The following is a 50952-nucleotide window of genomic DNA, read 5'->3' as shown; positions in this document are numbered from 1 at the left end:
GGCTGGCCGCGCGGGTGGCGCGGTCACGGCAGCCAAGTTCCTGCAGCGCTTTGTGGGCGACATCCCCTGGGCCCACCTGGATATTGCCGGCACGGCCTGGAAGAGCGGCGCAGCCAAGGGCGGTACAGGCCGCCCGGTGGGCCTGCTGCTGCACTATCTGCTGGCCGGCATCGATGCCGGCAAGGCGCAGGCCAGGGCTGCCGCACCCAATAGAGCTGCTGCACCCAAGAAGCCTGCGCCACCCAAGGCAGGATCTGCCGGCCGCCGCAAGGCTGCAGTTGCTGTCCAGCCGGAGCAGGCATGAGCGCATCGTCCCCGTCAGCCCGGGCCTGTTTGAAGGGAGCATCGCTTGACTGAAGTGGCGTTCCATTTCAACGCGCCCGACAAGCTGGCCTACGTCTGCCGTCTGGCGCGCAAGGCGCTCAGGCACCGCACGCAACTGGTGGTGCTGGGGGCGCCGCCGCTGCTCAAGGCCTTGTCGCCCAGGCTGTGGAGTGTCTCTCCCACCGACTTTCTGGCCCATGCCGGCGAAGGCGATGGGGCAGGCATCATGGCCTTCTCTCCCATCGTGCTGCTGGAGCGACTGGACGGCGCGCCGCACCACGACATGCTGGTCAACCTGTGCGGCGAAGTACCCGAAGGATTCGAGCACTTCGCGCGTGTCGTCGAAGTGGTTTCCGCCACCGACGAGGAAGACCGGCACCTGGCCCGGCAGCGCTGGAGGCACTATGCGGCCCAGGGCATTTCCATCAAGCGCCATGACCTCGTCCTCAAGGAGTAAGCCATGAGCGCTCCTCCCTCCAAAACCCCGCCGCGCTTTGTTCCCACGCTCACCGATGTCGTTGCGGTGGATGCGGTGCAGGTGCCGGCTCAGGCACAGGCACAGGTTCAGGCGATCGAGTCCCCGTCCCCCCCGGTGTCCGAACTGCCGCTGACTGGCGAAGCGACGCCCTGGGCCAGCGAAGGCATGCTGGCGCCACGGCGTGGCGTGGTCACCCTGCCTGCGTCCCTGCCGCCGCTGCCGCAGGACCTGGAGCCCCAGCGGCCCATGGTCACCACCGGGCAGGCTGCACCCGAGGAAATGCCGACGCCTGCAATGCAGCCCGTGCTCTCGGACTATCTGCCGCCCAGCGCCCCGTCCGTGGAAATGCAACTGGCCCAGGAAGGCCGTCTGGCCGAAGTGGCTGATGCGGCAGGTGCGGCAGGTGTGGCCTCAGCGGGCGACATGGCACCGGCCCGGGAAGTGGTCCCAGCCGACCTGGTGGCCCCGGTGGTGCAGGCCGTCGTGGCAGAGGCGGCTGCCGGGCCGACGCCGGCTTCCCCCGCCATGCCGGCAGCAGCCCCCACCATGGAGTCCATCTGGGACAGCCATGCGCAGCAGGTCACCGAGGAATATCTGGTCCATCGCCTCATGCAGCGTGTGGACCTGGTGCTGGACCAGCGCCTGCGCGACGCCATTGCCACCGTGGTTCAGCAGCAGACACGGTCCATCGTCGTGCGTCTGCGCGAGGAGGTGGAATCCGTCGTGCGCCAGGCCGTCTATGAGGCGGTGGCCGATGAATTGGCCTTTCGCGCCACTGCAGCACGCGGTGATTCGGGCCAGGGCGGCCGTTGAGTGGAGGGGTGGGTGAGACGCCAGCCCCCGCCTGATCCGGTCGTCAGCCTGCGCGAGCCGGCCCTGAGAACACCTCGGGATTGAGGATGTTGCTGGGCTGCCCCGCAACGAAGTTCACCACATTGTCGAAGGCTGCGCGAAAGTACAGCTCGTAGCTGTCCTGCTCCACGTAGCCGATGTGCGGCGTACAGATGCAGTTTTCCAGCCGCAGCAGCGCATGGCCCTGGAGAATGGGCTCGCTCTCGAACACGTCCACGGCCGCCAGGCCCGGCCGGCCTCGGTTGAGCGCGCCCAGCAGGGCATCGGCCTCCACCAGCTCTGCGCGCGAGGTGTTCACGAACAGGGCGGTGGGCTTCATGCGTGCCAGATCCTGCGCCGTGACGATGCCGCGTGTGGCCTCATGCAGGCGCAGATGCACGGACAGCACGTCCGATTCGGCAAAGAAAGCCTCGCGCGAGTCCGCCGCCGCGAAGCCATCGGCCTGCGCCTTCTGGCGCGAGCTTTCGCTGCCCCAGACCAGAACCTGCATGCCGAAGGCATGGCCGTAGTGCGCCACCAGCCGTCCAATGCGGCCATAGCCCCAGATGCCCAGCGTGCGCCCGTGCAACACGCTGCCCAGTCCGAAATTCGCAGGCATGGACGCAGCCTTGAAGCCCGATTGCTGCCATGCGCCGTGCTTGAGGTTGGCGATGTACTGCGGCAGCCGCCGCGTGGCCGCCATGATCAGCGACCAAGTCAGCTCGGCCGGCGCAATGGGCGAACCCACGCCCTCGGCAATCGCAACGCCCTGGTCGGTACAGGCCTGAACATCGATATGGGCGCCGGCCTTGCCGGTCTGCGCGATCAGCTTCAGGCGCGGAAGCTTTTCCAGCAGCTGCCGGCTGATCTGCGTGCGCTCGCGGGTCAGCACGATGATGTCCGCATCGCGCAACCGCACCGACAACTGGCCCACGCCCTTGACGGTATTGGTGAAGACCTTGGCGTTGAAGGGCTCCAGCAGACGAGCACAGTCCAGCTTGCGCACGGCATCCTGGTAGTCGTCAAGAATGATGATGTTCATTGCCTGTGAATCTGTCATAAGCCTTTGATTTATCTCCGGTTTGCCGCGCAAGATGTTGTCGGCAAACGATTTATTCCATTCCTGCGCTGGCCTGGGTGCATCATCTGCACTTGCCTGGACTCGTCTGCACTTCACCGCTAGGTATAGGTTTTGTGTAGGTTCTTCCGGTATTCAAGGCGTAGCTTCAGATGTTATTTGACGCGCGTGCAGCAAAGGCCCTAAAGCAGGGCGAACACATTGTCGTACAAGGTTGCCCAGGCTTGGGGCTCGAAGCAACTGCCAGCACGAAATCATGGACCTATCGTTACAGAAGCTTGGCGGATTCTGCAAAGCTCAAGCAGGTCAAGCTTGGCCAGTGGCCAGCCATGTCGCCAGCCCAGGCTGCAGCCGAATGGCAGGCAGCACGCGACCTGCGTGAGCAGGGAAGAGATCCAGCAGACGAGCGAAAGCTGGCGCGCAAGGCTTTGGCGCAACCGGTTGCACAGGTTTACACATTGGCCAGGCTGGTGGACGACTATGCCGCCCGGTATCTCATGGTCAACCGGGAGGCCAGGGGTGCCCGCAACATCGAGCAGCGTCTGCGCAATGCGATCTCGGGACGGGAGTCGACATCCGTGGCCGAGGTGGGCCGCTCTTTCGTCTACGGCGTCATTGAAGGTCTGGCCGACCGCCCCGTGTTGGCAAAGTCCGTGAAGACGGAGATGGCAGCTGCATGGCGCGTGGGGCCGGAGTCGGGGCGAATTCCGGACGGCATGCCCAACTGGTGGGCGGAACGCACGTCCCACAAGCTTCGCAGCAAAGGGGCAGTGCGAGATGGAAAACACAAAGGCACCAGCAAACGCGTTCGGGCACGCCCAGGTCCAGCGCCTTCTCGGTGGTGATGCCGTGGATCTTGGCCACGTCGTCGGGGATGACCCAGCCATCTGGCCTGACGATGACATCGATGCTGGAGAACACCGTGCGGGTGTCGAGGTCCACCAGGCTGGCGGCCAGCTGTACCAGGTGGGGCTGGTCGGGGTGTTCGCTTGGCTCCTTGAAGAGCGGCAGGCCGGTGGTTTCCGTGTCGTAGAAGAGGGCGGGGTTCATGTCCGGGCTTTCATGGCCAGGCGGCCGAAGTGGAAAAAGAAATGCCCGCGCGAAGGCTGGCATCGGGGCGGTGGGCGGAGCCCGGGATCAGGCGGGCGCGGTGAGCGCGTCGGCGAATTTCTTGAAGCCCAGGGCCAGCTTCAGGGCCATGCGCTTGGCGTCGGAGACCAGCACCAGGACGGAGCCGCGCTCCTTTCGGTAGGGCAGTCCCTGGTCGTCCAGCGTTTCGGCGGAAACCTTGACCGACAGGTTTTCCGCCTTCAGCAGAGCGTTGAGCTGGCCCAGGGTGATCGTGGCGCCGACCTCCTCGGCTGCGGGCGCCGCTGCTGCGCTGCTGGCCTGGGCCGTGCTGATGGCCTGCTGCGTGTCCAGCGCTGCCACGCCGCTGTCGTGCACGTGGGCGGCGGTGGCGCTCAGGTCGTCCAGCAGTGGGGCGGGCAGCGCGCCAGCCTCGCGGCCTTCGGCGATGCCGGCCTGCGCCTGGGCGTTGGCCTGGGCCAGCTTCTCGCGGGCCTCGGCGTCTGCGCGCTGCTGCTCTTCCTGGCGGATACGGGCCCGGTCGGCTTCAAGCTGGCGTGCCTGCTCGGCGGCCACGCGCGCGGCTTCTGCCGCCGCCGCACGCTGGGCCCGGGCTTCTTCCTCCTGCCGGATCCGCTCGCGCTCGGCCTCCAGGCGCTTGGCTTCGGCCTGGCGGTGCTGCCCGATACGCAGCGCGGCCAGGGCCTGGAAGTCCTCGGGCGCCTTGCCGCCCACCGCCGCGAAGTCCGCGAACAGCGCGATCCAGTCGCCGTCGTCCTGGCGCAGGTGCTGGCGGTTCGCTTCCAGCCGGCCGGCCAGCGCGTTGGCGTCGGCCTTGGCGTTGGTCAGCACCACCGCAATGGCATCCCGCATGTTGTCCAGCGACTTCTTGCCCCGGATGGCTTCAGCGAAACCGCCGGCCACGCGCGGGATCCAGTTGGCGCCCAGGCGCTGCTGGTTCAGGGTCGCGATGTGCTGGTCCAGGTTGGCCTGGGCGCTGGTCACGATCTCGGCCTTGCGGCTTTCCTTCTCAGTCTTGAGCAGCTTCTCGGACAAGAGGCGGTTGTCACGTATCAGGGCATGCAGCAGATCCTTGCGCTGTTTTCGGGAGTACACGGGCGCAACTTGGGCAAGCATCTGGCTTTCGGATGCATCCAGGGCTTCCTCAGCGGCCTTCATCTGCCTGATCTGTGCCTCGAGATCGGCGAAGTCCTGATCGGTTTCGGGCTTGCGGATGAGCTTGGTTTCCAGAAAGGCGCGGGCTGCCAGTTCGAACTCGTCGAAGTTGTCGGTAACCTCAATTGAGCCAGTGACGCGCACTACCACAGCCGGCAGTGAGGCGGCCTGCTTGGCGACCACGGGCGTGGGCGTATCGCCCGGCGCATAGGCCGCCACCTCCAGGGCCAGCTGGCGCCAATGCGTCACGATGGCCGCTTTCTTTTCATCGTTCGACTGGTACCAGCAGTGGACAGTTCGCTCGGGCGTTCCGTCGGAGCAAGTAAACAGCGTTCGCTTGGCGCCGCTCACCAGCTGTTGCTGGTCCATCTGCACCGTGTAGTTGGGCGCCAAGTTGTTGGTGCGCACCTGCTCAGCCAAGGATTCATTCCACAGCTTGCACTCCCAGGAGATCGTGCCGTCGAAGTCCAGACCATCCAGGCTGGCCAGCAGCGGCAAGCCATCAACCTCGGCAGTCATCGTTACTGCGGAGAGCTCATCGCCAATGAATTCCTCGGCAATGGGCCTAGCCGCTGCTTCTGCCTCATGGCCTTCTGCAAAGCGGCGCAATGCATGAGCATCATGATCGGGTGTGATGCCCGTGGCTTTTTGGCGGATGAGTTCGCTACGAGTTTGGTAGCGGCTGACGCCTTGGGCTGCAGGCGCTTCGGAAGCGGTAGGGTAGCCTGTACGCAATGCCAGCCACTCAGGGCTTCCTTGCTGGATTTGGTGGGTTTTGCGGTTCGTGACGATCATTTGATTCCCCTATAGGTAGCCCATGCGAAGTTCTGCTGATCGCCGGATGCAGCAGGCCTCGAAAAAGTCTTTGCTGAACTTGATGTATTTCCCGCCGCAGTGCACAGAGAAGCCGCCGCTATGAGGAACAACGCCTGGAATCCCTGTCTTGTTTGACTTAGGTGTTTTGCGGTTGCGCTGATTCAGCGACAGGCTGACCACCCGAAGATTTGAAATCCGGTTGTTCAGGCCATTGCCGTCAATGTGATCAATGCACAGGCCTTCAGGAATAGGGCCATTCACAAGCTCCCAGGCAACGCGGTGCACGTAGTAGCGCCGGTATCGGAGCACGAAGCTCCGATAGCGACCATCGTGCTTCACGCTGCCAACTTCAGAGCCTGCAATGCAACCGCGACCATCCCGAGTGAATTTCCATGAAAGCCGGCCTGTTTCGGGCTCATAGGAAAGGTAGTCGTGAAAGTTGACCTTCACGACTGCTCCAGTTCGGCCACGCGGGCATCAAAGATTTCGGTGAGGCGCTGGCGTTCGGCCAGGTCTTCCACGGCGTCCAGCAGGGAGCCGTGCTTGTAGAGCGTGTCCAGGTCGGCGGCATCCTTCAGGTCCTGCTCCAGCTTGGCGGCGTCCACCACCAGCACGCCGTCGGCGTCAGCGGCCGGGGCAGCCGCTGCAGCACCCGCGGGCGCCGCGCTGGTGCCCTGGCGTTTGGCCACCTCGTCGCGCAGCTGCTGCTCCTGCTCGGCCGTGACCTTGCCCTTGCTGCCCAGCCACGCCAGCACGTCAGCGATGGGCTTGCCCTTCGCAATGCCGTCGGCCCACTTGGCCAGGCCCGCGGCCCAGCGATCGGCAGGCCATTCGGGCTGGACGACTTCTACCGGACCCATGTGGCGCTCGCCCGCCGGCTGCCCGGCGGCTGCCATGTCCTGCAGCTCCTCGGCCACCGGCATGCCGCGCAGCACGTCGGGGAACACGTCGCGCAGCGCGAAGGCCCGGGCACGCATCTGGCGCATGCGCTTGGGGTACTGGGACCATGGGCCTTGCTTGCTCGACAGGCCGGCCTTGGCGGCGTCATCCATACTGAAACTGCGGACCTGCTCGACGCCACCCTTGCGCTTGACGCGGCAGTAGGCCGTCTGACCGTCGTCATCCTCGTTGACGTACTCGCAGACCGGGCTGGCCAGCACAAGGGCGATAACGGCATCGCCCCAGAGAGCAGGTCGACCGTTGATCACAGCCAAGTTCTGCAGCGACTGCAGCGGCTTGAGGCCCAGTTCAGCACCCCACTGCATGGCGATCAGGCAGTTGCCTGGCTTGCCCTTGAAATCCTTGGGCACCATGTCGCTCTCGGCGAGGTAGTTGGAGAAGGTGAGGGCCTGCTCGAAGTTCTGCGGGCTCAGGTCGAATTGGGAGGCGGCGCGCAGCTGGCCGCCGCTGGCCTGGGTGACAAGGCTGTTCATGAATACCTCTGTGGTGGAAATGAAAACGGCGCTCAGAAGGCGCCGGAAGTGAGTGCGGCCAGGCCAGCGCACATGGCGCTCAGGCCGAGCCAGAGGAAGAGGTGGAGGATGGCGTTCATGCTTCAGCCACCTCCTGCGGCAGGATCTGGGCCAGTCTGGACAGCCAGAACTGGCCGCCAGCTGGCAAACAGCGGTTGAGCTTGTCGCCTGCCTCGCGGACCAGGGTTGCCAGCTCGTCGCGCTGCTCTGTCGTCTCGCGGAGCTGCTGGGCCAGCTGCTCGTAGGTCAGTGCTGGCATGGCGGTTCCTTCTCGCGGGCGCGCAGCATGGCATCGGCCACGTCGTAGGCCTCGCTGGCCATCGCGTCGTAGGGCCAGTGGCTTTCGTGCCCGTGGTGAGCGATGTGCCCACCGAGGAACGCCTGCATTGCCAGTCCGGCGAAGTCGTCGCGCAGAGATTTGCCCGTGTGCAGTTCGGTCGGGATGGGGTCGCCGCTGATATGGGTCGCGCCAGGAACCGGGAGGCGCACCGGATGGACGGGGCCTCCGTCCTTGATTGCTTCGCTCATGGAATCTCCTTGTGGCAGGTCAGGCTGCCGTTCTCGAAAACAGGGGTGAGGCCCTCGCAGGCCTGGGTCGCGGCGCGCGCCAGGCGCTGCTCCTGCGCCGTGGGCTGGGGCTGCTGCGCTTCGGCCTGGCTGCAGCCGGCCATGGCCACGATGGCCAGCACGGCCAGCACCACGGCGAGCCAGCGGCCGTAGCGCGGCGGGCGCGACACGTCGAAGAAGGCCACTGCCTGCCGGGCATCGCACGGGAAGGCTTCGGCCAGCGTGCGGCGGTAGCGGGCGTCGGGATCGGGGTTGAAGGGCTCGGAAGGGGTCACTCGTTGCATTGCGGTGGCTCCTGAAAAGCGAAACCCGCCGGGAGGGGCGGGTTCTGGGGGAGTTGGATGGGCGGGGTCATGGGGACTCCTTTGCGGCCGCCGTTTGGTCTGCACGGGCGCTGTCGATCATTGCGTCTGCGTAGGCCTTGGTGACGTAGTTGGTCATCAACTCGCACATGACCACGTCCTGGGGCGTGTCCAGCGGTGGCCCAGAATCCGCGGTCAGCGCGGCCAGTTCTTCAGCAGTGCGCGCGCCGAACAGCCAGCGATATCGCTCTCCATCAGCATCCACTGCAACCCCCTGAGGCTCAGCCCCTGGCGCCGCAGGCAGCGGCATCCAGTGCGTGGGCTGGTCTGGGGAGGGGTCTACCTCCGTGAGAAGGGCATCGCCCCATACCCACAGGGCGCAAAACTCGTCCTCCAGCCAGACCATGCGGGCCTGCTCCCCGTTGAATGCCCAGACTTCGGCCCCGTCCTTCGGAGCCGTCTCAATCGGTTGCCAGTTCATGGTGTGTCCTCAGATAGCGCAGTGTTGGAGCGCCTGGAGTCCATTGCCAAGATGGCCGCCTGCAGCTGCTCCCAAGGCTCAAGAAGGTCAGAGCAGCGTTCAAGATGGCCCTTGTCTTCGCAACGCCCCAGCCAAAATGCCATGGCATTCCACTCCTTTTCGGGGAGTGAAACGGTTTCCACGTCCCCCTTCGATATTGCTGATGCCTCGGGATACTTTTCGAGAACCGACCTTGCCGCATCCACGCGCGGCTGTATCGCTTCTGCACAGCCCTCCCATGTTGAATCGCGCTTCGCTGCACAACGCATATTTCCTTGGGCTATGACCATGTCCGTGAGCAACTGCCTCAAGGCCTCACGCAGGTCGGCAACTTCAGGGTTCTTCATGGGTATCTCCAAAATCAGATAGCGTCAGCGCTGAACTCCAGCGCCTGGGGTTGTTGAGCGAGCGCGGCGCGCACCAGATCGGGCGGTATCGGCTCGGCGAATTGGCGCTGCAGCGCGGCTTCGAGCGTTGCGATGCGGGCCTGCTGCTGCTCGATCAGGAACTCGGCCACGGCCGGGTGGCGCGCGGCCTGGGCGGGGTCAATTAGCATTGCGGGCCTCCTGCTCCAGGGCGATGGCCACGCCCTCGCTGCAGTGCTCGAGCGCGAAGTCCACCAGCGCGGTGTGCAGCTCGGATGCCTGGGCCTGGCCCACCATCACCTTGGCGAACACGCTGCGCACAGGCTCGTTGTCACAGTCCAGGGCATGCAGCAGCAGCTCGTCGGGCGACCAGCCGCCGTTCGGTCCGGGGATGCGGCAGGCGAACCAGTCGCTGGGCTGCTGCAGCACCAGCGCGGCGCGGATCTGGCGCTCGGCCTGCGCCGCCCAGAACTCGCTGGCGGCCTCGTCGTCGCCCTGGCGCTTGGCGTGGGCTGCCTCAGCCATCGAGGCAAGGCATTGGGGGCGGGCGTTCATTGCGTGCCCCCAGTGGCCTTGGCGATCAGCGCAATCTCAGAAGCCCATTCGTCTTGCAAATCCGCAAGATCCGAGCTTTCTTCCCATTGGCGTTGAACAGATTCAACGTCGCCACTCGGACGTTCGCGCGCCAACCAGTCTTCAAAAGCGCGCTCCTCTGCATTCTTGACGCGCCGTTTCATCGCCTCCAGCAGCTCGGGCGCCGCGGCGATCAGGCGGGCGTTGGCCTTTGCCTCTGGCGTGTGCGGCAGAAAATAGCCATCCCGACACTCGGCAATTTGCACGCCACGTGGCAAACCTTCTGGCTGGTGCATAGGAGAACGAACCAAGCTTCCCATCGCTTCCCATGGGCCCGGGGTGTACTTGTCTTGCATGAAGCCTCCTTGCGGCCCGCAGGCCAATGAAAAAGGCCCGTAGCGGTGAAGCTGCGGGCCAGTGGAAAAAGCCGGCGCCATTGCTGGCACGCCTGGGGAGTTCGAAGGGGAGGGAGGAGATAGTCCCCCAGGGCCCGGCTGGAAAAAAGGAGCCGTGTTCGCGCGCAAATCGCTTGCATCCATCTCCGGTGCGCGCGCGGCTGAAAGTGGCGGGGCCGCGTTCATGACGCGTTTACCTGCACCGAAGAATCAGTGCAGCACCCCAGAAAATGAAGATGGCCTGCCGTATTCGCCCCGGCTTTCCCTCTACAACGGTTTGGCGGACTCTCACCGCTTGCGGGTGGGCAACTACCCGTCACGATTGGCCATCATTGAAGCGGGCTGGGCGCTACTCCAGCAAGGTGTTTCGACTTCACAGCATCCTGTGCTGTAGAGCGGTCTGCGGCCACCTACCTACCTTTGTCGGTTGGATTTCTGAGGTCCGACTCATTCCTCTTTGCGTGTCTCCGTCGCACCACGCCGCCGCTTCAATGATGGCCCCGGCGCCGTGCCGGGGACGTTTCGATCCCGCTGTCAATCCGCTCACTCGGGATTGGCAGCGCTCGCCAGCACCACCAGCTCGCGCAGGTAGTCGGTCTGCACGCGCATCTGGGACAGCATCTCGGCCAGCACCGGCTGCGCAGCTGGCTGCTCTGCGGCGAAGTCCTCGCCCAGTGTTTGGACCAGGCGGTGGACGATCTCGGCATTGAGGCTGCGGCCGGCGGCCTTGGCCTGCGCCTGCAGCTCATCCTTGATGGCCGATGGAATGCGCACGGGCGTGGGCGTCAGCTGGTGGCGGTCGGTGTCGGCCATCCCCATCACAGCGCCAGGCGCAGCTCCAGGTCCTGCAGGGCGGCGCAGTCCTGGCGCAGCTGGGCGGCCAGGGCGTTGAGCCGGCACACCAGCGGCGTGGAGGATGCGGGCTCTGCCTTCTGTGCTCCGCCCTCGGCAGTGACGCAGGCCGCCGACAGCACGGGCTCCAGCCGGCCGGAGATGCGCTTGATGGTGTTCTGCAGGTCCTGCATGCCGGCGTCGACCTGGCTGAGGGCGGCTTCGACCTGGCTCTGCGGGGCTGGGGCGATCTGGACGCTTTCGCTGCGTGCCTTTTGCGCAGCCGCTTCGGCGACCCGCTGCAGGTCATAGGCATGGGGCACCGGGCCGGCGCCGATATTGGCGAGGGAGTTGGAATGGTTCACGGTGGTCTCTCCTGTGGTGGTGGCAAAAATCATTCGGAAGTGAGCCGGCCGCTCTGGGTGGGCTTGTGCGTCATGGGGAGCAGTTCACCACTCTCTGACCAGCCCGCCCACTTCCTGCTGCTGTCATTGCGAAAGCCCCGGACGCCGGGCCAGCGCTGCTCGAATTCCTTGATCGGCATCGGGTACAGCCGGTCCAGTTCTTCGAGGTGGCCGTTGAAATCGCTGAAGTAGCGATCCGTGTAGTCCATCTGCAGATCCTGTGGTGGCGGAAACAGAAAAGGCCTCCCGAATCGAGAAGCCTCTTTTGTTTGCCCCGATGACGCTCGGGGCGGGCGTTGATGTAGCTCTACTTGAGCCAGTCCTTGGCGGCCTTGAGCATTTCAGAGGGCCGCTTGAACTTTGCGCCGGCCCAGAAGCCGGCGGCGAACATGCCGACGCAGAACGTCAGCAGGATGAGATCGACCATGATCAGCCGTCGATGGCGGCCAGCACCAGGTCGGCGGTGCTGGCGAAGGACTCGGCCTCGGCCACGGTCTTGGCGTCCACGATGTCGAACTTGGCGCCCTTGAGGTTGTCGTCCAGCTCGCGGAGGTAGTCGGTTGCGGCGCGGTCGTGGCCCACCTGGACGAACAGGATGGTCAGTTCGTCGTCGCTCTGCAGCTTGTTGGAGGCATCCACGATCACCTTGGCGGCAGCCGTGCGGTCATCGGGCACGCCGTCTGTGAAGACGATGATGAAATCCTTCTTGTCGGACTTGCCAGCCAGCTTGAGCGCGGCTGTCAGAGCCTCGGCCAGCGGGGTGGAACTGCGGGGCGAGCGCGCCGCGAACACTTCGGTCAGCTTGCCTGCATCCACGCCATCGAACGAATCGACGGCCTGGCCGTTGAACACCACCAGGCCAATGCCATCGCTGTCCAGCTTGGCCAGGTCACGGGTGAACTGCTCTGCGGTTTCCTGCACCGCCTGCCAGCGAGTGCGGCCCTTCACATCGTCGGTGGTCATGGAGCCGCTGGCGTCCACAACAACGATGAAATCGAACTCGGACAGCTTGGCCAGTTGCGCTTGGGTCTCGGACATGGTTTTCCTTTGAGAGCGGGGAGAAGGCGCCCCGATTCGCCATAAAAAAACGCAGCGCCCTGGTGACAAGACGCTGCGTTTTTTCCCGGATCTGGTCCGGGATGGGTGTGCCCGTTCTTTCCGAGCTGTCAGCGCTTTCGCGCAGGGCTTTTCTTTTCTCGGCAACCCTGTTTGCCTCACCCCCGTTTTCTTGACCCAGGGGCTGGTTCGCAGTGCAGCGGTTGCTCGCCTGCTGCCGGCTCAAGTCCGGCATACATGCGGCGCCATATCTCGTTCGCGTTGCCTGATCCCATCCAGGGGCAGAGCGCTACTAGCCTTCGCACCGGCAGGTTTTGAATCCGCGCCTACCCGCGGAGGGGCTGGTCCGATCACCGTTCCCCAGAACTGCCCTGGCGCTGATGCGCTGTGTGGGCTGCTGGGATGCATCTTACCCATGGGTAAGAATGATTGCAATACCCATAGGTAAGATTTTTCTCTACACTCGGATGAACGCATGGGATTCCGGTCACTGACACGCGCAGGTGGGCGCAAAAAAGCCCGCTCAAGGCGGGCTGCTGGAGTAGGTGGGACTCAGTGGAGACGCACGTCGAAATAGGCCTCTTCAGTGGTAACGCCCTGAAGTCCAGCTTGGCGGGCTGCCTCGTAGGCCTTCTGCCAGGAGATGGCAATGGACTCGTTGGCCTTGCCGATGATGCCGCCTTCCGCTGCATCGTTGAACAGCTTGAAGGCGCGGGCCATGGCGTCAGGGCTTGTGAAGCTGCGCTCCAGAACCTTGGCGAAGCGCGCCTCGGCCTTGGATTTGGCGTCGGCCTTCATGCCGTTGCAGTCTTGGAGCGTGACGCGGAAGGAAGAGGAAGAGGTGGTCATGTGCGTTCCTGTTACTGGTTGAAAACACAGTGATAGTATGCACGATAGCTGTATGCGTGTACAGTATTTTTAAGATGGCAAGCCAGGCATGTCGCCGGGCGTCCATGAAAAAGCCCGCTCTGGGCGGGCTCAGGAGAGAAGCGATGTTGCAAATTTTGCCCCCAATGGAAGAGGGCCAGGCTGTCGCGGTTGACGGCTTCCTGGTGCCACGCGTCAAAGTCATAGAGAACAAGATGACTGGGCTTTGGTATCTGACCTTGGACGAAAGGTTCGGTGTCTCTGACGTGTCTATCGAGGAGCTAAACCGCTGGCTGTGGATTATCGCCAACGCTCAGGCCATTGGCGCTGGGTACTCTTGCCATGGAGAAAACTCCATAGCAAGGAATCCTTACAAGACACGAGTTGCGTGCATTGCAACCATTTCAAACTCCAAAGTTGATGAGTAGACCATCAACATTCAGGAAGGCTGAGTAGATTGTTCTCATGCTGACCATCACCGCGTGTCTTTAGGTATTTGTTTCCGGCAGCACTTTCCACAACATCGACCCAAACAGACTTGCCATTTACGCTTGCGTAGAATTTGTAGTCGCCTCTAAGGTCAGCAAGAATTGCCTCATCAAGCGCCCAATTCCACGAAGTCCCATCTGGCAATACACCCCCTACACGGCGAATTCTCTCATGCTCATCTTTTCGATCCGACTTGGATATGCACATGATCTGACGCTCAAAAGCCATGACTGATCCTTTCTGTTTGGAGAATTAAAATCTTCACGGGAAGCTGCGAATTGACCACGATCCGACAACCCTGCCTTGAATATGCAGGCGGTAGGAGGCTTCTTTTAGCGGCACTTCTTCTGGCCTACGGCCGTCGTTGCTTTCAATGACAACGCTGCCTGATGCCATGGAAATGCTCAGACGCTTGACGCGCACAAATTCGTCAAGCGTCAATATATAAATACCGTCCTCAGTGAATTCCTTGGTCGGCATCACGAACATGATGTCGCCATCCTCAATAAGGCCGGTCATGCTATTTCCGCGCGCTGTAAGGACTTCAAGGTTTCTGGGGTTGGCATTTAGCTTCTGCCGGATATAGCTCTCAAGCACATCTACTGGCCGAACCGCCTCAAGCAAGGGTGCTCTGCCGGCGCCCGCCGAGGCTTCGGCCATCACGGGCAGGCGCACGTATCCGTCAGGCGGTGCTTCCCTCGTGTACAGGGGAACTCCAACCGGGGCGGGCGCCGGCTCCATGCTCCCGGTGAGCAAGGTCTTCACATCGAAGTCCTCTCCCTCCTTCTCAAGCATTTCCAGCGTCATCCCGAGACCCCTTGCGATGGCGGTTGCGTACTTGGAGCGGCTGCTGTCCCGGTTCTCCAGCGCGGAGATCGTTCCGACGTCCACACCTGAGCGCTCCGACAGCTCCTCCAAGGTGAGACCTGCTTTCTCTCTGTAGTGTCGGATGCGTTTACCAAGTGCCATGGTCAACTGCACGTCTGCTGTTGATGCAAGGTGCCTGAAGAACTCCGGGTAGGCCTTCTGAAGCAGTTCAACTGTGTCCTCTCCGATGCGCTTTTTGCCATTTTTCCCTTCCGGGTAAAGCATGCGTGAGACATAGCTGGACTCCTTGCCGATTTTTTGGGCGACCGCGCTGATGCCGCCACGCCCCAGCCCGTCCACCAGGGCACGAAGTGCCTTGCGGCGTTGCTCGTACTTATCCATGCATCGATTCCACCAGATGCTTACCTATCGGTAAATTGCCTATGGGTATTGCTTTAATCTTACCCGTGGGTAAGAATTAAGGCATGGACAAACTTCTCACCTACCTCAACGGCCTGCCCAAGGCCGACCGTCAGGCCTTCGTCGCGCGCTGCGACACGAGCGAGGGCTACCTCCGCAAGGCCATCAGCAAAGGGCAGCGCCTGGGCGAGAGCTTGTGCATTGCCATCGAACGGGAGTCGGGCCGCGCGGTGTGCTGCGAAGACATCCGCGCTGATGTGGACTGGGCCTACCTGCGCAACACCGCGAGCGCCGCGCCAGCCCCCGCCCAGGAGCCTGGCCATGCGTAGCCGCACCGCCAAGAGGCCTGGCCCGCTGCTGCACCAGCAGCGCCTGCACAGCGCACGTCTCCACCGCAGTGAGCTGGCCCAGAAAAAGGCCAGCCAGGACTTCTACGCTGCCATGCAGACGCTGACGGCGCACCAGGCCGCAATCAAGGGGTTGAGCCATGCATAGCCGCACGATCACCCTGCGCCCTGGCGAGTCCTTCGTCACGGCCGACGGCGTCACGGTCGAGGCGCGCACCGAAGAGCAGGAGTGCCGCGAGCAGGCCTCGCTGGGCGCGATCGAGAAGGCCCGCGCCGACACGGCGGCCGAGCTGGTTCGCAGCGCTGGCCTTACGCGCCTCTCGCGTGCCGTCTCCATAACCGACCTTGACGACCGTCTCGTAATCGAGGTGGGCGCGGCCGAGCTGCGCCTGACCAAGGAGGAGGCGGCCTGCCTGTTCTCCCTCGGATCGGTCTATGCCCGCAAGCCGCAGGCGTAGGGGACAGCTGTGCCATCCCGCTACGCCCGCCGCCGCGCCAGCCCATACAGCAACGCATCCAGCTCCCTGCGGCTGACGTCCCATTCGTCCGCTTCGCAGTCCTCCACCACCACAGCCAGGACCGAGAAATGAACCAACAGCAGCCTGCCTTCGCGCGCAGTCGCAACCCTGAACTGGACCGCACGGACCTGCGCGCCACGGTCCGCAAATTCACGATGGACGTCATTGACGCCGAGGTGAACCACCGCATCCGCCACACCGACGCGAGCGCGAGCCGGAACATGGTCATCAACGAGATCCTGGAGGCGTGGGCTTCTGAGCAATGGCATAGGGCAACTATGACCGTAGCCCTGGCGCCTATCAATCCGTTGCTGCAGGAATCGCAGCAGGGCGGGGAGCCGACTGAGGTCTGAGATGGCAACCGACGCACGCATATCTGCTGGGTTGCCAGGGCATCCCAAGACAAAGAAGCTGATCCGGCGCCTGGATGCCGGCGCGGCCTGGAAGCTCGTCTGCCTGTTCCTGTGGGCAGCCGACAACCGCAGCGACGGTGACCTCTCCGGCATGACCGACGAGGACATCGAGCTGGCCATCGACTGGGATGGGGAAGAGGGCGCCTTCGTGCGCGTGCTCGCCGAAGTCCGCTTTCTGGATGGCGGGGAAGGGCAGCGCCGCATCCACGACTGGTCCGAGCACAACCCATGGGCCGCTGGCAGCGAGAAGCGCTCCGAGAAGGCGAAGTGGGCAGCGCTCGTGCGCCAGCATGGTCGCGTTGAGGCTACCCGCCTCATGCCCGAGTACGCGGCACGCATAGACCCAGCAAGCGCAGAGCGCAAATCTCAGCAGCCAAAACAGGGCGATGGCGAGCCTGATGGACTGCCAGATTCTGCTCGTAGCACTGCTAGTAGCAATGCCCCGGCACTGCCCGAATCTGCTACTGGCATGCCAGATGCTGAATCTGGCTCTGCCCCGTCTCCGTCTCCGTCTCCGTCTCCGTCTCCGTCTCCGTCTCCGTCTCCGTCTCCGTCTCCGTCTCCGTCTCCTTCCGGGGAGAAGGCGCCGCGCAAGCGCAGCACGACCCCCACCGAGGCGACCCGGCCGGCTGACGTGGACGAACGAGTCTGGAATGCCTTCCTGGTCCAACGCAAAGCCAAGCGCGCTCCGCTCACCGACATCGCTCTGGAGGGCATCGCAACCGAGGCGAAGAACGCGGGCATCTCGCTGAACGACGCCATCGCCTACTGCTGCTCCGCTGGTTGGCAGGGGTTCAACGCCGGCTGGTACGCCAACCGCGAAGGTGCGGCTCGTGCGCCGGCCCGGCAGCAGCAGCAGTCCTTTGCCCAGCAGGACCGGGAGGAGGGCATGCGGCGATGGGAGCAGATGACCGGGGAGACGCACCCCGACCGCATGCCGCGCCAAGGCAGCAGCGTGATCGACCTGGTGCCCGTTGACGTGGTCGAGCAGCAGCAGCTGGGGTGGCAACGATGATCCCCGCCGCCGTCATCGATCGCCTGTTCAAGCGCATGGCTGCCACCTATGGCGCCGTGTGGGACCGCGCCATGGGCAACGCCCCGCTGGATGACGTGCGGGAGGTCTGGGCCCACGAGCTGGCCGGCTTCGGATCGAAGCTGCAGGACATCGCCTGGGCGCTGGACAACCTGCCCGAGAAGTGCCCGAACGTCCTGGAGTTCCGCACGCTGTGCCGCCGCGCGCCAGCGCCGACCTTCCTGCCGCTGGAAGCCCCCAAGCCCGACTCCACGCGGGTCAAGGCCGTGGTGGAGCGCGCCAAAGCCGCGTTCGACACACAGCAGCAACGCGACCCGAAGCAGTGGGCCCGCGACCTGATGGCCCGCCACGAAGCCGGCAAGGCCGTGCCCGTGATCAGCCTGCGCTTCGCCCGCGAAGCCCTGGGCCACCGCACAGAACAACCCTGAGAGGACCACCCGAGATGATCATCCCCATCCACAGTCCCGAGCTGCGCGCCCTGGGCGCCGTGCTCCTGGCCCAGGCCACACCCGGCCCCGTGATGGACGCGCTGCACTGCGCCCACATGGAGACCGAGCTGGGCCATTGCATCCGCTTCGCCATCCGTGTGCTGGAGAGCAAGGATCTGCCCGTGGACGTGCTCACCGTCTACGAGTTCATCCAGCAGCGCACCTGCGCCATCCGCTTTCCCGTGGGCAGCAAGCAGGCCACCGTGCAGCTGCTGGCCGAGCTGGTGCAGTACTCGGCCACGCCCGACGCCGCGCTGGCGTATTTCCTGAGCCGCGCCAATGCCGGCGAGGACGAGCTGGCCACCGAAGAGCAGCCATGGGCCTGATCCAGATGCTCAAGAACGGCGCCGTGCTGCGCTACCGCGAGGGCTTCGGCTTTTACGCCGTGAAGGCCGGCCTGCAGAGCCCGGTCGATCAGGGCCAGGCCGAAGCTGCAGTGCGCGCCGGCAAAGTCCGTCCCGAAGGCCGTGGCCCGGACAAGTTCGGCGTCTTCCACTTCGCTCTGGCGCGGGGTGTCGCATGAAGCAGCCCTCTGAACGCAGCCTGCAGGTGCTGGCTTTCATGCGCGAGTTCTTTGCCGAGAACGACCAACTGCCGCCCGCTGACGCCATCGCCAAGCATTTCGGCTGGGCCTCGGCCAACGCCGCATGCACCCACCTCAGCGCACTGCGACGGCACGGCCTGGTTGAACCCAACGCCTGCGGAAAGCTGCGCTTCGTCCGCGCCACCACCAACGCCACCGAGTGAAAGCCTCATCCATGATCACCCTCACTCTCCCGTACCCCATCAGCGCGAACCGCTACTGGCAGACCCGCGTGATCCGCAAGGGCACCACGCACATGGCCCTGACCTATGTGAGCGCCGAGGCCAAGGCCTTCAAGGAGCGCGTGGGCTGGCTGGCTCGCGCCGCCGGCGTCCAGGCTCCAATCAAGGGGCGCTTCAACCTGGCCATCACCCTGCACCCTCATCGGCCGAAGGACGCGGACCGCCGCATCCGGCGCGACCCTCACGAGTGGGAAGACACGGTGCAGTGCATTGACCTGGACAACGCTTCCAAGGTCTCGATTGACGCTCTCAAGGGCATCGTGTTCGAGGACGACGGCTGGGCCTGGGAGATCGTCTCCCGGCGCGGCGAGCCCGTGGAGGGTGGAAAGCTGGTCGTGACCATCACGCCCCGCGTCGTGGCCAGCGCGCCCGTGCCGGAGCAGGGCGATCTGCTGGGAGCGCTGGCATGAGCAAAGGAAAGACTCTGGCCGAGAAATTGGCGCTGGCTGACGCCCTGGAAAGGTATGCCCGCGACTATGTCGCGACCACCTTCGATGACGAGATGATGAATTCGGCTGCGAATGAAATTCGGCAGCTTGCTTCCGATTGCCGGCGCTTGGAAGAAGAGAGCGCTCAACGGAAGTCTGACATTTACAGTTTTCACTACGCCATGAAAGACGCTGGGTGGCACCCAGGCCGCACCGATGATCTCCTGACCGACATCATCCGTGCGAAGGGCCAGGAGCTGATTCAGGTGCGCGTAGAGAATTCGCGACTGCGTGAAGCATTGGAGCGCGCCCATGCATGGATGGACGGGCAGGCCGACGCACAGAGCAAGGGCTGTCACGCGACATTCGACATGATGATGCTGCGCGAGGAGCGTGACGCCATTGCTGCCGCGCTGGCGGCTGAAGCCCCGAAAGAGGCGGGTGCTGCTGGGGGTGGAAACGGACGGAAATCGGATGGAAACGGCTTGAAGGCTGGGTTTCACCGTGGGGGTGGGGCATGAGCGCACTCGCCCGCCGCCCCTTCGGCCGCCGGCCCGCCGCCGCGCCAGCGCAGGACCGCGAGGATCGCCTGACCCAGCGTGCGGCCCGCGCCCTGGCCAGCGCCCGCGCCACAGCCGGCATGGCGTGCGCCAGCACCGTGGCCATGGGCTCGGCTACAGGCCAGGCCGTGCCGAAGCAGGAGATCCTGACCTGCGAGGCTTACCGCCGCGCCGTGGCCAGCCTGCCGTGCATCTCCTGCAGCATCCATGGCCACAGCCAGCACGCCCACCTCAACCTCGGCAAGGGCTTCGCGCTCAAGACGGACGACCGCACCGGCTTCCCTCTGTGCTGTACGCGCCCGGGCATTGAGGGATGCCATTCCGCTTATGACCAGTACAGGCTGGTCGAGGGCGGCAGGGAAGGGCACCGCGCCTACGGCCTGGAATGGGGCCGCATCACCCGCCACACGATCCAACAGCGCGGACTCTGGCCCGCGCGCCTGCCTCTCTGGAGTGAAGAAGCATGACCAATCCCACGGACAACCTGGTGCGCGCCACCTTTGGCGGCCGGCCCTATCCCCAGATCGAGGAACTAGTCCAGGACCTGAACGACTGCCTGCGCGAGTACGCCGGCCAGATCCCGCTAGCGGCCGCCATCGGCGCGCTGCGCATCGTCGAGCACGGGCTGCTGGAGCAGCATGGGGAGGCGTCATGAAGCCGCGTCTGCAACTCATCGGCGGCCTGTGGCGCTGTGTCGAACTATGGCGGCTGGAACAGGACCAACGCCATATCAGCTTGGGTGCGCCGCCCGTCATGCTTGCCCCCATCGGATGGGAACGGACTCCCGAAGAGGCCTATGAAATGTGGGACCACTTCCGGCAGGAAGAGAAGATTGAGCGGCGGCGGTTCCATCAGCGTCTCAGATTCATGGAGCGCGCCCGTGGCTCAAGCAAAGCGCGCCTGCTACGTCTCGGGGAGAAGTGGTTATGCGCCAGCTGCCGCCAATATCCGAGCCCCTTCCAGCATGAGGCAGAAGGCACAACGGCGCTGGAGGCCTATCAAGGCTGGAGTGCGAAGACCAGCGTAGACCATCTGGCCAAGCTGTTGGATCAGCCCTCGCCGGCACCAGAGGTCCGCAGCGGATGGCGTTTGGCTGTATTGGGCGCAGCCGCTGTGATTGCGTTGGCGGTCTTCCTCTGGCTGGCCGTGGCCAGCATCACCTCATCCATCGGTCCTAGCGCCGCCGAGCAGTCCTGTCTCGAAAGGAGTGCCGCCCAATGACCAAGTTCGTGATCCACACACTCATCAGCCTCGCGGGCGCGTTCGTGACCGTGGCCTTTGCAACCTGGTCCGTTGACCCGACGCATTGGGACCGGGCTGATCGCCACATGTTCCTGTTCATCGCAGCCATCCTCGGTTGGCTGCAGTATGCAGATGGCCTGCTCCGGAGGCGCGGATGACAAAACTTGTCCTCACCAAAGACCAGCAGGGCAAGCTCTGCGGCAAGGACCCGGCCGCGCAGCGCGCCTACGCCAAGTTCCGCCGCGCCATCACCGAGCTGGCCCCGGGAGACACCTTGGGCTTTTCCTTCTGGCTGCCCAGGTGCCCGGAGCACCACCGCTTCTTCTTCCTGAAGCTCAACCGCCTGCTGGACCAGACCGAGGCCTTCGACGACGCCACGAAGCTGCGCCACTGGCTGCTGATGGGCGCCGGCCACTGCGACTTCGTGCCAGGCCTGGACGGCAAGCCCAACGCCATTCCCAAGAGCATGGACTTCGAGGCCATGGACGAGGCCGGCTTCTGTGAACTGCAGCGCGCCATCGATGCATTCCTCTGGACGGGCCACGCCCAGGCAGTCCTCTGGCCCGCCCTGGATGTGCACCAGCGCTGGGCCTGCATGGAGAGCTTCATGGGAGGGTTCGAGCGATGAAGCACATCCCCAACAAGCCGCGCCGCGTGCCCGACGTGGTGCCGAAATTCTGGCGCGCCAAGCTGGCCCCGACCACGAAGCTGAGCGCCAAGGTGGCCCATCACGACCTGGTGCAGCGGCTGGAGACCGGCACTGCCACCGTGGCGGATCTTTGGGACTGGATCGAGACCGGCTTCACCTACAGCCAAATGTTCCGCCTGCTCTGGGAAGACGGCGAGCCCCTGACCACCGAAGCAGAGGCAGCCATCGCCGCCCAGCTCAACACCTATCCCGCCGTATGCGCCCGCCTGCGCGCCAAGAAGCGCGTGGGCCTGTCCGGGCCAGAGCTGCAGATCGCGCGCCAGGCCGCCCACGTCTTCGACGGCCTCATCGATCTGGACCGCAACGGCATCGCTGTGGCCGCCGTGCAGTGGTCCGATCTGCAGATGCGCCAGATCAGGGGAGCCCTGCACATGCCGTGAAAAAAGGAAAGCCCGCGCGAGGCGGGCGATCCCGGTCCTGTGACCTGAGCAATCGCAGTTTACCGGAGAACGCCATGACCACCACCACGCCACAGCACGACGAACGCACCACACGCGAAATCATCTGGGACAACATTCAGGAGATGGCGCACCTGGGCCAGAACATCACACGCCAGCGGCTCATGGAGCTGACTGGCAAGAGCTACCACATCATCGACGACCACGTCTCCCGGATGATCAGCGAGGACGGCATCCTGCGGCGGACCACCGATGGCGTCTATGAGCTGGTCAAGGGCCCCGGGGCGCCGCGCCCGGTTTCCATCACCGACCTGGAAGACGGAATGACCCTGATCGAGATCGGCGACCAGGAGCTGCGGCTTTGGCCCCGCGAACTGCGCAACATCGCCATCCGCCTCCAGGGCAACGCCATGCAGCACAGCAACCTGCAGCTGCAGCACGACGTCGGCCTGCTGGCCCAGGAAATCCAACTGCAGCAGGCCGCCCAGCGCCGCGAGATGTCTGCCCGCATCAAGGAGTTGGAGGGCAAGCTCAAGGCGCTGGAAGGGCGCGGGGTGGTTCCCAGCCCGCAGATGGACCTGCTGGCGGGAGCGATGGTCCAGTAACCCAGAGAGGAAACAAGTCATGACCGCAACCGATCAGGAAAAGCTGGAGCAGCTGGACGAGGCATGCATGAAGGCCTGGGCATCACAGAAGCTGGTGTTCTCCATCTCGCAGATATTCCACAACGATGACGAGATCACACCCAGGCTTCAGGAGGCATTGGGCCAACTGTTCCGGGAAAACCCGCGCGGGCACATGCATGTATTCCCTTTCACAGCCGCCAATGGCTTGGTCATCGAGTGCCGCATCTCTCCATCGGATGAAGAGGTGCAGGCACCAGTCAAGGAGTTGCGACGGGCCTTGTTCCCAGATGGCCTTCCGAAAACGCTGTACGACTCCTGCGTAAAGACGACCCCCGGCTAGGGTTCGACCCATTGGCGCGCGCACGGGATCATCCGTGCCATGCCTTCCACCCCCGCAGTTACCGACCAAGCCCCCAGCGCAGGGGGCGCAGCCCCCGGCTCCTTCCGCCCGGCTCCCGAAGCCATCGCCGAGCTGCGTGCCGAGCTGATCCGCACAAGGCAAGTGCCACATGGCGTCGAAAAGGACTTGGTCCAGCAGTTCATCGAACTGCATGAGTGCGGATATCTGGAAGACCTCATCCCCCTCACTCCTCTGTGCACCCTCGTTTGCGAGCAGCCATTCAAGTACGGCCGGGCTGACATCGTCGCCTATCACTCCGATGGAAGTGCCAGCGTCATTGAAGCGAAGGACGGCACCAGGGGCTACACCCATGTCGTAGCGGGTATCGGCCAGGCGACGCTGTATGCGGTGCAGCTTGGGCTTTCGAAGGGGGCTGTGCGCAAAGTCCGGCGCTGCCTGCTCTGGTCGAGCACAGGCGACCTCGCAGAAGACTGCCTGATCGATATGGCCTGCCGTCAGGCTGGAGTGGTGTCTCTGTCCATGGGAAGCATGGAGAGCATGCAGGCGACGCGCGAAGCGGTCACGAGGTTGATGACGGAGGTCCAGCATGGCTGCGCGTAAGCGTGTGGACTATGAGCGGATCGAGGCCGGATGGCGTGCCGGCCTGTTGAGTCCTCGCCAGCTCGCAGCCGCCTACACCGAAGAGACAGGCGAGAAGGTCTCGCATGCCGCCATCATCAAGCACTTCACCGACCGTGGGGTTCCTCGGGACCTGTCCGTCAAGATCCACTCGAAGGCGGATGCCATGGTTACGGCGGCCATGGTTACGGGCAAGGTTACGCCTGACACCAAGATTCCAGAGAAGCGCATCGTTGACGAGGGCGCCACGATGGTCGCCGACGTCCGCCTGGGCCACCGCCGCGACGTGCACCGCGCCCGCCAGCTCATGAACAGGCTGATGGATGAACTGGAGCAGCAGACAGACCCGGCCACCCTGGCCAAGCTGCAGGAACTGGCCGCTGCTGTCGTGGCTCCTGGCGAGAAGGCCGGCCGCGACCGATTTGCTGAGCTGCTGGAGGCCGTGATCAGCCTGCCTGAGCGCTCCAAGACCATGAAGATGATGGTCGAGGGTCTGCAGAAGCTGGTGGACATGGAGCGCCAGGCCTACGGCATCCGCGACGAAGGCGGTGGCGGCGAGGCTGGCGATCAAGAATTCCTGGAGAGGCTGCTGAATGCCCGCGCCCGAGCTGCAAACCGCTAAATCGCGGCTGGCGCGCCCGGCAGAGCTTGAGGCGCAGCTGGTAGACGACATTGGGGCGTTCTTCGACGACCCCGAGGGCTTCGTGCGCTATGCCTTCCCCTGGGGCCAGGCCGGCACGCCGCTGGCTGACCAGTCCGGACCCGACAGCTGGCAGTGCGACGTCATGGGAGAGATCCGGGCCGCGCTGCTGGACGGCGCCGACGTGCAGACCGCTATCCAGATCGCTGTGTCCAGCGGCCACGGTATCGGCAAGACCGGCCTGGTGGCCTGGATCATCCTGTGGTTCATGAGCACGCGGGACTTTCCGCAGGTGGTGGTCACAGCCAACACCAAGACCCAGCTCACCACGAAGACCTGGCGCGAGCTGTCGAAGTGGCACAAGCTCAGCATCAACGCCCACTGGTTCGACTGGTCGGCGACGAAGTTCAATCACGTCCTGTATCCCGAGGTCTGGTTCGCTGCGGCCATCCCCTGGACCGAGCACAACAGCGAGGCCTTCGCCGGCACCCACGAAAAGCACGTCCTGGTGATCTTCGACGAGGCCTCGGCGATCGCGGACAAGATCTGGGAAGTGACCGAGGGCGCCATGACCACGCCCGGCGCCATGTGGCTGGCCTTCGGCAACCCCACCCAGACCACGGGCCGGTTCGCTCAGTGCTTCGGCAAGTTCAAGCACCGCTGGATCACGCGCCAGGTGGACAGCCGCACGGCCAAGATGGCCAACAAGGCCCAGATCCAGAAGTGGATCGACGATTACGGCGAGGACCACGACTTCGTGCGCGTGCGCGTCCGTGGCGTGTTCCCGCGCGCCGGCAGCCTGCAGTTCATCGGGCTGGACACGGTGGCCGCCGCCCAGCGCCGCAAGGCCGAGGGCTACCAGGACTTCGCCAAGGTGCTGGGCGTTGACGTTGCTCGCCACGGCGATGACCAGTCGGTGTTCACGCGGCGCCAGGGAAACCACGTCTGGCCCCAGCGCAAGCTGCGCGAGCCCGACCTCATGCGGCTTGCCGACCTGGTCGCCTTGGAGATCCATGAATTCAAGCCTGATGCCGTGTTCATCGATGCCACAGGCATGGGATGGGGTGTTATCGACCGGCTGCGCCAGATGGGATTCGGCCGGCTGATCCATGCCGTCCAGGTTGCCGAGCGGGCACTGACCGAGGCCCGTTACTGCAACAAGCGCTCAGAACTCTGGGCCGCCGGCAAGGAGTGGCTGGAGGAGGGGGGGGTGCCTTCCAGCGGACCCGGAGCTGGAGACCGACCTCACATCTCCCGAGTACGGCTACGACAAGCGCATGCGCATTTCGATCGAGAGCAAGGACGACATGAAGGGCCGGGGCCTGCCCAGCCCGGACTGCGCCGACTCCCTGCTCCTGACCTTCGCCAGCCCCATCGCCAGCACCACCGCAACGCCCGCCAAGAGCTGGCGCGACCGCCTGGGCATCTCCCGGCGCAACCGAGGATCGGCGCAAGCCGCGTAAGCCATGGCAACAGCACTGAACGACGACGTCGCCCGCGAGAACTGGGCGCGCTACCTCTACGGCAAGGACCGTGGGCACCGCGAATACACGGAGAACGCTGCACGCTGCGAGGGCATGTACCTGGGCGGCGGTGAGCAGTGGAGCGCCGCCGACAAGGCCCTGTTGGACAGCGAGGGCCGGCCGCACTACGAGTTCAACGAGATCATGGCGTCTGTGAATTCGGCCATCGGCTACCAGATTCACAACCGCATGGACATCGCGTACAAGCCGCGCGGCGCCATGGGTGACCTGGAGGTGGCCACCATCCTTTCGAAGGTGGCCAAGCAGGTGGCCGACATGACCAAGCTGCATTGGGTAGAAACGCAGGTCTTCGGGGATGGCCTGGTCGAGCAGCGCGGCTATTACGAGCTGCGCATGGATTTCGAGCGCAACATCAAGGGAGAGATCGCCATCTCCGCGCTGGACCCGCGCGACGTCATCCCGGACCCTGATGCCAAGGCGTACGACCCCGACCAGTGGGGCGACGTCATCATCACGCGCTGGCTCACCCTGGATGAGATCGAGCAGCGCTATGGCAAGGCCGCGCGCACCAAGGTCGAGGAAAGCCAGGACAGCAGCCCGGATTTCGGCGACTTCGACGACGAGACCGAGCGCAGCAAGTTCGGCACGTTCAGCCAGGGCAGCATCTACGACGCCTTCAAGGAGGATGGCCACGGCTTCCGCCGCTACCGCATCATCGACCGCCAGCAGTGGGTCTACGAGCTGACCAAGTGCTTGGTCTACCCGATGTCCGGTGACGTCGTGATGGTGGATACGCTGGCAGAGGACTCCATCGCCGACGCCCTGCGCCAGGGCGCCGTGCAGGCCAAGCGCATGCGCCGCCGGATCAAATGGACGGCCAGCACCTGGAGCAAGGTGCTGCACGACGACTACAGCCCCTACGACCACTTCACCGTGGTGCCGTACTTCGGCTATTTCCGGCGCGGCAAGACGCGCGGCATGGTGGACAACGCCATCGGCCCGCAGGAGGTCATCAACAAGGCCGTTTCCCAGTTCGTGCACATCCTGAACAGTTCGGCCAATGGCGGCTGGATGGTGGAGCAGAACTCCCTGACCAACATGGACACCGAGGAGCTGGAGACCATGGGGGCTACCACGGGCTTGGTCATCGAGTACGCCGAAAACAAGAAGGCTCCCCAGAAGATCCAGCCCAACACCGTGCCAACAGGCGTGGACCGCATCATCGACCGCGCCGACCGCGCCCTCAAGGACGTCACGGTGCCCGAGGCCATGCGCGGCAGTGCTGGTCCAGAGGTTTCAGGCATCGCCATCCAGTCCAAGCAGTTCGCCTCCCAGCAGCAGCTGGCCGTGCCGCTGGACAACCTGGCGTACACCCGCCACCTGCTGGCCGGCCGGATCACGAAGCTGATCCAGCGCTACTACGACAGCCACCGCATCTTCCGCATCACCGAGACAGACCCCATGACGGGCAAGCCGGAGGAGGAGGTGCTGGAGATCAATAAATTCGACCAGGCCACAGGCGCATACCTGAACGACGTCACCGTGGGCGAGTACGACGTGGTGATCAGCGAGCAGCCCATGCAGGTCACCTTCGAGAACAGCCAGTTCCAGCAGGCGCTGGAGATGCGCAACGCCGGCATCCGCATCCCGGACGCCACGGTGCTGCGCTACAGCAGCCTGGCCGACAAGCACGAGATCCTGGCCGGCATGGAGGGCCAGCAGCAGCCGCCCGTGGACCCGCGCGCCGAGGCCCAGGCAAGGCTGTACGACGCTCAGGCCCGCCGCACCGAGGCAGAAGTTGGACGCACGGAGGCCCAGACCACGAAGCTGGGCGCCGAGACGGTCAATGCCAACGTCGAGGGCTACTACAGCGCTGTGCAGACGGCGCAGATTCTGGAGCTTACGCCTGGCACGGCGCCCACAGCCGACCAGCTCCTGCGCTCTGCGGGCTCGATCGATCACGACGCCGCGCCCATCGTGGCGCCGCCATCGGGTGTGCCAGCCCTGCCTGCGCCGGAGGCGGATGCCGCCGCTGGTGCGCCCACCAATACCGATCCCCTGACCCCCGCGAACCCGGCTGTTGGCCTGATGCGCGGAATCCGCACCCCGGGCCCTGACGGCGCCCAACAACCCTGAAGGAGCACGACATGGTCAAAAGCATCTCCATGGACGACAGCGAAGCCGAATGGAAGGCCAAAGACGACATGCGCACCCTGGCCGAGGCCGAAGAGATCCGCAAGGACCCCAAGCGCTACAAGGCGGCCATGGCTATGGCCCGGGAGAAGCTGGGCGAGATCGAGGCTCTCCTTGAATCCGACAAGAAGTAACCACCACGCACTACCACCGAGAAGGAAAACACCATGAATCCGATGCTCAAGAAGCTCCTGGCCCGCTACATGGCCCCCGCTGGCGATGACGGCTCCGAAACTGGCGGTACAGCCGTCGCCGAGCCCGAGAACGCCACACCCGAGGATCGCGGCGATGTCGTGGACCCGGGCGTGAGCACCGAAGCGCTGCAGGCCCTGGTGGCCAGTGACAAGGGCGAAGGGGAGGGCAGTGCTGGCTCGCCTGCTGCTGCACCGGCCGGCGACGACGAAGATCCTGGCGCGCCGCCCCCTGGCATCCCTAAGTCCCGCTTCGTGCAGGTGAACGAAGAGCGCAAGGCCGCAATCGCGCGCAATGCCGAGCTGGAGGCAGAGCTGGAGCGCCTGCGCGCTGGCCAGCCGCCTGCAGCACCCGCCCCGGCGCCCGCTGCAGCACCGGCACCTGCCGCCGAATTCGACGAGGACGCCCAGGAAGAGGCCTACGGTGCGGCGCTGATGGAGGGTGATACCCGGAAGGCCGCTGCCATCCGCCGCGCCATCAATGCTCACGTCCGCGAGCAGGCCGCCGCCGACGCTCGCCGCGAGGTCGAGCAGCAGCGACAGCAGGACCAGGCCCGCGCCACTGCGGATGCGCTGGCAGCAGAGTCCCAGTCCACGCTGCAGGCCTTTCCCTACCTGAACACGGAAGAAGGCAAGGAGGCGCTGCTGCTGATCGTTGAAGCCCGCGACGGGAAGATCGCGCGCGGCATGGCCCCGCTCGATGCCCTGCGGGCCGCTGTGAAGTCCATCGCGCCCAAGTTCGCGCCGGCCGGCCAGGGCGATACCCCGTCCAAGGATTTGCCGCAGGGCGAGCCCAAGACAGACTTGCGGCAAGCAGCAGCGGTAGAGCGCGGCGCCAAGGCCTCACTGGCCCAGCCCGCACCTCTGTCCGGCGGCGTTGGCGAGCGGGCAGAGGCCAGCCGCATCAACGTGGCGCAGCTCACCGACGAGCAGTTCAACAAGCTGCCAGAGGCTGAGAAGCGCAGGCTGCGCGGCGACTGATCGCCAAACCAGGGCCGGCAGGCCTCACCCACCTGCCGGCGCCATTTACGGGTGCTCTCGTCTGTATGGCAGGACGGTAAACCGCCTGGCGCTCTTGGCCGCCCAATGCCATGCATTCGCAATAGGGCGGCGCATGTCCCGAGCAGTTCAACACTTCTTTGGAGCATGTTATGCAGACGAATTTCGCAGGGCTCACCCCCGTTCAAAAGCTGGTCTGGTCGCGTGACGTCTGGTCCGCAGCCCGCGACCAGATGTTCATCAAGCGCTTCATGGGCACCACCCAGAACGCGATGATCCAGGTCATCAAGGAGCTGACCAAGACCGAAAAGGGCGACCAGGCCATCATCCAACTGGTGGCCGACCTGGTGGAGGACGGCGTCATCGGCGACGACGAACGCGAAGGCAATGAAGAGGCCATGCAGTCGTACAGCCAGATCATCACCATTGATCAGCTGTCGCACTCGGTGCGCAACGAAGGCAAGCTGGCGGATCAGGGCTCGGTGATCAACTTCCGTGAGCAGGGCCGCGACAAGCTGGCGTACTGGCTGGCGGATCGCTGCGACCAGCTGGCTTTCCTGACCCTCTCGGGCATCAGCTACGCCTTCAAGCCCAATGGCGCCCCGCGCGTCAACTCGCCGTTCCCCACGCTGGACTTTGCTGCGGACGTGTCCGCGCCGACGTCCAAGCGCTCGCTGATGTGGGATGGCACCAGCCTGCAGGCGTCCAACACGGGCTCCATCACCACCTCGTTCGTGCCCAAGTACACGATGATCGTGGACCTGATCGCCTACGCCAAGGAGCACTACGTGCGTCCCCTGATGGACGGCGGAAAGCAGTATTTCGTGCTGCTGGTGGCTCCTGGCACGCTGGCGGCCCTGAAGAAGGACCCCGACTACCAGCGTGCGGTCGTGGCCGTGGCTACCAAGGCAGGCACCGACTCGCCCTGGTTCACGGGCGCTACGGTCACGGTGGACGGCGCGGTGCTGCACGAACACAACAAGGTCTACAACACCAAGGGAGCGGCATCCGGCTCGAAGTGGGGCTCGGGCGGCACGGTCAACGGCACCCGCACCCTGCTGTGCGGCGCGCAGGCCCTGGGCATGTGCGACCTGGGTGCGCCTGGCTGGGTCGAGAAGCTGTTCGACTACGAGAATCAGCAAGGTATCAACGTCGACAAGATGATGGGCCTGCTCAAGCCCAAGTTCTTCAGCATCGCTGATAACAGCATCGAGGACTTCGGCGTCATCGCGGTTGACCACTACCTGCAGTAAGCAGGCCCCAGGGCGGGGCCTGTGTGCCCCGCTCCTTCCCTCTCCCTGATGTTGAAAAGGAGCATCCCATGTCTATCAAGAAAAACGCAGGCCGGCAGGAGCTGATTTCCGCCAGCCTGCTGATCAACTTCGGCGACCCCACGGCCTACGGCACGGCGGAAAGCGCCATTGACCTGCCTGGTGGCGCCATCCTGGTCGGCGGCGACGTCACCGTGCTGACCGCCTGGAACTCGGCCACGAGCGCCACGCTGAAGCTGGGCGACACGGCCGACGACGACCGCTACACGGCCACTCCCATCGACCTGAAGACCGCAGGCCGCACGGCGCTGACCATCACCGGCTTCCGCCACCCCATCGCGGAAAGCCTCAAGGCCCTGCTGGCTCAGGCCGGCGCTGCGGCCACAGCCGGCCAGGCCCGCATCTCCATCCAGTACTACGTCCAAGGCCGCTCGGCCTTCACGCAGCGCTGATTCTTTCTCGGTGGCCAGGGCTTGTAAGGGCCCTTTTGCCCGGCGGCCGCGTGCTGCCGGGCCTTTTGAAGGACTGAACCATGAAATTCCGCTCTCCTACCGACGAGGTCATCCAGATCGGCCTTACCTCGGGTCACACGATCGTGATCACCCCCGAAGGCAATGATGTCCCGCCCATCTTCCGCCGCGAAGCCATTGCCCGTGGCGCCATCCCTGTGGACATCCCCGGCGCCGAAGAGACACTGGCCGCGCTGAATGGCACCGCTGGCGCGCCTTCTGCCGACCGTCCCCAGGCCATCCAGGCCGCCCTGCAGGCGATGCTGGACGGCGGCGAGGAAGGCGACTTCACCGCCGAAGGTAAGCCCAACCTGCTCAAGCTGAAGGGCCGCGTGGGCTTCGCCGTGACCCGTGAGGAGGTGGATGCCGCCTGGGCAATCGTGTCCTCGGCCGGCACGGACTGAAAAGGCGCACCATGCGGGTCCAGGAGTTCATCCAGCGGTTCCGGGAAACCGTTGACGACGCCGAGAATAAGCAGTTCTGGACGGATGAGGAGGTGATTTTCCATCTCAATGAGGCCGTGCAGGAGGCATGCGAGCGCGCCAAGCTCCTGGAGGACCGCACCACCCCCGCTGTGTGTTCTATCACCCTGGAACCCGGAAAATCCACATATTCCCTGCACCCCAGCGTGCTGGAGATCAAGCGACTGGCCATTCGCGGGCGCCCCCTGCATGAGACCAGCGTCGAGGAACTGGACTGCACCCACCCTGCGTGGGAGACGCGCCAAGGCGTGCCGCGCCAGTTCCTGCTGGAGCAGGCCAACGGCCGGGGCATGCCGCAGCTGCGCCTGGTGCCAACGCCAGTGGAGGCTGAAACGATTGCGTTGACGGTCATTCGCGGTGCGCTGGAGCCTCTCAACCACAGCAACCCCAACGCTGAGCCAGAGATCCACGAGCGCTTCCACACCCGGCTGCTGGACTGGGTGTACCACCGGGCATACCTGAAGCAGGACGCCGAGGTGTTCAACCCCGACAAGGCTGCGGTATCGCTGGCCCTGTTCGAGCGCTCCTTTGGCGCCAGGCCGGACGCCAATGTTCAGCGCAAGCAGCGCGACCGCCGACCGCCCGTGGTGCGCTATCGCTGGTAAGCCCATGGCAGAACCCCGTTCCCGCGCCTTTTCGCTCCTGGCCAGCCAGATCCCTGCCGACGGCTACCCGCCTGCGCCCGCGCAGGTCGCGCAGTCACCAGCGGCCCAGGCCTTGGCCGATGCGCGCGTCGGCGGCTTGCAGGCGGTTGCCAGCCCCCAGGCGGAACAGGGCATGCAGGACACGCTCGGGCGCGGCGCCGCCGCCATGCTTGGTGCGCCGATCGATATGGCGGCACTCGCCCTGGGTATGGCCGGCTACCAACACCCGGCGCCTGTGCTGGGCTCCGAATGGATAGGGCAGCAGATGGAGCAGGCCGGCGTCGTCTCTCCAGAGCGCAGGCCCGCGGCCGAGTTGTTGGCGTCGATCCCGGGACCGGCTGGCCTTGGCAAGGCCGGGATGGGCTTCGCCGCCGCGATCTCGCCAGAGGGCAAGGCCAGACTGCTGGCCGACCTGACGGCAGGCAAGGGCAGTGGGACCTATCGGCTGGGCGATGTCTCCGAGGGGCAGAGCAAGGGGCTCGGCGATCTGTTCGGGCAGCCCTCGGGTGGCCGCAATGTCTACATGACCGATCAGGCGACTGACCACATCCTGCAGCGCCGCGTTCAGCAGCAGGGCTTCAGCCCCGCCGATGTGACCAGCTTCGCGGAACAGGCCCTTGCCGGCCGTGCCCGGCCTGACCTCAATACCTCGAAGGGAAACCAGCATCCGGCAATGCTCAACACCGGCGCACGCGATAGCGTGACCGGAAGGACCTACGACGCTCGCATGCCGTTGCGGCAGGTAGAAGACGGATACGAGGCCCGCAGCGTGATCGCGGAAGGCCTGCGGGGCAGAAACAACAAAGCCCCGAAGCGGTGAGCATCGGGGCTTTGAAGGGCATTCCAGGAGGGGGTGGTACCGAACTCCACCTCTCGTACTTAACACGACCTTGCGGCCGTCATTGACACAGCACAACCTGGATAGCACTACCTGTCTGGGACACGGTTGACGGCATTGTATTGCTTGCGCCTGCGTCCCGCAACGCTACCCCCTGTAGGGTTTGGCACCGGAAGGGCTGGCGCAGAAACTGGCGGCAGTACAGACGAAAGGCCCTTCCATGGCAATAACCGACGACCGCCAGCGGCGAGGCGCCGCCGACCTCCTGAGCCAGATTCCGACCGATGGCCAGCGCGCCGCGCCCCTGCCGGACGGCTCCCAGAGCAACCCCCTGAACACCGAATTCGGGCGCAATGCCATGAACACGCTGTCGGCGCTGCCCGGCGTGTCCGGTGTCGCGTCCCGCGCTGGCGCAGGCGCTGCACGCGGCGCCGCTGGCGCACTGTCCACCGAGCGCGTTATCCCCGCCAGCTGGGAGGTGGTGCAAGAGGGCGGGGCGCTGGCGCGCGCCGCTGATGGTGGCGGTACCCTGTCCCGGGCTGCGTCCACCGCCATGCAGCAGCAACCAGCCCTGACCGGCAATGCCGCTCAACTCCTGAGCGCACCTCCATCTCGCGCCCTGGCGCCGCGCTTGGCCGGCGAAGTGGGCGAGGCAGCACCGCAGTTCGCGCGCCGACCTGCTGGCCCGCCGCCGTGGGCAGACGTCGTGGAGCCCGCAGCTTTGGCGGGACAGCAGGCCTCGCCGGCCGCCAGCGCACTGTCCAGCCTTGGCGGCTCGAATCTCGGTCGTGCGCTGGGCACTGGCGCTGCGCTGGGCAGCGCCGTGATCGCCGGATCCACCCTCGATCCCAACGGCGGCGGTGATGCATCTCCCCTGGGGTCCGCTCAAGCGGCACAGCCCGCTGGTGCAAGTGCAGCAGCATCCCCAGCAGCACAGGCCCTGGCCGCACCTCCTGCCGCCAGCCGCAACAACGTCACCCGCGACGGCAACAGCTACACCGGGCCGGCCAACATTTCCGGCGACATCACGGTCAACGGCGAGGCGCCGCGCGGCTCGGTCATGTCCTTGCCTGCTGGCGCCGTGCCAGCAGAGTTCAGCGGCGGCTCCGCTGCGCTGCGCGCGCTGAGCGGCATGCCTGCCGGTAGCCTGGGCGGCATCTCCGAGCAGAACATGGGCGCTGCAGACGCGCTGGCGGCCCGTTCGCAGTTGGAATCCATGGCACGGCTGCGCGCGTCGGGCCAGATCGCCGCGCCGGCGCCAGGTGCATCCATGAGCCTTTCAGGCAGCACGCTGGGCATTCGCCGAGATCCCAGCATCGTGGCCGCTGAGCTGGGCGCGCAGCGCGGCTTCGACCGTGCCGTGGGCCGTGACCCAGCATCGCTGCAGCGTGGTGCAGCCCTCACCAAGACGGCCATGGAGCAACAGGGCGAAACCCAGCGGCAGCTCACCAGCTCCGGGGCAGCGCTGCAGGCTGCTGGTCTCAAGGCTGCGGCTGGCCGCGGCGCGCCACCCGGCTACCGATTCACCAGCTCCGGCAGCCTGGAGGCTATCCCCGGCGGCCCCGCTGACCTGAAGAACAGCAAGGAAGCGCAGCAGCAGACCAAGGACTCCTCGGATGTGATCTCCCTGGCGACCCAGGCAGACCTGCTTTTGGATAACGCCACAGCCAGCCTCGCAGGGGCTGGCACCGACGCCGCCCTGCGTGCGGTCGGCCTCAGCACACCAGGTGGCGATGCTGCGGCGCAGCTCAAGGTGCTGCAGGGCATGCTGGTTTCCAAGATGCCGAAGATGAGCGGCCCTCAATCTGACAAAGACGTGCAGCTCTATCGGGAGATGGCGGGCCAGATCGGTGATGCAACGCTGCCAGCCAGCACGCGCCGCGCAGCGCTGGACCAAATCTATGCGCTGAATGCCAAGTACGCCTCGCCGGAGTCCCTGGCCTCTGCGGCTGGAAGTCCGCTCTCCCAGCGCTACCAGGCTGCCCAGCAGCAGGCCGCACAACCCCAGGCAGCGGCCGCACCCGCTGGATCTGCGGCGCGTATCGTGATCCGCACTGGTGTCATCGATGGCCGACGGGTCGCCCAATACAGCGACGGGAGCGTCGAATATGCAAATTGACCTGAACAAGGTGACCTGGGATGCCCCTTCGCCCTCGCAAGCCACGACTGCCCCGGCCAAGGCGCCGCAGCAATCCATCGATCTGGGGAAGATCCAGTGGGATAGCCCGGCGACTGAGCCTGCGGCAAGCCCGTCCCCTGCTGGCCAGCCTGCTGCACCCAAGCGCAGCGTTGGCCAGGAGCTGGGCCGCCAGGTTGGCCTGACCGCACGGGCCGCGATCAACGGAGTGGCGTCTCTTCCGGCCCTGGCCGCCGATGCCGTGGGCGGCGTGGCCAATGCCGGCCTGGACCTGGTGCACGGCGAAGGCAATGGCTTCCGCTTCCCGAAGCAGGCCGAGGCCCTGAACGACGCCTTGACTCAGGCGGGCCTGCCTCAGCCGGAGACGGCCGTGGAGCGCGTCGCAGGTGATGCAGCCTCGGCCATCGCAGGCGCTGGCGGCACGGTGGCGCTGGGCCGGCGCCTTGCCGACACTGCCGCGTCCGGCGTCACGCGCGCTGTAGGGAAGACACTGGCTGTTGACCCGGGCCTGCAGGTGGCGAGCGCTGCTACAGGCGCTGGAGCCGCTGGCGCGACCAGAGAACTCGGTGGCGGGGAGGGTGCACAGCTGGCTGCTGGCATGGCTGGCGCGCTGGTACCGTCGGCCGCCACGGCTTCCTCGCGCAGGGTGCCGACGCCGGGTGGCGGGCCGGTCCGAGCCGCTGCACGGCAGGCACACGAAGCCGGCTACGTCATCCCGCCCGCGGATCTCGGCTCTGGGCCGGTGACCGAGACGCTTTCGGCCATCAGCGGCAAGGTGAAGACCGCCCAGGAAGCAAGCGCCCGGAACCAGACCGTGTCCAACAACCTGGCAAAACGCGCCCTGGGCCTACCGGAGACTGCCGACCTGAACATCGACACGCTGGAAGGCCTGCGCCGCTCGGCTGCCGCTGCCTATGAGCCTGTGGCGGCTTCGGGCACGGTCACCCCAGGCAAGCGCTACGAAACGGCCCTGGACCGCGCCCTGGCGCCGTTCCGCAGCCAGTCCAAGTCCTTCCCCGGCACACGCGAGCCCCAGGTCGTGGCCGACCTGCAGGCCCTGCGATCCCCTCAGTTCGATGCCGGCGACGCGATGGTCATGATCCGTTCCATGCGTGAATCTGCCGACCGCTCGTTCCGGGCGGGCGAGAACATGGCCGGCAAGGCCTACCGCCAGGGCGCTGCTGCGCTGGAGGACGCTCTGGAGGGTCACCTGCAGAGGATGGGACAGCCTGCCGCCGACATGCTCCAGGACTTCCGCGACGCCCGGCAGCTCATCGCCAAGAGCTATACCGTCCAGAAAGCCCTGAACCCCCAGACCGGGGCCGTGAACGCCATCAAGCTGGCCGCCGACCTGGCCAAGGCCAAGCCGCTCAGCGGTGACCTGCGCACCATCGCCGAAGCTGGCCAGGCCTTCCCCAAGGCGCACCAGGCACTCAAGGAAGCGCCAAAGGCAAACAGCGTGCTGGATGTGGTGACGGCGCTGGGAGCGGGGGCGATTACTGGGAACCCGCTGGCCTTTGGCACACTTGCAGCCCGGCCAGCAGCGCGCAATTTCCTACTCTCTGGCATGACGCAGCGGAAGGCTGTTGAGCGTGCTGGAACCTCTATCCAGGCGGTACCAGACGCTGCGCCTGCCATCGCGCTCGCCTCGGCAGGGCAAACAGCACAGACGGATGCTCAGCCCGAGCAGTTCTACACGAACCGCTTGCAAGCGGGCTACGCCGCCAGAACACAGGGAAAACAGGCGACGCCAGTGGACGGGGGCTGGGTGGTCCGCTGACCATTACTGAGCGCTGCAGTTTACCGCGCCAAATCCGTCAGGTCGGCATTTGTAGCTTGGGGGCAATGCGTGACGCTGCTGCATGTTCTGATTCTGGATCTGGTTCTGAATGATGGCATCACGAGCAATTGCCTGGCGGGCGTTGCTGGTGCGGTTGTGATGATCGTTCCAGGTTCGGTAGTGGCGGTCGCTGGTTGGCTGACCGTCACGCTCCCTGAACATGTTCTCAATGCACTCATGTTTTGCCAGCCTCGCCAGCTCTTTTCCCTTGGAGTCGCCAATCGCGAAATGCCGAAACTTGCACTCCTGTGGCGGGTTATTAATCATGCGGTCAACTTCTCGCGCACGTGCTTCCCGCGCAGCGTTCATCCGGTTTTTGTCGGCGTCTCGGCGGTCGTACTCGCCGTCTATGGTGTTCGCATCCACGTTGACGCTTTGGCCTTTGCTTCCGTCCTCGCAAGGGCGGTCACTGTAGATGGTCTGCCCGTTCGGTCCCTTGCACCTGGTCACTTGGGCATGTGCGTGACCAATGGCGGCAAGTGCGAGAGCGAATGCAGCGACCAACTGGATATTCAATCTCGAGAACATTCCAATACCTCCTCGCGTGGAATGTAGCAGATCGCAAAAATTGCTATTTTGGTAGGCGCTCTAACAAAAAAAGCCCGCTATTGCGGGCCTTGTTTATCTATCGCCGTGTTCCCGGAACAAGAAAAAAGCCGCCCCCAGCAGTAACGCCAGAGGAACGCCAACCACTTTCCCGAGAAGCCAGAACAGTCCTCCGACGACTACGAAGGAAAGCGCAACACGGGCAATGCCGTAGCACGACACCAGTGCATCACGCCAAAACCGGCGTGCTGCGTCGTCTTTGGCGGCGCCGCGAAGCAGGGTCTGGGACTGCTCCAAGGTCATCGGGGGCTTACGTGGGTCGAACATGGTGGCCATGGTACGGCATGCACCCCAGGCGCGTCCAATGCGTTCCCGCAATGACCAGGGCTGGCGCTCCATCCGCTTCGCTGCCAAGAACAGCATCCCTTCCAGCTCCGAGCGCGTCACGGCACGCTCCAGGCACAGGCCCTCACGCAGAATCCGGCCTCGCACAGCTTCCAGCGCCTGGGTCCAGGGCCTGGCCGGGCGGATCTCGCCGGTGCGCATGCACAGGATCTCCTCGGCCACATAGGCGGCGATCTCGTCCGCTTCCTGCATCGGGCTCAGGCAGAACTGGCCATCGTCATCCACATAGGCGCGACGGATGTGGGCCTGGATCTTGAGCAGGCCAGGGTCTCGTTCCTGAATGCCCAGCTGGATGTGGCGCATGAAGTGCGGCCACTCGTCGCCCAGCAACTCCCGCATGCCGAAGTGCCTAACGGCCTCGTGCACCATGGTCTGGGCCAGCGAGTCGGCCGGCTGGCTGGCGACGACGTGCACTTCACCGCGCCAGTGCAGGCCGCGAGCGTCGTCAGGGGCATTGAAGGGGAGGTGACGGGCCGTCGGTGCAATGCTGACCTTTGGGCCAGCGCACCATTGGGAGGTGAACCAGGAGACGATGACTGCGGAACGTCGAGCGCGGTGCAATAGATCAGTTGACAGAGAAGATCCCGCTGGGCGGTCCTATGTAGCTTATTGGATGACAACCCCAGAGGCGGTTATCGAGTCGCTGGCTGCTTTCCTCGCAGCTCGTTGATACATGCAGTGAATTGCTGAACGACGGCTGAGTCCTTTCTCATGCGCCCGGAAAAGATGCGAGACGATGCCCCCTTCTCGGTGAATCCGATCCAGATGGTTTTACTGGCCAGAATGGCGGCGATTGCCGTGACTGCCGATGCGCCCGCTACCGAAAAAAGGTGATAGGGCGGCGCGTCACCGGGAACAATCTTCCCGTTCAATGGAGCCAGAGGTGTGCCGCCTTCAATGCGTATCCATGCGACTTGATCGCCAACCATTCTGGTCACCATCTTCCCGTTTTCCATGCTTGTGATCTGGTGACCCGCCTTCACCATGCTTGGCGCGTCCACATGAATTGCCACTGAGCCTGCGATTTGGTCCGCCTCCAGCGTCGTGCCTGGTTTGATTGCAGCACCGTTGAAGCTGACGCCACATGAAGTGACCACGCCTTTGGGTGCGAGCATCGTCGCTTGCATCTCAAACTCCATTGGCGAGACTGCCTGTGCATGGGCGCTTGATCCCAGTAGGCATGAGGCCACTGTCAAAAGTGTGATGGCGTAGTTCATTGAAGTCCTCCTGCCGGAACTCTACCAGTGCAAGCCGGGGCATTTCCACGCCCCCGGCTAGGGTTGGCCCAATGGCACCGCCCTCGGCACAGTGCAGGGCATGCCATCCATCAACCAGTTCCGAGGCCTGAACAACGTCACCGACCCTGTGCGGCTTGGTGCGCAGTGGCTTCGCCGGGCCGATGGCGTGGTCATCACGAACAGCGGAGCGCTGGAGCAGCGCCCGGGCCTGCAACCGGCTGCGCCTGGCGCGCAGTTTCCGTTTGCCACACGGCAGGGCGACCGGATGCTGGTGGCGGCCGGCGGCTTCGTACAGGCCCTGCACGACAGCGGCGAGCTGCAGCTCCTGGCGCCCTTGAGCAGCCCGGCACGCGTGTCATGGTCCGAGATCAATTCCGAGATCGCCTATTGCAACGGGCCAGACGCGGGCATCGTGCGTTCCGATCTGTCGGTGATCCCGCTGCGCTGGAGCATGCCTGCGGCGCCGGCTCTGTCGGTGCAGGCCGGTGGCTCGCTGCCGGGCGGCCTGTACCGCGCTGTCTCGACGCTGCTGCTGCCTGACGGCCGTGAGACCGGCGCGAGCCCGGCGGCCGAGATCGTGCTGCCTGCAGGCTCGACGCTGCGTGTGGAGCCGCAGGGCTTGGATGCTGGCCAGGGCCAGCAACTGGTCTATCTGGCCCCGGCCGACAGCGAGGTGTTCCAGCTGCTGGGCGCGCCCACGGGGCCGGTGCTCTGGGATCGCTCGCCCGATGACCTGGGCCAGGACTGCCTGGGCGCCGGCCTGTGGCCTCTGCCTGCCGCAGCCACGGTGATCCAGCACTGGCAGGGCCGGCTGTTCGCGGGCCAGGCGCTGGCTGATGGCAATTCGGCGATCTGGTTCTCCAAGCCGCTGGCCTGGCACCTGTTCGATACGGCGGCCGACTTCTTCATGGTGCCGGGCGAGGTGCGCATGCTCGCGCCCCACGACGCAGGCCTGGTGGTTGGCACCAGCAAGGGCCTGTGGGCCTATGGCGATGGACAGCTGAAGCAACTGGCTCCCTACGGTGTGCCAGCGGGCCTGCCCTGGGCGCGAGACGAGGACGGGCGCATCTGGATCTGGAGTCAGCGCGGGATCTGCACGGCGCTGCCTTTCGCCAACCTCACCAGCAGCACGGTCAGTGTGCCGCCCGGCACCGACGTGCACGCGCACTGGTGCCAGCACGCCGGCCAGTCCCATTTCATCGTGTCCACAGCCGCTGACGCGGTGGCGGGCGCATTCAACCCTCGATCACCCATAGGAGGAATCGTGTCATGACCGAGAAACTTTCCACCGGCTTTCGCAACGCGCAGCTGAACAGCCAGGGCTTTGCCCAGATCTTCGCTGCAGGGGTCATTGCGGTGTATACGGGCGCGCAGCCGGCCACGGCCGACGACGCGGCCACGGGCACGCTGCTGGGCTACATCACAAAGGATGGCGCGGCCTTTGTGCCCGGCAGCCCGACCAATGGCCTGAACTGGGGCGCGGCGGCGGGGGGCGTCATCGGCAAGAACTCCGACAACTGGCGCCTGACGGGCGCGGCGGCGGGAACTGCAGGGTGGTTCCGGCTGATGGGCAATGCTGCCGATAACGGGCTGGCCAGCACGACGCTGCCACGCATCGATGGCGCCGTTGCCACGTCGGGCGGGGAGATCAATCTCACGTCGCTGAGCATCGGCATCGGGTCGGTGACGACCATCGACACCTTCACTTACGCCATCCCGGCGCAGTGATCCGGGGCAGGCGCGCGGCATGGAGCATCTGATCGTCATCGGAGAGGGCGCAGGGCATGCCGTCGCCTTCGGGCGCGGCCGCATCGCCCACCTGCGCACGCTGGGCCTGGCCTATGTGAGCCAGTCCTACGAGATCGGGGACTGGCTGATCCGTGTGAAGCTGACGCCGGGGCATGAGTACATCCATGTCGAGGGCGGCTGCGCCCTGGGCATGGACTCGGGGGTGATGGATCTGCGCAGCAGCATCCCCTGGTTCCCGGAGTTCAGGCTGCCGGGTCTGCGCGTGCCCACGGTGGTGACGCAGCGCAACGAGGCGCAGATGACACGGGCCATTGCCGGCGCGGTCCTCGATGAAAGCAGGCGGGATCTGCTGGCCGGGCCTGGCATCGCTGGCCGGGTAGTGTGGGGTGGCTCGGGCATCCGCGGTGCTGTCACGCGGGCCGGGGATGTGGCTCGGTCGTTCATGCCGGCGGTCGCTCGCAGTTCACCGGCACCGGAGGCGCCCTGGAAGTTCGCTGCCCAGGACGAGAACCTGCTCAGCAAGAAGCTCACGGGCATGTACTGCCCACCCTCCATTTTCACGGGCCGCTGCAGGGACTGGGTTCAGGCTGTGATGGGCCGATTTCTGTATACGGACTGGCACAACTCCAGCACGCTGGTCGCTCCGCTGACCTTGTCCCTGCAGTCTGGCGCACCGCCTGCGCTGACCGCAGCGTTCCATGCCGAGGGTCGGGCCCGGGCGGCCACGCCGCCGGCGCGCATCACCACCTCCAGCGGGGTGCACCGCGATATCCAGGGCCGCCACTGGTTGTTCCTGCCGGGCATGGCCAGCGACACCGTGGATGTGTACCAGCTGCGCAGCAACGCCTGCGGCGAGCTGCTGCGCAAGGCGCTGACGCCCGATGCGCCGGACTGGGCGCGCAAGCTGTCGGCGGCAGACCGGGAGCTGATCGAGATGTACATCCTGGCCTACAGCCTGCCGGTGCAGGAGACATGGCAGGCCTTGGCAGTGCCCGGCGTGAGGCACTCGGCCGATGCCATGGGCTACGGCTGGCACTGGAGCCGCACCGGACTGCGCGCGGATCGCGTTATCAACGATCAGTTCCGGAAGGGGCCGTCAGGCCAACCCGGCGAAGACAACTGGGCGATGCGCAGCACACATCAGCAACTGTCCATGGCGATGGGTAAGGGTGGACGCTGGTCCGCTGTGGTTGCCACGGTGGCGGGCCCCTACGACTGGGCAGTGGAGCGTGGGCTGTGCGTGATCCTGGAGCCGTACTGGGGGGAGGAGGGCGGCTCCTGGAAGACGACACCGCGCTACACCGAATTGTTCGCTTATCGCGATGCGGTGTTCTATGTCTGGTACCGGGGCGACGCCTTGCTTTCAGCCAGTGTTTCGCTCGCCGAGGTCCCCGAGACTGGTCCGGTCGGCAAGTGCGATCCGCCTGACTTCGAAGATTTTTCAATCAATGACGCGGGCGAAATGTATGGATGGAATCGAGGTCGAACCGTTGGTGTAAACGGCGGCTATGCGGAGATTACCCAGAAAATCGCAAAGTATTGGCGCTACACCGTAACGGTTGCTGGTCAGAGCTTTTCGATGAATCCCGGTCGAATGGAAAGAGGACGGTGGTTTGAAATTCCCGGAAAATCGGAATCCGCGCCGTCGCCCGTGATTCTGCCTGTGGATTGGACCGGGCACGGTGCATGGTCTGCAGGACTCACAATTGAGTCATATTTCGAAGGATATCCACCCTACAGCTACTACGAACGCCGCCGAAATGGCAATGAGAACATCGCGGGGTGGCCTTTCTTTAACAGAATTCAATTTGAATATCAGGTGAATCAGTTCGCCTTTACCAGGAACTATCCCGGGCGAGTTGTCATCGGCGTGGCCAGAAACGATGCCGAGGCGGTGTATGTACAAGGCACATCATCGGAGGTGAAAGTTGATGCCGCATATGTGCGAGGGTTCAGGTCTTCAAGCAACTACGCGCGAGTGAGCACATTTGCATTTCGGATCGACGGTGGATCGACCATCGTTGGCGTTGACCACATCCAGTATTTGCAAGGCCTCATGCAGGACGATGGTGGTAGTGGGCCTGGCGTGTCCGTGCCAGCGAAGACTGAAGAGAAAAAGAACGACTCAATCAGTTTGATTGTCACGCGTTGCGAGGGTGTATCTGCGACGCAGGAAGATTGGCAACTGTCCCCCGCAGTCTGGTGGTTTGACGAAGATATAGCGCCGGAAACATTCGGAACCCTGGCAAGCGCAATGGGACAGGTCGCTGTCATTGGGAAGAACTTTGGCGCAAGTGTTGGAGTCGTGGGCACCGTGCCACAAAATCCATTAATTATTGGGGCCACATAATGGCACTGCCACAGGACAATCTGCCGCTCAACACGACTGCTGTATGGAATTTTGATTCCACGCTTGTTGGTGTTGATCGCGCAAAACGCGTACTGACGCCAGCTGCTGCCGGCACCACGCCGAACTATTCTGCATCCGGCCCATTTGCAGCATCGTGCGTCACCTTCAATCCATCCGCTGGCGGCTACACCGGGCCGCTGCGCCTGCTCGGCGCCGGTGTCGGCGTCTTTGGCGCGTCCGAAGATTTCTGCATTGAGTTGTGGATCAATCCCGCCAATGGAGGCCACGGCGATGCCTATTCGCGGATCGTGGAGACCAAGGCCATCGGCGCGCTGGGAGGCTGGAATATCGTCTGCCTGGAGAGCCAGAACCCCGCGCGCGTGCGGCTGCATCGCAGCGATGGCACGGCGCTGGCAGAAACCCCGACCGCCATCCCGAATGGCGCATGGTCCTATTTGCGGTTCTATCGGCAGGCAGGGCAGATCTACCTGCGGGTCGGGGGATCGATCGTGTCAGGCCCTATCGCCAGCACCGATGCATTCAGTGCCACCGATCTGGCGGTAGGCGCGAACCTGTCTGGCAGCGAGCGTTACCTGGGCGCCATCGGCGGGCTGCGCATCACCCGGGGTGCCTCGCGTGCCAGCGAGCCCGTGCCCACGGCCGCATTCCCGCCTGCATACGAGGTTGGCACGGCCGCTTTGGTCGCGACCGCAGCCGTGGTCGATGGCTTCGGCTTTATCGAGCAGCGTGGAGAGGGCCGGCTGCATCAGCCGATGGCTGCGATCTCTGCTCGCGGGGCTGGCGTTGCCGTGCTTGAGCAGCCGAGCGGCGTGGTGACGGCAACGGGAGGCCCGGCCATTGTGCAGGGCGCTGGCCTGGCCCAGCCGCGCGCTCGCCTGGCGGGGCAGGGGGGCACGCGAGCGGCGCTGCGACAGCCTGTGTCGGTCATCTCTGCCAGCGGCACAACGGTTGGAGCCGCTTGGGCGCAGCTGCGGCAGCCGCGCAGCGCGGTGCGGGGCAGCGGCGCGACGGGTGCAATCGGGCACGGTGTCCTGGCCCAGCCGCAGGCCGTGCTGGATGCTCGCGGCGCAGGGCTTGGGCACCTGGTCGCGACGCAGGCCGCAGTGCATGGTTCGGGCACGACCGGGGCCGTGGGCCACGCCGCGCTGCGGCAGCCTGTGCCAGCCATCTCGGCCAGCGGACACGGCTGGGCCATGGGCCACGGCGCCCTGATGCAGCCGCGCGCGCGCCTGGTGCCGGCCGTCATTGTGGCGCTGGCCCAGCCCATGCCCGTGGTCAGTGGCAGCGGCGCGCCCCTGGTGGACACGGCAGCCGCCAGGGAGGTGTGGTGCTTCACCCCCACGGTGGACGACGAGGGCCGCATGGGCGGTGCGCTCACGCGCTGGCCCGACTACCGGGGCCACGCCATGACGCGGTTTGCGGGCAGCACCTGGGTCACATCGCCTGAGGCGACATACCGCATGGGCGGCAGCGACGACGCTGGCGCGGCGGTGAGCTGGGACTGGGACACGGCGCTGACCGACTTCGATGCCCCGCAGAAGAAGACCATGGTGTCGGCCTACATCGGCGGCGTGGTGCCGCTGCACAGCCGCTACCGCGTCACGGCCGGCGACTCCCACAAGATGGATTACCAGCACGACGAATACGAACTGGCGCTGCGCAACCACCGCCAGAAGTTTGGCCGTGGCCGCAAGGCGCGCTACCTGGGCTTCGGGCTGTCGGGCGCTGGGCCGCTGGCCGTGGACGAAGTGGAGTTTGAAGTGGTCGCCATGACCCGGAGGATCTGATATGGATGTGAGCTATCTCATTGATGCGGCGCAGGGCCGCGCCGACGCCATGGCGAGCCAAGGCAGCGATGCGCTGAGGTCTGCGTTGTCGAGCATGGGCGTGCTGACAAGCCTCGGCACGCTGCCCGCCATCAGCCTGCCGACGCTGCCCGCGGTAACGCTGCCGCCAGCACCTCCGATCAGCGAGGTGCGCACCGGAGACATTCCGGAGCGGCCCCAGCGGCCGCAGATCGGCGGCATCGACACCGTGGAGCTGCCGGCCATGCCCAGCGCGCCACAGATCAGCGTAGAGGTGCGCGAGCCGGACAAGCCTTCGCAGGGCCGTGCGTTTGACCTTGTCGCGCCCGCCATCCACATCGATGCCCAACTGCCGACGGCACCCGACATGATGCATGTGGCCGCGCCGGTGCTCTCGGCCGATGTGGTGATGCCGGCCCGCCCGAACATCGCGCGGCCGGTGTTCGAGGGCCAGCGCCCGGGTGAGGTGCCGGTGGCGCCCGATGCGGCGGGCAGCTTCGACGCCGCCTACCGTGGCGCGAGCCAGCTGATGCAGTCGGCGCTGCAGGGGCAGATCGATGCCTTCATGGCGCAGCACAACCCCGAGTACGCGCCGCAGATGGCGCGGCTGGAGATGCGGCTGGCCGAACTGGTCTCGGGCGGCCAGCAGGCGATGTATGCGCCGGCCGTGGAAAACGCCATCTACGAGCGCTCGCGCTCGCGCGCAAAGGCCGAGTCGCGTCGCGTGCAGGGCGAGGCCTGGTCTGCGGCCGCGCGCAACGGCCACACCATGCCGCCGGGGGCGCTGCTGGCGGCCCAGCAAAACGCCCGCCAGGCTGCCGCCGACACGAATGCCACGGCCAGCCGAGAAATCGTCGTCATGCAGGCCGAACTGGAGCAGCGCAACATCCAGTTCGCCCTGGGCCTGTCTGCGGACCTGCGCAAGAGCGTGCTGGGCATGGCCATCGGCTACCACGGCAACCTCATCCAGATCAACGGCCAAGCGCTTGACTATGCGCGCTCGCTCACAGACACGCTGGCGCGCCTGTACAGCATGGCGGTGGAGGCCTACCGCGCCCGGCTGGATTTGTACCGCGCCGATGTGTCGGTCTTCGAGACGCTGATCCGCGCCAGCCTGGCGGACGTGGAACTGTACAAAGCCGAGATCGAGGCCGAGCGCTCCAAGCTGCAGATCGACGAATCCAAGGTCAGGCTGTACCAGGCCCAGATCGACGCACAGACCAGCGCGGTGACGGCATGGGCCAAGCGCGTGGACGGCATCGTGGCCGTGGCCGGCCTGGAAAAGCTCAAGCTGGAGACCTTCCGCTCCCAGGTGGACGCATTCCAGGCCGAGACCCAAGCAAAAGGCGAGGAGTGGCGAGCCTATGCGGCCGCCTGGGGCGGCGAGGAGGCACGGGTGCGTGCCGGCCTGGTGCAGACCCAAATCTATCAAGCGCAAATTGACGGCGTGCGCGCGAACCTGTCAGCCCAGCAAACCAAGGTGCAGGCCCAGGCTGAAGCCATCAGGGCACAGCTGGGCATCTACACGGCCGACACCCAGGCGTTTGGGGAGATCGTGCGTGCGGATGCCGTTCGGGTGCAGTCGCAGTTGGCGGCCCAGGGATCCCTGGTGAACGCCTACCAGGTCGCCAGCCAGGCGCAGATCGCTCAGGCCAACGTGCAGGCCGAGCAGTACAGGGCGCAGGCTCAGGTAGCCCTGGGGCTGTTCAGCACAAAGACCCAGGTGGTAATAGAGGAGGCGCGCCTGCTGGTGCAGTCCATGTCAAACGCTGCCAGCGTCGCCCTGTCAGCGGGGCAGTCCTATGCGCAGATGGCGGGCTCTGCGATGGCGGGGATGAATACTCTTGTGAAGGCGGAAGACCAGGGGGCTTGATCCGCCCCCCCGGCTAGGGTTGATGCCATCAACCCAAGTCACGCTGCGCCGGGCATGAAAGTCGATGCCCGTCTTTGGCCTCGCAACAAGCGCATCACAGGCTTTTCCAATATGAGATAGACAAGACAACCACCTATTGTGGTTGAAAGGGTCGCAAGCAGTATCAAGACGTCATTATGCTCAGCCATATTTTCTGGCCAAAATGCATCCATGAAGTGCAGCATCGGTAGAGAGAAAAGGTAAATCGAATAGGAAGCATCTCCGATGAACTCGAAAATAGTTGCCTTCTTGGTATTTTCTCTGAAGACAGCAGAGGCAACTAGGAGCGCGGATGGGATGCCCCATGTGCGCACTCGATCCCAACTGGAGCTGGCGTCCAAAGTGAATGGTGCCTCGGAGATATTCCCGTAGCCAGTGGCCAGTGTGTCGATCAACAGACAGCTGCCGAGAATGAACATGCCCAAGGTGGCCCAGCTGGGCAGCAATGGTGTCCGTTGCCACACCATTCCGATCAGGACGCCGAAGACAAATTCCAGTAGTATCGGATTACCAATGATATTCAGTGGCTGGGCGAACTGCTGCATGCTGCCGACAGCGATCAAACCAGCCAGGATGAAAAGTATGCGATCCGAAAGCGGCCTCGGTGATTTCCAGAGCATGGCCGCACAGATCACCGCGTAGAAGGCAACTTCGTACATGAGACTCCAGCCAAGAGGATGGATCGGCATGCTGGCTGCATTGCCTGGAGGCTGCAGAAAGAGCAGCGAGTAGATCAGCTTGGTTGTTTGGCCTCCGGTGTCAGTTGATACCAGGAACATCAACATTGTGGCGATGATGTACATCGGCCAAATACGGAGGGTCCGATTGATGGTGAACTGGAGGGGTGTGGTTCGACCTGCGGATATTGAGACGATAAAGCCGCTGATGACAAAAAATATATCGACGCCGACTGCGCCGAAGTTCTCCGCGAAGCCAAAAGTAATCTGGGCCGCCGTTTCGCCACGGGCGACAACTATGTCTATCGCGTGTGCCCAGACCACCAAGATGGCCGCCATGGCTCGCATGGTCTGTAGATGAGATAGTTTCTGCATGAACCCTCCGCAGGCGCGTATTGTGCGCTCATAGGATGACGAGGTTGGCAGTGCCCCCGTGTAGGGTTCGCCAGCGCGGCCCGGCCCCGGAATCATCGGGGCCATGAAGAAATACCTCGTATCCCTGCTCGCGCTGATGGGCATCCACCAGCACTTGAGCGCCGAGCAGCGGCAGGACATTGTCGGCGCCGTCATGCATGCCACGCCCGGCGCTGCCGCAGGCGGGGTGTTCAAGATTGCAGGCCTCCCATTGAGCGACTGGCTCGTCGTGGCGTCCCTGGCTTTCGTGATCCTGCAGGCCGGCTATCTGGTCTGGAAGTGGCGCCGAGACTACCAGCGGGACCAGCAGCGGCGCGCCGACCGCGAACGGCTGGCTGGCCTTGCTCGGCTGCAGCCGGAACCGGAAACCGACATGGGGCCGCTGGCATGACAGGGCCGCGCATGCCTGCCGCTCTGCTGCGAAAGGGAGCCATCCCCGCCACGTTGCTGGCGGCGCTCACCAGCCCGCTGGCCTTCCAGACCCTGGAGCGCTGGGAGGGCAATGTGCTGCAGGTCTATGCGGACCATCTGGCCGGCGGCCTGCCCACCTACTGCGCTGGCCGCACGGACCCGACTGCGGTGGTGGGCACCAAGCTGACCAGCGACCAGTGCCAGGCCATCAACAAGACCACGCTCCTCGAATATGGCTATGCCGTGCTGGGCTGCGTGAACTGGGACTACCTGACGGCGCGGCGCTTGATCGGCCTGACGGTCTTCGCCATCAACGTGGGCAAGGACGGGGCCTGCGGCTCGCAGGCGGTGCGCCAGATCAACGCGGGCGCGGTGAAAGCGGGTTGCGACCTGATCGCGCGCACGCCCGACGGTCGGCCGAATTGGTCCTATGCGGGCGGTGAGTTCGTGCAGGGCCTGCAGAACCGGCGCCAGGCCGAGCGTGCGCTCTGCCTGGAGGGTCAGCCATGAGCCCGATCTGGATTGCCATGTGGTGGTACTGGTGGAGGGGAGGGCGATGACATCGATTACCTCAAAGCTCCTCGCCGCTGCCGTCCTCGCGCTGCTGGCCAGCCTGCTCGGCAACGCACTGCTGGCCAGGGCCTACCTGGGACAGCGTGACGCCGCCACCACCGCGCGCGCCAGCGTGGGCGAGATAACCCAGCAGCGGGACGGCGCCCGCGACTTGGCCGCTGCCTGCAGCGATGCAGTCGATGACCTGCGCGAGCTGGCCGACCGGCGCAAAAGGGAGGGCGAGGCCGCGCGAACCAGCGCCGCCGCACAGGCCCGGAAGCACGAGCAGCGCGCCGACGAGATCCTGGCCGCGCCGCCGGCCGTGCCCGGTGATGCGTGCGCGAGCGCCCAGCACCGGGTGGACAGCTGGCTGCAGGGGAGGACAAAGCCATGAAATTGACAAATTGCTCAATTCCTCAATTCGAGGGCAGCAGGCTGCAGCGCTTTTGTGAGCGCACGACCTGGGTGCCCCATGTGCTGGTGTTGCTGAGCCTGCTGGGCTGCCAGGCCGCGCCGGCCCGCGTGGAGCTGCAGCGCGTGAACGTCCCCGTGCCCGTGGCATGCGATGAGCCGGCGCCCGAGCGCCCGGCCATGCCCACCGAGCAGCTGCGGCCCGGCACCACGGTGGACCAGTTCACCCAGGCGGCCCAGGCCGAGATCGAGCGGCGCGAGGCCTACGAGATCAGGCTGACAGCGGCCCTGGACAACTGCCGCCGCCCCATTTCCCCGAGCCTGCCGGCCGCAGGCACCACCGCAGAAAGCAATCCATGAACACCTCTCCCATCAAGCCCACAATCGGCCGCCGTGTCTGGTTCCGCCCGAGTGCTCGGTTTCTGGAGCGCAACCCAACCGTGACGCAACTGGGGTCTGGCCAGCCGATGGACGCCGGCATCGTCTATGTTCACCACGACCACATGGTGAATCTGGCCGTGTGTGACCACGTTGGCCGGACGCATATGGTGCCGAGCGTGCCGCTTCTGGCCGGTCAATGGGAGCCGAGCGACGATGACTACATGGTGTGCGAATGGATGCCGTACCAGAAGGGCCAGGCGGCGAAGGCCGAAGCCGCGCCAGGTGCGATCGAATCCAAGGCCTACGGCGACGGCACAACAGCCACCGGCCCAGGCCCTCTGCCCGACCTCTCTCCGGCTGAGCAGTCCATCGAAGCCGAGATCCAGGCCAAGGGCCTGACCGCGCCGCGCGTGACTCCGGCCGACATCCAGGCCGAAATCGTCGGCGAGCATTACTTCACCGCGGAGCAGGGCGCGCGCCATCCCGATGCGAAGAACCCGCTGGACTTCGGCGACATCCCCGGGAACCTGGGCCTGCTGACCTTCTGCGTGCTGCGCCTGCGCAACGGCTTCACGGTGACCGGCGAAAGCGCGTGCGCCAGCCCCGAGAACTTCGACGCCGAGATCGGCCGCCGCGTCGCGCGCGAGAACGCAGTGCAGAAGATCTGGCCGCTTCTGGGCTTCCGGCTGCGTGACAAGCTGGCGGCCGGCGCCTGACAGACTGCCCGCCATGGCCAGGGATTCCCGCCGTGAGCCGCGGCAACCCCAACCGGAGAATCGATATGTTCCGCTCTCGAATTGCTTCCTTCGCCATCCTGGCCTGTGCAGCCGCTGCGTCTGCTGTCGTGGGCTTGGGTCACGCCTTCGCTGATGCCGCGCGTCATGCCTGTGTCACGGTGGCCCGCTGGCTGGAGCCGCCCGTGCAAGCCGCACCCAAGATGCAGGCCCAAGCACTCCCTGTCGTGGATTTGGCTGTGGCCCGCTCTTTCCTGGCACGCCAGATGCGCCGCGCCCGCCCCACGGTGACACCGCGTTGGCGTATGTGCCCATCCGCGTGATGGCATAGGGCCGCCGGACTCCAGAACGCAAAAAAGCCCCCTCGGCTGCCGTGATGGCGCCGAGGGGGCTTTTGTCGTTTCAGCAGGCGAAGTGTGCGGGGATTTTTGCCATCATGGCTGCGAGCCATGGGTTCTACGCGGGCTGCGCGCCGCAGCGCACAGAGGGAAACAATACATCGCGCGAAGCGAGCACGCCGCTTTTAATCCGTTGGTCGCGAGTTCGAATCTCGCAGGACCCACCAAAGAACACAAGGCCCCGTAGCAATACGGGGCCTTTTTTCTTTGCTATCGATGAAGTAGCAAAACAGGGCCTGGATTTGCTGGTCGTGTTCCGCAATTCTTGGTGTGTTCCGCAATTCACCGAACAGGCTTCACCCTCTTGCCCACCTT

At 64.9% G+C, this 50952-nt stretch carries 72 protein-coding genes (2 of these 72 running past the window's edge); 48 read left to right on the top strand and 24 right to left on the bottom strand.

Features of this window, described 5'->3' with window-relative positions; translation table 11 throughout:
• The 3 genes in view from ACFPFG_RS02810 to ACFPFG_RS02800 are tightly spaced (at most 45 nt apart) and all read left to right on the top strand, a layout consistent with a single transcriptional unit that may run on beyond the window.
• Positions 1–304, top strand: the final stretch of a protein-coding gene (locus tag ACFPFG_RS02810; protein ID WP_380104937.1) for a leucyl aminopeptidase. 1274 nt of this gene lie to the left of the window's left edge; 304 of the gene's 1578 nt are visible here — the last part of the coding sequence; its start codon lies beyond the left edge, outside the window; the stop codon is at positions 302–304.
• Between the two features lie 45 nt (positions 305–349).
• Positions 350–781: a DNA polymerase III subunit chi gene (locus tag ACFPFG_RS02805; RefSeq protein WP_183017895.1), complete on the top strand. Its 432-nt coding sequence runs from the start codon at positions 350–352 to the stop codon at positions 779–781.
• Between the two features lie 3 nt (positions 782–784).
• Positions 785–1615, top strand: coding sequence for a hypothetical protein (locus ACFPFG_RS02800; RefSeq protein ID WP_380104935.1), 831 nt, complete (start codon positions 785–787; stop codon positions 1613–1615).
• Positions 1616–1658: 43 nt separating this feature from the next.
• Here the strand turns inward: ACFPFG_RS02800 and ACFPFG_RS02795 are convergent, their stop codons facing one another.
• Positions 1659–2675 (bottom strand): D-2-hydroxyacid dehydrogenase family protein, encoded by a 1017-nt coding sequence (locus tag ACFPFG_RS02795; RefSeq protein ID WP_183017897.1) that lies wholly within the window; start codon positions 2673–2675, stop codon positions 1659–1661.
• A 188-nt stretch (positions 2676–2863) separates the two neighbouring features.
• Here ACFPFG_RS02795 and ACFPFG_RS02790 point away from each other — a divergent pair, with 188 nt between their 5' ends.
• Positions 2864–3556 (top strand): integrase arm-type DNA-binding domain-containing protein, encoded by a 693-nt coding sequence (locus tag ACFPFG_RS02790; RefSeq protein WP_312379294.1) that lies wholly within the window; start codon positions 2864–2866, stop codon positions 3554–3556.
• Positions 3557–3848: 292 nt separating this feature from the next.
• Here the strand turns inward: ACFPFG_RS02790 and ACFPFG_RS02785 are convergent, their stop codons facing one another.
• The 11 genes from ACFPFG_RS02785 to ACFPFG_RS02735 all read right to left on the bottom strand — a co-directional run bounded on the left by ACFPFG_RS02785 (position 3849) and on the right by ACFPFG_RS02735 (position 9926).
• Positions 3849–5750, bottom strand: coding sequence for a YqaJ viral recombinase family protein (locus tag ACFPFG_RS02785; RefSeq protein WP_380104933.1), 1902 nt, complete (start codon positions 5748–5750; stop codon positions 3849–3851).
• 9 nt (positions 5751–5759) lie between these two features.
• Positions 5760–6221 carry an HNH endonuclease signature motif containing protein gene (locus tag ACFPFG_RS02780; protein ID WP_380104931.1) on the bottom strand — a complete coding sequence of 154 codons (462 nt, stop codon included), beginning with the start codon at positions 6219–6221 and terminating at the stop codon, positions 5760–5762.
• Positions 6218–7204: a recombinase RecT gene (locus tag ACFPFG_RS02775; RefSeq protein ID WP_380104930.1), complete on the bottom strand. Its 987-nt coding sequence runs from the start codon at positions 7202–7204 to the stop codon at positions 6218–6220. Before ACFPFG_RS02775 ends, ACFPFG_RS02780 begins: the two co-directional genes overlap by 4 nt.
• Positions 7205–7319: 115 nt before the next feature.
• Positions 7320–7502 carry a hypothetical protein gene (locus ACFPFG_RS02770; RefSeq protein WP_380104928.1) on the bottom strand — a complete coding sequence of 61 codons (183 nt, stop codon included), beginning with the start codon at positions 7500–7502 and terminating at the stop codon, positions 7320–7322.
• Positions 7490–7771: a hypothetical protein gene (locus tag ACFPFG_RS02765; RefSeq protein ID WP_380104926.1), complete on the bottom strand. Its 282-nt coding sequence runs from the start codon at positions 7769–7771 to the stop codon at positions 7490–7492. Before ACFPFG_RS02765 ends, ACFPFG_RS02770 begins: the two co-directional genes overlap by 13 nt.
• Positions 7768–8094, bottom strand: coding sequence for a hypothetical protein (locus ACFPFG_RS02760; protein WP_380104924.1), 327 nt, complete (start codon positions 8092–8094; stop codon positions 7768–7770). Before ACFPFG_RS02760 ends, ACFPFG_RS02765 begins: the two co-directional genes overlap by 4 nt.
• A gap of 67 nt (positions 8095–8161) precedes the next feature.
• Entirely contained in the window at positions 8162–8593 is a 432-nt protein-coding gene (locus tag ACFPFG_RS02755; RefSeq protein WP_380104922.1) for a DUF551 domain-containing protein, read from the bottom strand.
• Positions 8590–8979: a hypothetical protein gene (locus ACFPFG_RS02750; protein ID WP_380104920.1), complete on the bottom strand. Its 390-nt coding sequence runs from the start codon at positions 8977–8979 to the stop codon at positions 8590–8592. The genes ACFPFG_RS02755 and ACFPFG_RS02750 overlap by 4 nt, the downstream gene beginning before the upstream one ends.
• A 14-nt stretch (positions 8980–8993) precedes the next feature.
• Positions 8994–9188, bottom strand: coding sequence for a hypothetical protein (locus ACFPFG_RS02745; protein WP_380104918.1), 195 nt, complete (start codon positions 9186–9188; stop codon positions 8994–8996).
• Entirely contained in the window at positions 9178–9552 is a 375-nt protein-coding gene (locus ACFPFG_RS02740; protein WP_380104916.1) for a hypothetical protein, read from the bottom strand. Before ACFPFG_RS02740 ends, ACFPFG_RS02745 begins: the two co-directional genes overlap by 11 nt.
• Entirely contained in the window at positions 9549–9926 is a 378-nt protein-coding gene (locus tag ACFPFG_RS02735; RefSeq protein ID WP_312374910.1) for a hypothetical protein, read from the bottom strand. Before ACFPFG_RS02735 ends, ACFPFG_RS02740 begins: the two co-directional genes overlap by 4 nt.
• A gap of 154 nt (positions 9927–10080) precedes the next feature.
• On the opposite strand from ACFPFG_RS02735, the gene ACFPFG_RS02730 reads away from it, so the two are divergent.
• Positions 10081–10359 (top strand): hypothetical protein, encoded by a 279-nt coding sequence (locus ACFPFG_RS02730; protein WP_380104914.1) that lies wholly within the window; start codon positions 10081–10083, stop codon positions 10357–10359.
• 149 nt (positions 10360–10508) lie between these two features.
• Here the strand turns inward: ACFPFG_RS02730 and ACFPFG_RS02725 are convergent, their stop codons facing one another.
• The 5 genes from ACFPFG_RS02725 to ACFPFG_RS02705 all read right to left on the bottom strand — a co-directional run bounded on the left by ACFPFG_RS02725 (position 10509) and on the right by ACFPFG_RS02705 (position 13105).
• A complete protein-coding gene (locus ACFPFG_RS02725) occupies positions 10509–10778 on the bottom strand; it encodes an Arc family DNA-binding protein (RefSeq protein ID WP_380104912.1) in 270 nt (89 codons plus the stop codon).
• Positions 10779–10783: 5 nt separating this feature from the next.
• Positions 10784–11161, bottom strand: coding sequence for a hypothetical protein (locus ACFPFG_RS02720; protein WP_380104910.1), 378 nt, complete (start codon positions 11159–11161; stop codon positions 10784–10786).
• Between the two features lie 29 nt (positions 11162–11190).
• Positions 11191–11409, bottom strand: a complete 219-nt coding sequence (locus tag ACFPFG_RS02715) for a hypothetical protein (RefSeq protein WP_380104908.1) — start codon at positions 11407–11409, stop codon at positions 11191–11193.
• Positions 11410–11629: 220 nt separating this feature from the next.
• Complete coding sequence (locus tag ACFPFG_RS02710) at positions 11630–12238, bottom strand: VWA domain-containing protein (protein WP_141829186.1); 609 nt, start codon at positions 12236–12238, stop codon at positions 11630–11632.
• A 570-nt stretch (positions 12239–12808) separates the two neighbouring features.
• Positions 12809–13105, bottom strand: a complete 297-nt coding sequence (locus tag ACFPFG_RS02705) for a hypothetical protein (RefSeq protein ID WP_280065072.1) — start codon at positions 13103–13105, stop codon at positions 12809–12811.
• 104 nt (positions 13106–13209) lie between these two features.
• Between ACFPFG_RS02705 and ACFPFG_RS02700 the strand changes: the two genes are divergently transcribed.
• Entirely contained in the window at positions 13210–13551 is a 342-nt protein-coding gene (locus ACFPFG_RS02700; protein WP_310636051.1) for a hypothetical protein, read from the top strand.
• Between the two features lie 4 nt (positions 13552–13555).
• Here the strand turns inward: ACFPFG_RS02700 and ACFPFG_RS02695 are convergent, their stop codons facing one another.
• Both ACFPFG_RS02695 and ACFPFG_RS02690 read right to left on the bottom strand, forming a co-directional pair.
• Positions 13556–13840: a DUF3892 domain-containing protein gene (locus ACFPFG_RS02695; RefSeq protein WP_310636050.1), complete on the bottom strand. Its 285-nt coding sequence runs from the start codon at positions 13838–13840 to the stop codon at positions 13556–13558.
• 33 nt (positions 13841–13873) lie between these two features.
• Positions 13874–14821 carry an XRE family transcriptional regulator gene (locus tag ACFPFG_RS02690; protein ID WP_310636049.1) on the bottom strand — a complete coding sequence of 316 codons (948 nt, stop codon included), beginning with the start codon at positions 14819–14821 and terminating at the stop codon, positions 13874–13876.
• An 83-nt stretch (positions 14822–14904) separates the two neighbouring features.
• On the opposite strand from ACFPFG_RS02690, the gene ACFPFG_RS02685 reads away from it, so the two are divergent.
• From ACFPFG_RS02685 to ACFPFG_RS02530, 32 genes are all read left to right on the top strand, one after another.
• Positions 14905–15168 carry a transcriptional regulator gene (locus tag ACFPFG_RS02685; protein ID WP_310636048.1) on the top strand — a complete coding sequence of 88 codons (264 nt, stop codon included), beginning with the start codon at positions 14905–14907 and terminating at the stop codon, positions 15166–15168.
• Positions 15161–15334, top strand: a complete 174-nt coding sequence (locus ACFPFG_RS02680; protein WP_380104904.1) for a hypothetical protein — start codon at positions 15161–15163, stop codon at positions 15332–15334. The genes ACFPFG_RS02685 and ACFPFG_RS02680 overlap by 8 nt, the downstream gene beginning before the upstream one ends.
• Entirely contained in the window at positions 15327–15644 is a 318-nt protein-coding gene (locus ACFPFG_RS02675) for a hypothetical protein (RefSeq protein ID WP_380104902.1), read from the top strand. Before ACFPFG_RS02680 ends, ACFPFG_RS02675 begins: the two co-directional genes overlap by 8 nt.
• 128 nt (positions 15645–15772) lie before the next feature.
• On the top strand, positions 15773–16057 hold the full coding sequence (locus ACFPFG_RS02670) for a hypothetical protein (protein WP_380104900.1): 285 nt from the start codon (positions 15773–15775) through the stop codon (positions 16055–16057).
• A gap of 31 nt (positions 16058–16088) precedes the next feature.
• Complete coding sequence (locus tag ACFPFG_RS02665; protein ID WP_380104898.1) at positions 16089–17132, top strand: hypothetical protein; 1044 nt, start codon at positions 16089–16091, stop codon at positions 17130–17132.
• Positions 17120–17578 (top strand): hypothetical protein, encoded by a 459-nt coding sequence (locus tag ACFPFG_RS02660; protein ID WP_380104896.1) that lies wholly within the window; start codon positions 17120–17122, stop codon positions 17576–17578. The genes ACFPFG_RS02665 and ACFPFG_RS02660 overlap by 13 nt, the downstream gene beginning before the upstream one ends.
• Before the next feature lie 14 nt (positions 17579–17592).
• Entirely contained in the window at positions 17593–17964 is a 372-nt protein-coding gene (locus tag ACFPFG_RS02655; RefSeq protein WP_380104894.1) for a hypothetical protein, read from the top strand.
• Positions 17955–18161: a hypothetical protein gene (locus tag ACFPFG_RS02650; protein ID WP_380104892.1), complete on the top strand. Its 207-nt coding sequence runs from the start codon at positions 17955–17957 to the stop codon at positions 18159–18161. The genes ACFPFG_RS02655 and ACFPFG_RS02650 overlap by 10 nt, the downstream gene beginning before the upstream one ends.
• Entirely contained in the window at positions 18158–18385 is a 228-nt protein-coding gene (locus ACFPFG_RS02645) for a LexA family protein (protein ID WP_380104890.1), read from the top strand. Before ACFPFG_RS02650 ends, ACFPFG_RS02645 begins: the two co-directional genes overlap by 4 nt.
• An 11-nt stretch (positions 18386–18396) precedes the next feature.
• The gene (locus ACFPFG_RS02640) at positions 18397–18873 is read left to right on the top strand and encodes a RusA family crossover junction endodeoxyribonuclease (RefSeq protein ID WP_380104888.1); all 477 of its coding nucleotides are present in this window, start codon (positions 18397–18399) and stop codon (positions 18871–18873) included.
• A complete protein-coding gene (locus ACFPFG_RS02635) occupies positions 18870–19412 on the top strand; it encodes a hypothetical protein (protein ID WP_380104886.1) in 543 nt (180 codons plus the stop codon). Before ACFPFG_RS02640 ends, ACFPFG_RS02635 begins: the two co-directional genes overlap by 4 nt.
• Positions 19409–19918 (top strand): hypothetical protein, encoded by a 510-nt coding sequence (locus ACFPFG_RS02630; protein WP_380104884.1) that lies wholly within the window; start codon positions 19409–19411, stop codon positions 19916–19918. The genes ACFPFG_RS02635 and ACFPFG_RS02630 overlap by 4 nt, the downstream gene beginning before the upstream one ends.
• Positions 19915–20106: a hypothetical protein gene (locus ACFPFG_RS02625; RefSeq protein ID WP_380104882.1), complete on the top strand. Its 192-nt coding sequence runs from the start codon at positions 19915–19917 to the stop codon at positions 20104–20106. Before ACFPFG_RS02630 ends, ACFPFG_RS02625 begins: the two co-directional genes overlap by 4 nt.
• Positions 20103–20672 carry a hypothetical protein gene (locus tag ACFPFG_RS02620; protein WP_380104880.1) on the top strand — a complete coding sequence of 190 codons (570 nt, stop codon included), beginning with the start codon at positions 20103–20105 and terminating at the stop codon, positions 20670–20672. Before ACFPFG_RS02625 ends, ACFPFG_RS02620 begins: the two co-directional genes overlap by 4 nt.
• Complete coding sequence (locus ACFPFG_RS02615; protein ID WP_380104878.1) at positions 20669–20851, top strand: hypothetical protein; 183 nt, start codon at positions 20669–20671, stop codon at positions 20849–20851. The genes ACFPFG_RS02620 and ACFPFG_RS02615 overlap by 4 nt, the downstream gene beginning before the upstream one ends.
• Positions 20848–21321, top strand: a complete 474-nt coding sequence (locus ACFPFG_RS02610; protein WP_380104876.1) for a hypothetical protein — start codon at positions 20848–20850, stop codon at positions 21319–21321. The genes ACFPFG_RS02615 and ACFPFG_RS02610 overlap by 4 nt, the downstream gene beginning before the upstream one ends.
• On the top strand, positions 21318–21782 hold the full coding sequence (locus tag ACFPFG_RS02605) for a hypothetical protein (protein WP_380104874.1): 465 nt from the start codon (positions 21318–21320) through the stop codon (positions 21780–21782). The genes ACFPFG_RS02610 and ACFPFG_RS02605 overlap by 4 nt, the downstream gene beginning before the upstream one ends.
• 74 nt (positions 21783–21856) lie before the next feature.
• Positions 21857–22405, top strand: coding sequence for a hypothetical protein (locus tag ACFPFG_RS02600; RefSeq protein ID WP_380104872.1), 549 nt, complete (start codon positions 21857–21859; stop codon positions 22403–22405).
• Between the two features lie 19 nt (positions 22406–22424).
• Entirely contained in the window at positions 22425–22766 is a 342-nt protein-coding gene (locus tag ACFPFG_RS02595) for a hypothetical protein (protein ID WP_380104871.1), read from the top strand.
• A 39-nt stretch (positions 22767–22805) separates the two neighbouring features.
• Complete coding sequence (locus tag ACFPFG_RS02590) at positions 22806–23387, top strand: hypothetical protein (RefSeq protein ID WP_380104870.1); 582 nt, start codon at positions 22806–22808, stop codon at positions 23385–23387.
• Positions 23374–24027, top strand: a complete 654-nt coding sequence (locus tag ACFPFG_RS02585; protein ID WP_380104869.1) for a hypothetical protein — start codon at positions 23374–23376, stop codon at positions 24025–24027. The genes ACFPFG_RS02590 and ACFPFG_RS02585 overlap by 14 nt, the downstream gene beginning before the upstream one ends.
• The gene (locus ACFPFG_RS02580; RefSeq protein ID WP_380104867.1) at positions 23999–25642 is read left to right on the top strand and encodes a terminase; all 1644 of its coding nucleotides are present in this window, start codon (positions 23999–24001) and stop codon (positions 25640–25642) included. Before ACFPFG_RS02585 ends, ACFPFG_RS02580 begins: the two co-directional genes overlap by 29 nt.
• Positions 25524–27665, top strand: coding sequence for a portal protein (locus ACFPFG_RS02575; protein ID WP_380110221.1), 2142 nt, complete (start codon positions 25524–25526; stop codon positions 27663–27665). Before ACFPFG_RS02580 ends, ACFPFG_RS02575 begins: the two co-directional genes overlap by 119 nt.
• An 11-nt stretch (positions 27666–27676) precedes the next feature.
• The gene (locus ACFPFG_RS02570) at positions 27677–27856 is read left to right on the top strand and encodes a hypothetical protein (RefSeq protein ID WP_380104866.1); all 180 of its coding nucleotides are present in this window, start codon (positions 27677–27679) and stop codon (positions 27854–27856) included.
• 33 nt (positions 27857–27889) lie between these two features.
• Positions 27890–28894, top strand: a complete 1005-nt coding sequence (locus ACFPFG_RS02565; RefSeq protein WP_380104865.1) for a hypothetical protein — start codon at positions 27890–27892, stop codon at positions 28892–28894.
• Between the two features lie 170 nt (positions 28895–29064).
• On the top strand, positions 29065–30165 hold the full coding sequence (locus ACFPFG_RS02560) for a N4-gp56 family major capsid protein (RefSeq protein WP_380104863.1): 1101 nt from the start codon (positions 29065–29067) through the stop codon (positions 30163–30165).
• A 68-nt stretch (positions 30166–30233) separates the two neighbouring features.
• Entirely contained in the window at positions 30234–30635 is a 402-nt protein-coding gene (locus ACFPFG_RS02555) for a hypothetical protein (protein WP_380104861.1), read from the top strand.
• An 80-nt stretch (positions 30636–30715) separates the two neighbouring features.
• Entirely contained in the window at positions 30716–31096 is a 381-nt protein-coding gene (locus tag ACFPFG_RS02550) for a hypothetical protein (protein ID WP_380104859.1), read from the top strand.
• Between the two features lie 11 nt (positions 31097–31107).
• Positions 31108–31779 (top strand): phage adaptor protein, encoded by a 672-nt coding sequence (locus ACFPFG_RS02545; protein WP_380104857.1) that lies wholly within the window; start codon positions 31108–31110, stop codon positions 31777–31779.
• 4 nt (positions 31780–31783) lie between these two features.
• On the top strand, positions 31784–32638 hold the full coding sequence (locus ACFPFG_RS02540; protein WP_380104855.1) for a hypothetical protein: 855 nt from the start codon (positions 31784–31786) through the stop codon (positions 32636–32638).
• Positions 32639–32876: 238 nt separating this feature from the next.
• Complete coding sequence (locus ACFPFG_RS02535) at positions 32877–34775, top strand: hypothetical protein (RefSeq protein WP_380104853.1); 1899 nt, start codon at positions 32877–32879, stop codon at positions 34773–34775.
• Positions 34765–36573 carry a hypothetical protein gene (locus ACFPFG_RS02530; RefSeq protein ID WP_380104851.1) on the top strand — a complete coding sequence of 603 codons (1809 nt, stop codon included), beginning with the start codon at positions 34765–34767 and terminating at the stop codon, positions 36571–36573. The genes ACFPFG_RS02535 and ACFPFG_RS02530 overlap by 11 nt, the downstream gene beginning before the upstream one ends.
• Before the next feature lie 3 nt (positions 36574–36576).
• Here ACFPFG_RS02530 and ACFPFG_RS02525 read toward each other — a convergent pair whose 3' ends face one another.
• The 3 genes from ACFPFG_RS02525 to ACFPFG_RS02515 form a co-directional block, all read right to left on the bottom strand.
• A complete protein-coding gene (locus tag ACFPFG_RS02525) occupies positions 36577–37161 on the bottom strand; it encodes a DUF4124 domain-containing protein (protein WP_380104849.1) in 585 nt (194 codons plus the stop codon).
• A 93-nt stretch (positions 37162–37254) separates the two neighbouring features.
• A complete protein-coding gene (locus ACFPFG_RS02520; protein ID WP_380104847.1) occupies positions 37255–37998 on the bottom strand; it encodes a hypothetical protein in 744 nt (247 codons plus the stop codon).
• A 218-nt stretch (positions 37999–38216) separates the two neighbouring features.
• Positions 38217–38801, bottom strand: coding sequence for a hypothetical protein (locus tag ACFPFG_RS02515; protein ID WP_380104845.1), 585 nt, complete (start codon positions 38799–38801; stop codon positions 38217–38219).
• 100 nt (positions 38802–38901) lie between these two features.
• Here ACFPFG_RS02515 and ACFPFG_RS02510 point away from each other — a divergent pair, with 100 nt between their 5' ends.
• From ACFPFG_RS02510 to ACFPFG_RS02490, 5 genes are read left to right on the top strand one after another with little or no spacing between them, the layout of a single operon-like run.
• The gene (locus tag ACFPFG_RS02510) at positions 38902–40095 is read left to right on the top strand and encodes a hypothetical protein (protein ID WP_380104844.1); all 1194 of its coding nucleotides are present in this window, start codon (positions 38902–38904) and stop codon (positions 40093–40095) included.
• Positions 40092–40550 (top strand): hypothetical protein, encoded by a 459-nt coding sequence (locus ACFPFG_RS02505; protein WP_197956421.1) that lies wholly within the window; start codon positions 40092–40094, stop codon positions 40548–40550. Before ACFPFG_RS02510 ends, ACFPFG_RS02505 begins: the two co-directional genes overlap by 4 nt.
• Before the next feature lie 19 nt (positions 40551–40569).
• Positions 40570–42921: a hypothetical protein gene (locus tag ACFPFG_RS02500; RefSeq protein ID WP_380104842.1), complete on the top strand. Its 2352-nt coding sequence runs from the start codon at positions 40570–40572 to the stop codon at positions 42919–42921.
• Positions 42921–44729: a LamG-like jellyroll fold domain-containing protein gene (locus ACFPFG_RS02495; protein ID WP_380104840.1), complete on the top strand. Its 1809-nt coding sequence runs from the start codon at positions 42921–42923 to the stop codon at positions 44727–44729. The genes ACFPFG_RS02500 and ACFPFG_RS02495 overlap by 1 nt, the downstream gene beginning before the upstream one ends.
• A gap of 7 nt (positions 44730–44736) precedes the next feature.
• A complete protein-coding gene (locus tag ACFPFG_RS02490) occupies positions 44737–46620 on the top strand; it encodes a coiled-coil domain-containing protein (protein ID WP_380104838.1) in 1884 nt (627 codons plus the stop codon).
• A 38-nt stretch (positions 46621–46658) separates the two neighbouring features.
• Here the strand turns inward: ACFPFG_RS02490 and ACFPFG_RS02485 are convergent, their stop codons facing one another.
• Positions 46659–47711, bottom strand: coding sequence for an acyltransferase family protein (locus ACFPFG_RS02485; RefSeq protein ID WP_380104836.1), 1053 nt, complete (start codon positions 47709–47711; stop codon positions 46659–46661).
• 103 nt (positions 47712–47814) lie between these two features.
• Between ACFPFG_RS02485 and ACFPFG_RS02480 the strand changes: the two genes are divergently transcribed.
• The 5 genes from ACFPFG_RS02480 to ACFPFG_RS02460 are packed head-to-tail and all read left to right on the top strand — an operon-like array spanning position 47815 to position 50221.
• Positions 47815–48141 carry a phage holin family protein gene (locus tag ACFPFG_RS02480; RefSeq protein ID WP_374618014.1) on the top strand — a complete coding sequence of 109 codons (327 nt, stop codon included), beginning with the start codon at positions 47815–47817 and terminating at the stop codon, positions 48139–48141.
• An 11-nt stretch (positions 48142–48152) separates the two neighbouring features.
• Positions 48153–48671: a lysozyme gene (locus ACFPFG_RS02475; protein WP_380104834.1), complete on the top strand. Its 519-nt coding sequence runs from the start codon at positions 48153–48155 to the stop codon at positions 48669–48671.
• A gap of 46 nt (positions 48672–48717) precedes the next feature.
• A complete protein-coding gene (locus tag ACFPFG_RS02470) occupies positions 48718–49107 on the top strand; it encodes a hypothetical protein (protein ID WP_380104832.1) in 390 nt (129 codons plus the stop codon).
• Positions 49104–49484, top strand: a complete 381-nt coding sequence (locus tag ACFPFG_RS02465) for a hypothetical protein (RefSeq protein ID WP_380104830.1) — start codon at positions 49104–49106, stop codon at positions 49482–49484. The genes ACFPFG_RS02470 and ACFPFG_RS02465 overlap by 4 nt, the downstream gene beginning before the upstream one ends.
• Positions 49481–50221: a Gp49 family protein gene (locus ACFPFG_RS02460; protein WP_380104828.1), complete on the top strand. Its 741-nt coding sequence runs from the start codon at positions 49481–49483 to the stop codon at positions 50219–50221. Before ACFPFG_RS02465 ends, ACFPFG_RS02460 begins: the two co-directional genes overlap by 4 nt.
• A gap of 698 nt (positions 50222–50919) precedes the next feature.
• Here the strand turns inward: ACFPFG_RS02460 and ACFPFG_RS02455 are convergent.
• Positions 50920–50952: the end of a tyrosine-type recombinase/integrase gene (locus ACFPFG_RS02455; RefSeq protein ID WP_380104826.1), read on the bottom strand. It continues 1068 nt past the right edge of the window; 33 of the gene's 1101 nt are visible here — the last part of the coding sequence; its start codon lies beyond the right edge, outside the window — the gene reads right to left on this strand; it ends in the stop codon at positions 50920–50922.

It is taken from the genome of Delftia deserti, from assembly GCF_042653485.1.
GTDB classification, from domain to species: Bacteria; Pseudomonadota; Gammaproteobacteria; order Burkholderiales; family Burkholderiaceae_C; genus Comamonas; species Comamonas acidovorans.
This window is presented reverse-complemented; position numbering and strand designations above follow the sequence as displayed.

What these genes read in the sequence shown, in the direction of transcription:
- ACFPFG_RS02800 (WP_380104935.1), top strand. Translation starts at nt 785, where the DNA reads ATGAGCGCTCCTCCCTCCAAAACCCCGCCGCGCTTTGTTCCCACGCTC.
- ACFPFG_RS02795 (WP_183017897.1), bottom strand. Translation starts at nt 2,675, where the DNA reads ATGAACATCATCATTCTTGACGACTACCAGGATGCCGTGCGCAAGCTG.
- ACFPFG_RS02790 (WP_312379294.1), top strand. Translation starts at nt 2,864, where the DNA reads ATGTTATTTGACGCGCGTGCAGCAAAGGCCCTAAAGCAGGGCGAACAC.
- ACFPFG_RS02785 (WP_380104933.1), bottom strand. Translation starts at nt 5,750, where the DNA reads ATGATCGTCACGAACCGCAAAACCCACCAAATCCAGCAAGGAAGCCCT.
- ACFPFG_RS02775 (WP_380104930.1), bottom strand. Translation starts at nt 7,204, where the DNA reads ATGAACAGCCTTGTCACCCAGGCCAGCGGCGGCCAGCTGCGCGCCGCC.
- ACFPFG_RS02770 (WP_380104928.1), bottom strand. Translation starts at nt 7,502, where the DNA reads ATGCCAGCACTGACCTACGAGCAGCTGGCCCAGCAGCTCCGCGAGACG.
- ACFPFG_RS02765 (WP_380104926.1), bottom strand. Translation starts at nt 7,771, where the DNA reads ATGAGCGAAGCAATCAAGGACGGAGGCCCCGTCCATCCGGTGCGCCTC.
- ACFPFG_RS02760 (WP_380104924.1), bottom strand. Translation starts at nt 8,094, where the DNA reads ATGCAACGAGTGACCCCTTCCGAGCCCTTCAACCCCGATCCCGACGCC.
- ACFPFG_RS02755 (WP_380104922.1), bottom strand. Translation starts at nt 8,593, where the DNA reads ATGAACTGGCAACCGATTGAGACGGCTCCGAAGGACGGGGCCGAAGTC.
- ACFPFG_RS02750 (WP_380104920.1), bottom strand. Translation starts at nt 8,979, where the DNA reads ATGAAGAACCCTGAAGTTGCCGACCTGCGTGAGGCCTTGAGGCAGTTG.
- ACFPFG_RS02745 (WP_380104918.1), bottom strand. Translation starts at nt 9,188, where the DNA reads ATGCTAATTGACCCCGCCCAGGCCGCGCGCCACCCGGCCGTGGCCGAG.
- ACFPFG_RS02740 (WP_380104916.1), bottom strand. Translation starts at nt 9,552, where the DNA reads ATGAACGCCCGCCCCCAATGCCTTGCCTCGATGGCTGAGGCAGCCCAC.
- ACFPFG_RS02735 (WP_312374910.1), bottom strand. Translation starts at nt 9,926, where the DNA reads ATGCAAGACAAGTACACCCCGGGCCCATGGGAAGCGATGGGAAGCTTG.
- ACFPFG_RS02725 (WP_380104912.1), bottom strand. Translation starts at nt 10,778, where the DNA reads ATGGCCGACACCGACCGCCACCAGCTGACGCCCACGCCCGTGCGCATT.
- ACFPFG_RS02715 (WP_380104908.1), bottom strand. Translation starts at nt 11,409, where the DNA reads ATGGACTACACGGATCGCTACTTCAGCGATTTCAACGGCCACCTCGAA.
- ACFPFG_RS02710 (WP_141829186.1), bottom strand. Translation starts at nt 12,238, where the DNA reads ATGTCCGAGACCCAAGCGCAACTGGCCAAGCTGTCCGAGTTCGATTTC.
- ACFPFG_RS02705 (WP_280065072.1), bottom strand. Translation starts at nt 13,105, where the DNA reads ATGACCACCTCTTCCTCTTCCTTCCGCGTCACGCTCCAAGACTGCAAC.
- ACFPFG_RS02700 (WP_310636051.1), top strand. Translation starts at nt 13,210, where the DNA reads ATGAAAAAGCCCGCTCTGGGCGGGCTCAGGAGAGAAGCGATGTTGCAA.
- ACFPFG_RS02695 (WP_310636050.1), bottom strand. Translation starts at nt 13,840, where the DNA reads ATGGCTTTTGAGCGTCAGATCATGTGCATATCCAAGTCGGATCGAAAA.
- ACFPFG_RS02690 (WP_310636049.1), bottom strand. Translation starts at nt 14,821, where the DNA reads ATGGATAAGTACGAGCAACGCCGCAAGGCACTTCGTGCCCTGGTGGAC.
- ACFPFG_RS02685 (WP_310636048.1), top strand. Translation starts at nt 14,905, where the DNA reads ATGGACAAACTTCTCACCTACCTCAACGGCCTGCCCAAGGCCGACCGT.
- ACFPFG_RS02680 (WP_380104904.1), top strand. Translation starts at nt 15,161, where the DNA reads ATGCGTAGCCGCACCGCCAAGAGGCCTGGCCCGCTGCTGCACCAGCAG.
- ACFPFG_RS02675 (WP_380104902.1), top strand. Translation starts at nt 15,327, where the DNA reads ATGCATAGCCGCACGATCACCCTGCGCCCTGGCGAGTCCTTCGTCACG.
- ACFPFG_RS02670 (WP_380104900.1), top strand. Translation starts at nt 15,773, where the DNA reads ATGAACCAACAGCAGCCTGCCTTCGCGCGCAGTCGCAACCCTGAACTG.
- ACFPFG_RS02655 (WP_380104894.1), top strand. Translation starts at nt 17,593, where the DNA reads ATGATCATCCCCATCCACAGTCCCGAGCTGCGCGCCCTGGGCGCCGTG.
- ACFPFG_RS02650 (WP_380104892.1), top strand. Translation starts at nt 17,955, where the DNA reads ATGGGCCTGATCCAGATGCTCAAGAACGGCGCCGTGCTGCGCTACCGC.
- ACFPFG_RS02645 (WP_380104890.1), top strand. Translation starts at nt 18,158, where the DNA reads ATGAAGCAGCCCTCTGAACGCAGCCTGCAGGTGCTGGCTTTCATGCGC.
- ACFPFG_RS02640 (WP_380104888.1), top strand. Translation starts at nt 18,397, where the DNA reads ATGATCACCCTCACTCTCCCGTACCCCATCAGCGCGAACCGCTACTGG.
- ACFPFG_RS02635 (WP_380104886.1), top strand. Translation starts at nt 18,870, where the DNA reads ATGAGCAAAGGAAAGACTCTGGCCGAGAAATTGGCGCTGGCTGACGCC.
- ACFPFG_RS02630 (WP_380104884.1), top strand. Translation starts at nt 19,409, where the DNA reads ATGAGCGCACTCGCCCGCCGCCCCTTCGGCCGCCGGCCCGCCGCCGCG.
- ACFPFG_RS02625 (WP_380104882.1), top strand. Translation starts at nt 19,915, where the DNA reads ATGACCAATCCCACGGACAACCTGGTGCGCGCCACCTTTGGCGGCCGG.
- ACFPFG_RS02620 (WP_380104880.1), top strand. Translation starts at nt 20,103, where the DNA reads ATGAAGCCGCGTCTGCAACTCATCGGCGGCCTGTGGCGCTGTGTCGAA.
- ACFPFG_RS02615 (WP_380104878.1), top strand. Translation starts at nt 20,669, where the DNA reads ATGACCAAGTTCGTGATCCACACACTCATCAGCCTCGCGGGCGCGTTC.
- ACFPFG_RS02610 (WP_380104876.1), top strand. Translation starts at nt 20,848, where the DNA reads ATGACAAAACTTGTCCTCACCAAAGACCAGCAGGGCAAGCTCTGCGGC.
- ACFPFG_RS02605 (WP_380104874.1), top strand. Translation starts at nt 21,318, where the DNA reads ATGAAGCACATCCCCAACAAGCCGCGCCGCGTGCCCGACGTGGTGCCG.
- ACFPFG_RS02600 (WP_380104872.1), top strand. Translation starts at nt 21,857, where the DNA reads ATGACCACCACCACGCCACAGCACGACGAACGCACCACACGCGAAATC.
- ACFPFG_RS02595 (WP_380104871.1), top strand. Translation starts at nt 22,425, where the DNA reads ATGACCGCAACCGATCAGGAAAAGCTGGAGCAGCTGGACGAGGCATGC.
- ACFPFG_RS02590 (WP_380104870.1), top strand. Translation starts at nt 22,806, where the DNA reads ATGCCTTCCACCCCCGCAGTTACCGACCAAGCCCCCAGCGCAGGGGGC.
- ACFPFG_RS02585 (WP_380104869.1), top strand. Translation starts at nt 23,374, where the DNA reads ATGGCTGCGCGTAAGCGTGTGGACTATGAGCGGATCGAGGCCGGATGG.
- ACFPFG_RS02580 (WP_380104867.1), top strand. Translation starts at nt 23,999, where the DNA reads ATGCCCGCGCCCGAGCTGCAAACCGCTAAATCGCGGCTGGCGCGCCCG.
- ACFPFG_RS02570 (WP_380104866.1), top strand. Translation starts at nt 27,677, where the DNA reads ATGGTCAAAAGCATCTCCATGGACGACAGCGAAGCCGAATGGAAGGCC.
- ACFPFG_RS02565 (WP_380104865.1), top strand. Translation starts at nt 27,890, where the DNA reads ATGAATCCGATGCTCAAGAAGCTCCTGGCCCGCTACATGGCCCCCGCT.
- ACFPFG_RS02560 (WP_380104863.1), top strand. Translation starts at nt 29,065, where the DNA reads ATGCAGACGAATTTCGCAGGGCTCACCCCCGTTCAAAAGCTGGTCTGG.
- ACFPFG_RS02555 (WP_380104861.1), top strand. Translation starts at nt 30,234, where the DNA reads ATGTCTATCAAGAAAAACGCAGGCCGGCAGGAGCTGATTTCCGCCAGC.
- ACFPFG_RS02550 (WP_380104859.1), top strand. Translation starts at nt 30,716, where the DNA reads ATGAAATTCCGCTCTCCTACCGACGAGGTCATCCAGATCGGCCTTACC.
- ACFPFG_RS02545 (WP_380104857.1), top strand. Translation starts at nt 31,108, where the DNA reads ATGCGGGTCCAGGAGTTCATCCAGCGGTTCCGGGAAACCGTTGACGAC.
- ACFPFG_RS02540 (WP_380104855.1), top strand. Translation starts at nt 31,784, where the DNA reads ATGGCAGAACCCCGTTCCCGCGCCTTTTCGCTCCTGGCCAGCCAGATC.
- ACFPFG_RS02535 (WP_380104853.1), top strand. Translation starts at nt 32,877, where the DNA reads ATGGCAATAACCGACGACCGCCAGCGGCGAGGCGCCGCCGACCTCCTG.
- ACFPFG_RS02530 (WP_380104851.1), top strand. Translation starts at nt 34,765, where the DNA reads ATGCAAATTGACCTGAACAAGGTGACCTGGGATGCCCCTTCGCCCTCG.
- ACFPFG_RS02525 (WP_380104849.1), bottom strand. Translation starts at nt 37,161, where the DNA reads ATGTTCTCGAGATTGAATATCCAGTTGGTCGCTGCATTCGCTCTCGCA.
- ACFPFG_RS02515 (WP_380104845.1), bottom strand. Translation starts at nt 38,801, where the DNA reads ATGAACTACGCCATCACACTTTTGACAGTGGCCTCATGCCTACTGGGA.
- ACFPFG_RS02510 (WP_380104844.1), top strand. Translation starts at nt 38,902, where the DNA reads ATGCCATCCATCAACCAGTTCCGAGGCCTGAACAACGTCACCGACCCT.
- ACFPFG_RS02505 (WP_197956421.1), top strand. Translation starts at nt 40,092, where the DNA reads ATGACCGAGAAACTTTCCACCGGCTTTCGCAACGCGCAGCTGAACAGC.
- ACFPFG_RS02500 (WP_380104842.1), top strand. Translation starts at nt 40,570, where the DNA reads ATGGAGCATCTGATCGTCATCGGAGAGGGCGCAGGGCATGCCGTCGCC.
- ACFPFG_RS02495 (WP_380104840.1), top strand. Translation starts at nt 42,921, where the DNA reads ATGGCACTGCCACAGGACAATCTGCCGCTCAACACGACTGCTGTATGG.
- ACFPFG_RS02485 (WP_380104836.1), bottom strand. Translation starts at nt 47,711, where the DNA reads ATGCAGAAACTATCTCATCTACAGACCATGCGAGCCATGGCGGCCATC.
- ACFPFG_RS02480 (WP_374618014.1), top strand. Translation starts at nt 47,815, where the DNA reads ATGAAGAAATACCTCGTATCCCTGCTCGCGCTGATGGGCATCCACCAG.
- ACFPFG_RS02475 (WP_380104834.1), top strand. Translation starts at nt 48,153, where the DNA reads ATGCCTGCCGCTCTGCTGCGAAAGGGAGCCATCCCCGCCACGTTGCTG.
- ACFPFG_RS02470 (WP_380104832.1), top strand. Translation starts at nt 48,718, where the DNA reads ATGACATCGATTACCTCAAAGCTCCTCGCCGCTGCCGTCCTCGCGCTG.
- ACFPFG_RS02465 (WP_380104830.1), top strand. Translation starts at nt 49,104, where the DNA reads ATGAAATTGACAAATTGCTCAATTCCTCAATTCGAGGGCAGCAGGCTG.
- ACFPFG_RS02460 (WP_380104828.1), top strand. Translation starts at nt 49,481, where the DNA reads ATGAACACCTCTCCCATCAAGCCCACAATCGGCCGCCGTGTCTGGTTC.